At 71.3% G+C, this 51001-nt stretch carries 43 protein-coding genes, 1 pseudogene and 1 riboswitch; of the genes and pseudogenes, 28 read left to right on the plus strand and 16 right to left on the minus strand.

Features of this window, described 5'->3' with window-relative positions:
* Nucleotides 1-304: 304 nt before the first annotated feature.
* A complete protein-coding gene (locus tag AC07AB_RS38460) occupies nt 305-2287 on the minus strand; it encodes a helix-turn-helix domain-containing protein (protein ID WP_478576930.1) in 1983 nt (660 codons plus the stop codon).
* A 176-nt stretch (nt 2288-2463) separates the two neighbouring features.
* Between AC07AB_RS38460 and AC07AB_RS38465 the strand changes: the two genes are divergently transcribed.
* Nucleotides 2464-4611 (plus strand): cell division protein PerM, encoded by a 2148-nt coding sequence (locus AC07AB_RS38465; protein WP_478576932.1) that lies wholly within the window; start codon nt 2464-2466, stop codon nt 4609-4611.
* 159 nt (nt 4612-4770) lie between these two features.
* Here AC07AB_RS38465 and AC07AB_RS38470 read toward each other — a convergent pair whose 3' ends face one another.
* Nucleotides 4771-5574 carry a hypothetical protein gene (locus AC07AB_RS38470; RefSeq protein ID WP_478576934.1) on the minus strand — a complete coding sequence of 268 codons (804 nt, stop codon included), beginning with the start codon at nt 5572-5574 and terminating at the stop codon, nt 4771-4773.
* Between the two features lie 364 nt (nt 5575-5938).
* Here AC07AB_RS38470 and purN point away from each other — a divergent pair, with 364 nt between their 5' ends.
* On the plus strand, nt 5939-6562 hold the full coding sequence (gene purN, locus AC07AB_RS38475) for a phosphoribosylglycinamide formyltransferase (protein WP_478576936.1): 624 nt from the start codon (nt 5939-5941) through the stop codon (nt 6560-6562).
* Nucleotides 6559-8118, plus strand: a complete 1560-nt coding sequence (purH, locus tag AC07AB_RS38480; RefSeq protein ID WP_478576939.1) for a bifunctional phosphoribosylaminoimidazolecarboxamide formyltransferase/IMP cyclohydrolase — start codon at nt 6559-6561, stop codon at nt 8116-8118. The genes purN and purH overlap by 4 nt, the downstream gene beginning before the upstream one ends.
* 426 nt (nt 8119-8544) lie before the next feature.
* Here the strand turns inward: purH and AC07AB_RS38485 are convergent, their stop codons facing one another.
* Nucleotides 8545-9396, minus strand: coding sequence for a helix-turn-helix domain-containing protein (locus AC07AB_RS38485; RefSeq protein WP_478576940.1), 852 nt, complete (start codon nt 9394-9396; stop codon nt 8545-8547).
* 186 nt (nt 9397-9582) lie between these two features.
* Between AC07AB_RS38485 and AC07AB_RS38490 the strand changes: the two genes are divergently transcribed.
* A complete protein-coding gene (locus AC07AB_RS38490) occupies nt 9583-10380 on the plus strand; it encodes an SDR family NAD(P)-dependent oxidoreductase (protein WP_478576942.1) in 798 nt (265 codons plus the stop codon).
* A gap of 55 nt (nt 10381-10435) precedes the next feature.
* Nucleotides 10436-11197: an SDR family NAD(P)-dependent oxidoreductase gene (locus tag AC07AB_RS38495; protein ID WP_478576943.1), complete on the plus strand. Its 762-nt coding sequence runs from the start codon at nt 10436-10438 to the stop codon at nt 11195-11197.
* 268 nt (nt 11198-11465) lie between these two features.
* On the opposite strand, the gene AC07AB_RS38500 is transcribed toward AC07AB_RS38495, so the two are convergent.
* Together AC07AB_RS38500 and AC07AB_RS38505 are read right to left on the minus strand one after the other, a co-directional pair.
* Nucleotides 11466-13046, minus strand: a complete 1581-nt coding sequence (locus tag AC07AB_RS38500) for a protein kinase domain-containing protein (RefSeq protein ID WP_478576944.1) — start codon at nt 13044-13046, stop codon at nt 11466-11468.
* Nucleotides 13046-13765: an FHA domain-containing protein gene (locus tag AC07AB_RS38505; RefSeq protein WP_478576947.1), complete on the minus strand. Its 720-nt coding sequence runs from the start codon at nt 13763-13765 to the stop codon at nt 13046-13048. Before AC07AB_RS38505 ends, AC07AB_RS38500 begins: the two co-directional genes overlap by 1 nt.
* Nucleotides 13766-13909: 144 nt before the next feature.
* On the opposite strand from AC07AB_RS38505, the gene AC07AB_RS38510 reads away from it, so the two are divergent.
* From AC07AB_RS38510 to AC07AB_RS38520, 3 genes are all read left to right on the plus strand, one after another.
* The gene (locus tag AC07AB_RS38510) at nt 13910-14779 is read left to right on the plus strand and encodes a bifunctional methylenetetrahydrofolate dehydrogenase/methenyltetrahydrofolate cyclohydrolase (RefSeq protein ID WP_478576949.1); all 870 of its coding nucleotides are present in this window, start codon (nt 13910-13912) and stop codon (nt 14777-14779) included.
* A gap of 509 nt (nt 14780-15288) precedes the next feature.
* A complete protein-coding gene (locus AC07AB_RS38515; protein WP_478576952.1) occupies nt 15289-15729 on the plus strand; it encodes a DUF3017 domain-containing protein in 441 nt (146 codons plus the stop codon).
* Between the two features lie 191 nt (nt 15730-15920).
* The gene (locus AC07AB_RS38520; RefSeq protein WP_478576955.1) at nt 15921-17138 is read left to right on the plus strand and encodes an NADP-dependent isocitrate dehydrogenase; all 1218 of its coding nucleotides are present in this window, start codon (nt 15921-15923) and stop codon (nt 17136-17138) included.
* A gap of 100 nt (nt 17139-17238) precedes the next feature.
* On the opposite strand, the gene AC07AB_RS38525 is transcribed toward AC07AB_RS38520, so the two are convergent.
* A complete protein-coding gene (locus AC07AB_RS38525) occupies nt 17239-17598 on the minus strand; it encodes a hypothetical protein (protein WP_478576957.1) in 360 nt (119 codons plus the stop codon).
* 335 nt (nt 17599-17933) lie between these two features.
* On the opposite strand from AC07AB_RS38525, the gene AC07AB_RS38530 reads away from it, so the two are divergent.
* The 4 genes from AC07AB_RS38530 (at nt 17934) to AC07AB_RS38545 (ending at nt 22951) form a co-directional block, all read left to right on the plus strand.
* A complete protein-coding gene (locus AC07AB_RS38530; RefSeq protein ID WP_478576960.1) occupies nt 17934-18758 on the plus strand; it encodes a peptidoglycan-binding protein in 825 nt (274 codons plus the stop codon).
* Between the two features lie 110 nt (nt 18759-18868).
* Nucleotides 18869-19987 carry a helix-turn-helix domain-containing protein gene (locus AC07AB_RS38535; RefSeq protein WP_478576963.1) on the plus strand — a complete coding sequence of 373 codons (1119 nt, stop codon included), beginning with the start codon at nt 18869-18871 and terminating at the stop codon, nt 19985-19987.
* A 288-nt stretch (nt 19988-20275) separates the two neighbouring features.
* Nucleotides 20276-21595, plus strand: coding sequence for a DUF2690 domain-containing protein (locus tag AC07AB_RS38540; RefSeq protein ID WP_478576965.1), 1320 nt, complete (start codon nt 20276-20278; stop codon nt 21593-21595).
* Nucleotides 21596-21961: 366 nt separating this feature from the next.
* The gene (locus tag AC07AB_RS38545) at nt 21962-22951 is read left to right on the plus strand and encodes a malate dehydrogenase (RefSeq protein ID WP_478576966.1); all 990 of its coding nucleotides are present in this window, start codon (nt 21962-21964) and stop codon (nt 22949-22951) included.
* A gap of 74 nt (nt 22952-23025) precedes the next feature.
* Here the strand turns inward: AC07AB_RS38545 and AC07AB_RS38550 are convergent, their stop codons facing one another.
* Nucleotides 23026-23880, minus strand: a complete 855-nt coding sequence (locus AC07AB_RS38550) for a helix-turn-helix domain-containing protein (RefSeq protein ID WP_478576968.1) — start codon at nt 23878-23880, stop codon at nt 23026-23028.
* Nucleotides 23881-24350: 470 nt separating this feature from the next.
* Here AC07AB_RS38550 and AC07AB_RS38555 point away from each other — a divergent pair, with 470 nt between their 5' ends.
* A complete protein-coding gene (locus AC07AB_RS38555) occupies nt 24351-24668 on the plus strand; it encodes a hypothetical protein (protein ID WP_478576970.1) in 318 nt (105 codons plus the stop codon).
* Nucleotides 24665-25417 carry an SDR family NAD(P)-dependent oxidoreductase gene (locus tag AC07AB_RS38560; RefSeq protein ID WP_478576972.1) on the plus strand — a complete coding sequence of 251 codons (753 nt, stop codon included), beginning with the start codon at nt 24665-24667 and terminating at the stop codon, nt 25415-25417. The genes AC07AB_RS38555 and AC07AB_RS38560 overlap by 4 nt, the downstream gene beginning before the upstream one ends.
* A 21-nt stretch (nt 25418-25438) precedes the next feature.
* Here AC07AB_RS38560 and AC07AB_RS38565 read toward each other — a convergent pair whose 3' ends face one another.
* Entirely contained in the window at nt 25439-25912 is a 474-nt protein-coding gene (locus tag AC07AB_RS38565; protein WP_478576975.1) for a MarR family winged helix-turn-helix transcriptional regulator, read from the minus strand.
* A gap of 69 nt (nt 25913-25981) precedes the next feature.
* Here AC07AB_RS38565 and AC07AB_RS38570 point away from each other — a divergent pair, with 69 nt between their 5' ends.
* Nucleotides 25982-26812 (plus strand): alpha/beta fold hydrolase, encoded by an 831-nt coding sequence (locus AC07AB_RS38570; RefSeq protein WP_478576977.1) that lies wholly within the window; start codon nt 25982-25984, stop codon nt 26810-26812.
* Nucleotides 26813-26827: 15 nt separating this feature from the next.
* Here AC07AB_RS38570 and AC07AB_RS38575 read toward each other — a convergent pair whose 3' ends face one another.
* From AC07AB_RS38575 to AC07AB_RS38585, 3 genes are all read right to left on the minus strand, one after another.
* On the minus strand, nt 26828-27178 hold the full coding sequence (locus tag AC07AB_RS38575; RefSeq protein ID WP_478576980.1) for a hypothetical protein: 351 nt from the start codon (nt 27176-27178) through the stop codon (nt 26828-26830).
* Nucleotides 27179-27234: 56 nt separating this feature from the next.
* Nucleotides 27235-29187, minus strand: a complete 1953-nt coding sequence (locus AC07AB_RS38580) for a hypothetical protein (protein ID WP_478576983.1) — start codon at nt 29185-29187, stop codon at nt 27235-27237.
* Nucleotides 29188-29550: 363 nt separating this feature from the next.
* Nucleotides 29551-30318, minus strand: coding sequence for a hypothetical protein (locus AC07AB_RS38585; protein WP_478576986.1), 768 nt, complete (start codon nt 30316-30318; stop codon nt 29551-29553).
* Nucleotides 30319-30525: 207 nt separating this feature from the next.
* Here AC07AB_RS38585 and AC07AB_RS38590 point away from each other — a divergent pair, with 207 nt between their 5' ends.
* From AC07AB_RS38590 to AC07AB_RS38620, 7 genes are all read left to right on the plus strand, one after another.
* A complete protein-coding gene (locus AC07AB_RS38590; RefSeq protein WP_478577020.1) occupies nt 30526-31995 on the plus strand; it encodes an aldehyde dehydrogenase family protein in 1470 nt (489 codons plus the stop codon).
* A 114-nt stretch (nt 31996-32109) separates the two neighbouring features.
* Nucleotides 32110-33645 (plus strand): GMC family oxidoreductase, encoded by a 1536-nt coding sequence (locus AC07AB_RS38595; RefSeq protein WP_478576988.1) that lies wholly within the window; start codon nt 32110-32112, stop codon nt 33643-33645.
* Nucleotides 33642-34736, plus strand: a complete 1095-nt coding sequence (locus AC07AB_RS38600) for a quaternary amine ABC transporter ATP-binding protein (protein WP_478576991.1) — start codon at nt 33642-33644, stop codon at nt 34734-34736. The genes AC07AB_RS38595 and AC07AB_RS38600 overlap by 4 nt, the downstream gene beginning before the upstream one ends.
* Nucleotides 34733-35170, plus strand: coding sequence for a hypothetical protein (locus AC07AB_RS38605; protein ID WP_478576994.1), 438 nt, complete (start codon nt 34733-34735; stop codon nt 35168-35170). Before AC07AB_RS38600 ends, AC07AB_RS38605 begins: the two co-directional genes overlap by 4 nt.
* Nucleotides 35167-37140 carry an ABC transporter permease gene (locus AC07AB_RS38610; RefSeq protein WP_478576997.1) on the plus strand — a complete coding sequence of 658 codons (1974 nt, stop codon included), beginning with the start codon at nt 35167-35169 and terminating at the stop codon, nt 37138-37140. Before AC07AB_RS38605 ends, AC07AB_RS38610 begins: the two co-directional genes overlap by 4 nt.
* Before the next feature lies 1 nt (nt 37141).
* Entirely contained in the window at nt 37142-38125 is a 984-nt protein-coding gene (locus tag AC07AB_RS38615) for an ABC transporter substrate-binding protein (RefSeq protein ID WP_478576999.1), read from the plus strand.
* Between the two features lie 362 nt (nt 38126-38487).
* Nucleotides 38488-39540, plus strand: a complete 1053-nt coding sequence (locus AC07AB_RS38620; protein ID WP_478577023.1) for a chitinase — start codon at nt 38488-38490, stop codon at nt 39538-39540.
* Between the two features lie 61 nt (nt 39541-39601).
* Here the strand turns inward: AC07AB_RS38620 and AC07AB_RS38625 are convergent, their stop codons facing one another.
* On the minus strand, nt 39602-40075 hold the full coding sequence (locus AC07AB_RS38625) for a carboxymuconolactone decarboxylase family protein (protein ID WP_478577001.1): 474 nt from the start codon (nt 40073-40075) through the stop codon (nt 39602-39604).
* Nucleotides 40076-40122: 47 nt separating this feature from the next.
* Between AC07AB_RS38625 and pdxR the strand changes: the two genes are divergently transcribed.
* The gene (gene pdxR, locus AC07AB_RS38630; protein WP_478577003.1) at nt 40123-41553 is read left to right on the plus strand and encodes a MocR-like pyridoxine biosynthesis transcription factor PdxR; all 1431 of its coding nucleotides are present in this window, start codon (nt 40123-40125) and stop codon (nt 41551-41553) included.
* A gap of 16 nt (nt 41554-41569) precedes the next feature.
* Here the strand turns inward: pdxR and AC07AB_RS38635 are convergent, their stop codons facing one another.
* Nucleotides 41570-42409, minus strand: coding sequence for a hypothetical protein (locus AC07AB_RS38635; RefSeq protein ID WP_478577026.1), 840 nt, complete (start codon nt 42407-42409; stop codon nt 41570-41572).
* A gap of 262 nt (nt 42410-42671) precedes the next feature.
* Nucleotides 42672-43901: an ornithine--oxo-acid transaminase gene (gene rocD / locus AC07AB_RS38640; RefSeq protein WP_478577006.1), complete on the minus strand. Its 1230-nt coding sequence runs from the start codon at nt 43899-43901 to the stop codon at nt 42672-42674.
* A gap of 409 nt (nt 43902-44310) precedes the next feature.
* Here rocD and AC07AB_RS38645 point away from each other — a divergent pair, with 409 nt between their 5' ends.
* The 3 genes from AC07AB_RS38645 (at nt 44311) to AC07AB_RS38655 (ending at nt 47286) form a co-directional block, all read left to right on the plus strand.
* Nucleotides 44311-45027 carry a DUF6585 family protein gene (locus tag AC07AB_RS38645; protein WP_478577008.1) on the plus strand — a complete coding sequence of 239 codons (717 nt, stop codon included), beginning with the start codon at nt 44311-44313 and terminating at the stop codon, nt 45025-45027.
* A gap of 251 nt (nt 45028-45278) precedes the next feature.
* A riboswitch (ZMP/ZTP riboswitch) is annotated at nt 45279-45369 on the plus strand.
* A 37-nt stretch (nt 45370-45406) separates the two neighbouring features.
* Complete coding sequence (locus AC07AB_RS38650; RefSeq protein ID WP_478577009.1) at nt 45407-46714, plus strand: serine hydroxymethyltransferase; 1308 nt, start codon at nt 45407-45409, stop codon at nt 46712-46714.
* Between the two features lie 179 nt (nt 46715-46893).
* Nucleotides 46894-47286 carry a phage holin family protein gene (locus AC07AB_RS38655; RefSeq protein WP_478577011.1) on the plus strand — a complete coding sequence of 131 codons (393 nt, stop codon included), beginning with the start codon at nt 46894-46896 and terminating at the stop codon, nt 47284-47286.
* Between the two features lie 129 nt (nt 47287-47415).
* Here AC07AB_RS38655 and AC07AB_RS38660 read toward each other — a convergent pair whose 3' ends face one another.
* Complete coding sequence (locus AC07AB_RS38660) at nt 47416-47991, minus strand: HD domain-containing protein (RefSeq protein ID WP_478577014.1); 576 nt, start codon at nt 47989-47991, stop codon at nt 47416-47418.
* Nucleotides 47992-48346: 355 nt separating this feature from the next.
* Nucleotides 48347-49699 (minus strand): transcriptional regulator, encoded by a 1353-nt coding sequence (locus AC07AB_RS38665; protein ID WP_478577015.1) that lies wholly within the window; start codon nt 49697-49699, stop codon nt 48347-48349.
* Between the two features lie 356 nt (nt 49700-50055).
* Between AC07AB_RS38665 and AC07AB_RS38670 the strand changes: the two genes are divergently transcribed.
* Nucleotides 50056-50226 carry a hypothetical protein gene (locus tag AC07AB_RS38670; RefSeq protein WP_478577017.1) on the plus strand — a complete coding sequence of 57 codons (171 nt, stop codon included), beginning with the start codon at nt 50056-50058 and terminating at the stop codon, nt 50224-50226.
* A gap of 521 nt (nt 50227-50747) precedes the next feature.
* A pseudogene (locus AC07AB_RS38675) lies at nt 50748-51001 on the plus strand (maturase); the annotation flags it as partial.

Here is a 51001-nt window from a genome sequence, read left to right on the forward strand (position 1 = left end):
CCCCCCCCCCCCCCCCCCCCCCCCCCCCCCCCCCCCCCCCCCCCCCCCCCCCCCCCCCCCCCCCCCCCCCCCCCCCCCCCCCCCCCCCCCCGCGCCCGTTTTCCGGCCCCGGCTGTGCGTGCGCCGTGGCTGGGGGAACGCTTGAGCCTGTGCGCGCGAGCGCCCCGGCCGTACGCGCGAGCGCCTCTGCCCGCGTACGAGCGCCTGCACGCGCGCGCCGCGTACGCACGGCCTGTACGCGAGCTCCGGCCCGTACGCACGCCTCGCCCGTACGAGCCCCCTGCCCGCGCCGTCTCGCCGACTCTCAGTGCGAGTCCGGTATGAGCTGGCCCGACGGGGGGAGGCCGTGCAGTTCGGCGTCGGTCTGCCGCTTCGCGGCCTTTTTGGCCTTGCCGGTGGCGGGTGTCTGCGTCACCGGGGCGGTCGCCGCGGGCTGGACCTGTCTCGGCCGGTGCGGGGGCGGTACGGGCCCCTCCGAAGTGAGCAGCGTGAACGCCGTCGCCACCGCGATCAACGCCGTTATCCCGAACGCCGCCCGCGTCGACCGGCGCGCGAGGCGTTCTCCGTCCGCCCGTGCGAGCGGGGCGGCCGTCATGGTGACGGGCAGGGCGGCGGCCAGTGCGCTGAAGCGTTCCCGCAGCGCCGCGCCCTGAGCGGTGGGCGTCAGCCCCCACAGCTCCGGCAGCAGCTCGGCGACGGCGGCGCGGGCGTGGATGAGCCGGTTCGCGGCAGCGGGGGTGGTCGCCTCCGTCTCGGCGGCGGTCTCGGGGAGGTCGAGCCCGACACCGTCGTGGAGCAGCAGCGTGCGGCGGTACGAACCGGGGAGGCCCAGCATCGCGTGCAGCAGCGCGGCGTCCCGCTCCGGCTCCACCAGCGGCTCGCCGCCGGGGCGGAACCGGTGCCACGGTGACAGCGCGTGTTCGTACGCCGCCGCGCGTACCCAGCCGGCCGGGTCCCGGTCCACGGCGACGGCCGGCCACTGCTCCCACGCGAGCTGAAAGGCCCGCTCGACGGACTGCCGGCCGAGCCGGGGCCGCCCGGTGAGCAGATAGGTCTGCCGGGCGAGCGACGCGGCATGGCGTGCGTAGAGGGCGTCGAAGGCGTCGGCGGGGGCGTTGGAAGGGCGGCGCGCGGAGTCGGGGCCGGGGGCGGTGCGGTTACGGGCGGGGGCTGTCGCCGCCGGTCCGGACGCCGGTTCCGGGGCGCGGGGCGGGGCCTGTCGCACTGCGGGCTTGTCGTTCGCGCCGCTTCCGACGAGGTCGTCGTCCCGGTCCCGTGCCCAGCTCGGCACCGCCCGTACGCGCTTCCGCTCGCGGTCCGGTCCGGTCTGCGTGCCGGCGGGGGCCGGGGCGGGGTCCGCCGCCGGGCCCGGCACGTGATCGGCCGGTTGTCTCCGTGTCCAGCTCGGGGTCCGGCGAGGGCTCTTGTTCCGGGGTGGCCCGGACCGCGTGCCGTGCGGGGTCGGGGCGGGGTCCACGGCCGCGCCCGGTCCCCGGGGCGGCTCGTCCTGCGTGTCGCTGAGCGTCGAGGCCGGGGCCGTCGTCTTGCCGTCCGCCCCGAACGGCCCGGCATGCGTGCCGTTGCGGCCGGGGGCGGGGCCGGCCGTCCCGGCGGCCGTCGGGCCCGGCGCGCGGTCGGCCGCCGCGGGCTGCTCCCCGTTCGTCGGGAGGGCTGAGGCGGCGGCGATGCCGAGCGGCGTGGTGAAGGCGTCGATCAGGAGGCGTTGGACCGCGTTCGTCGCGGCGGAGGCGTCGACGCCGGTGGGGGCGTCGGCGGGGAGGGCCGGGGGCGGGGGCGTTCCCTGCGTGGTCAGCGGCTCCTGACCGGCCTCGGGGGCGGCGGCAATGGCCGTGGGGGTGGCGGCACCGGCCTCGGGGGCGGCGGCAGCACAGGTCTCGGGAGTGGCGGCGGCAACGGCCTCGGCGCGGAGGCCCGTACGGTCCTGCCCTGACGTTCCGTCGAGCGTCAGCCCTTCCGGCGGCAGCCCTTCTTGCCCCAGCCCTTCCGGCGGCAGCCCTTCCTTCCTCAGTCCTTCCTTCCTCGGCGCTTCTTCGAGCGGCAGTCCTTCCGCCAAGCGGTCGAGTATGTGCGCGTACGCCTTGCGTTTGCGCCCGCGCGGGCTGGTGCGGCCGGTCTCCCAGGACCGTACGGTCGCGCTCGTGACACCGACCGCCGCCGCGAGCTGATCCCGTGACACGGAACGTGCCACGCGCAGCGCCCGGCCTTCGTGCGGAGACGGCAAGGTGGCAGTGGACTCCTCGAACCCCTCGGGGCCGGACCGCGTCATGCCTCTCGCCGCCTCTCCACTCGTTTCCGCTCGTCTCTACTCGTTCATGCCGACCGTGCAGCTAGCCGACCGTGCAGCTAACGGGCCATCAAAAATGACATAAACATACATTGAGCGACACGGCGACCAAATGCCCGCTACGGGTAGGAAAGACATGTTCTTGGCAGCATGACTACGTGACGCAATTGACCGAGCGCAGCGAGTCGTACCCGGCCGCCGGACGGGCTGCCGTCACCACCCGGCGTCCGCCGGCGGTCGGCGAACTCGTCCTCGGCGGCGCGGTCGCGGCCGGCCTCGGCCTCGGGGTGCTCGCCGTGGTCGTACTCCTGTTGTGGATCTCCTCGCCCTACCCCGACAACGGGCCTGGTACCGCCCTCCACACCGCCGCCGATCTGTGGCTGCTGGCGCACGGCGCGGACCTCGTACGGACCAGAACACTGTCCGGCGTCCCCGCCCCCGTCGGGCTCACGCCGCTGCTCCTGACGGCCCTGCCGTGCTGGCTGCTCTACCGGGCGGCGTCCCACCTGCTGGGGCACCATGAGGACGACGTACCCCGAGAGGGGGAGGCGCACGCGCCCGGCGACGAGGAACCGGTCACCGCGGGCGCGGGGCCCGAGCAGCCGCACGCAGCCGCCGGAGCGCTGCTCGGCGGCTATCTGCTGGTCGGCGTCTGCGCGATCCTGTACTCCTCGTACGGCGCCCTGCACGTCGCACCGCTCTCGGCGCTGTTCCACCTGCCGCTGGTCGCGGGGGCCGCCGTGGCGGCCGGGGCGTGGCGGGCGTCCGACCGGCCGGGCAATCCGTTCCCGCTCGCGTTCCCGTTCTCGTTCCCGCTGCCTGAAGTCGCCGTGCGCGCCGTGGCCGCCGTGCCGCCGCGCGTACGGGCCGGGCTCGCCCGGCTCCGCTACGGCCCCGCGCTACGGGCCGGGGCCGCCGCGACCGCCGTACTGCTCGGCGGCGGCGCCCTGCTCGTCGGGGTGTCCCTGGTCGGGCACATGGGTGCGGCGCAGGCATCGTTCGGGCAGCTCTCGGACGCGTCGTCGGGGCAGTTCGCGGTGCTGCTGGTCAGCATGGCGCTGCTGCCGAACGCCGCCGTCTGGGGCGCGGCGTACGGCCTCGGCCCCGGTTTCACGATCGGCGCGGCCAGTGCGGTGAGCACCCAGGGCGCCTCCGGCTACCCCGTACTGCCGCGCTTCCCGCTCCTGGCCGCCCTGCCGGGCGAGGGCGGGGCCGGGGTGGTGACGTGGCTCGTGGCGAGCGCCATTCCGGTGGGCGCGGGGGTGGTGGCGGCGTGGTTCGTGGCGGGGGCAGCGCTCCCGCGCCGACGCCCCGGCGAAGGGCCGCCGAAATCCGGCACGGCATCCGATACGGCATCCGGTACGGCGTCCAGCACGGCATCCGATGCGGAATTCGGCACGGCATCCGGCACAGCGAAGGCATGGTCCTGGTGGGACACCGCCCTGACGGCGCTCCTGGCCGCCGTCGTCTGCGGCATCGCGGTGGCCTTCCTCACCGCAGCCGCGTCCGGCCCCCTGGGGAACGACGCACTGGCCCGCTTCGGCCCCGGCTGGTCGCTCACCGGCCGGGCCGCGTCGGCTTGGACAGCGGTGATCGCGCCCCCGCTGGCGCTGGTGTTCCGCTGGTGGCGGTTGCGGGAGGCGGCCAGGGCCGCTGCCAAGGTCGCCGCCAGGGCCGCCGCCCGGGCGAAGAGCGACGGTGCGAGCGCGCCCGCCGGCCGTCGCAGGTCCCGGCGGCGCGCCTCGGACGACGGGGCGGTGGCTGCCCGACGAGCTCCCGAAACACCAGGTGAGGAGGGCAGGAGCGCGGCTGCCGGCCGGCGGCGCATCCGGAGGGCGGCCGTCGGGGTGCGGAAGGGCGCCGTGTCACCCGGCATCGCGGCCGCGGGGCGGCGGCAGCTCCGCCGGGCCCGGGCAGGGGGCAGGGCCGCGGTGCGGCGCACACGAGAATGGCGCGAACCCGGCGGGACGGGCGCCCCAGCCGGGACCGCCCGTACGGAGCGGGGCGCGGTCCCGCGGGCTGCCCGGCACGGCCGACCGGCCGCGCGTGCCGTTCAGGGTGAGGCGGACCGCTGGTGGCGGCGGCTCCGCCCGCGCTCCGAAGGAGAGCACGGCCGTACCGACCGCTGGAAGCCGGAGGTATATACGGCCTGGAGCCCGCCTCCCGCGGCGCGACCCGAGGAGTCCTGGCACGAAACCGGTGCCCGACAGGCCCGCTGGGCGGTCCTCAAGGACTCCGGCGGCGGCTTGATGCCGGACTTCGAACCACGCGACCTCACCGTGCCCGACGACCACGAGCAGCCGTAACCCGCTCCGGCCGAGCCGCGCGCCTCAGCCGCCCCGGCCACGCCAGCCGCCCCGGCCGGTACGTACGAGCCGCGCGCCCCAGCCGGTACGTACGAGCCGGGGCGTACGAGCCGGGGCGTGCACCGATCGCCGAGCCCGGCCCGTACGTACCCCAGTCCCTCAGTTCTGCGTGCTGAGCAGCGGACGGAGCTGCTTGGGCAGGAGGTCTTCGCAGGAGTGGCGGGAGGTCTGGGTCAGGGAGTCGTCCACGCACGTGTAGTAGTCGCTGTACACGGCCTGGAAGGCGAAGGTCGCGGCGACGATGGCCAGGGCGATGGCGCCCGCGACCAGGCCGCTGACCGCGGCCGTCGTCTGCGGCTTGCGGGCGGGGTCCTGCTGGGCGGTGGCGGGCTGGGCGGCACCGGAGTCGGGGGAGGTGGGGGGCTTGGGCTTCGCCCGCAGCGAGCTGACCGCCCAGTAGACGCACAGTGCGCCGAGCAGCAGGGCGACCTGCGGAATGCTGAAGAGGGCGAAGAAGAAGGCCCACATGCCGGCGAGCAGGGCGTACCGCGCGCGCCGCTGCGCCGGGTCGGTGGGGTCCCAGCGGAGGCCGCCCGGGCCGCCGCCCGTACCGCCCTGGCCGGCGGGCCCGCCCGGGCCTTCGGGGTCACCGGGCTTGTGCTGCGGGCTGCTGCCGAAGTCGCCGTCCTGGCGGCCCGGCTGCCGGCTGCTCCACTGGTTGCCCCACGCCGGGGGCTGCTCCCGCTGCCCCTCCTCGGAAGATCCCTCGGACGAGCCCGAGGCGGAGCCGCCCGAGGAGGAGTCATCTGAGGAGGAGCCGTCCGAAGCGGAGTCGTCCGAAGAGGACGGAGAAGAAGAGTTATGGCGGGGCTGCCACGGCTGGTCCGTGTGCCCCTCCGGCGGCGGTGCGAAGGGATTGTCGTCCTGCGGAGAGGAGGACGACGGCGACTTCCGTTCTGACATGCGGGCGTACCTCATCGCTGCCCTCCGGTGGATGCGGCGGGCAACAGGAGGCGGTGAGCCGCGTGGCGGCGTCGGTCCGGCATGTGGAGTGTGTCTTCCCCTTGTGTCGTCTTCCGGCAGGTCTCACATCAAGTGTCGTCCACTTCATATGTCGTGCCCGGAACCCGGCCATGGATGCGCTGTGTCCAGACGCTACCTTCCGCGTGTGCCCCCGTCCCGTGGGGGCCGTCCGGTGTGCCGGTATCGTTGCTGACGGTCGGCGGCTTCGTAGAGTTCCCCGGTTCCGAGGGTGCCGTTCATTCGTACGACCATACAAACTCGCACCACCCGCGAGCTCGGGTCTGTTGCCAGAAAGGGTCCCGCCGTGGCCTCCCCACCCCCCGCCCGCATCGTCGCGCTCGTCTCCGGCTCGGGTACGAACCTGCAGGCCCTGCTCGACGCCATCGCCGCCGACCCGGACGGCTACGGGGCCCGCATCGTGGCCGTGGGCGCCGACCGGACCGGCATCGCGGGGCTGGAGCGCGCCGAACGCGCCGGGCTGCCGACCTTCGTGTGCCGGGTCAAGGACCACGCCCGGCGCGAGGAGTGGGACCGGGCGCTGGCCGAGGCGACGGCCGCGTACGAGCCGGATCTGGTGGTCTCCGCCGGGTTCATGAAGATCGTGGGCAAGGGGTTCCTGGCCCGCTTCGGGGGGCGGCTGATCAATACGCACCCCGCCTTGCTGCCCAGTTTTCCGGGCACCCACGGCGTGCGCGACGCGCTCGCGTACGGCGCCAAAGTGACCGGTTGCACAGTCCACTTCGTCGACGACGGGGTCGACACCGGCCCGATCATCGCCCAGGGCGTGGTCGAGGTGCGGGATGAGGACGACGAATCCGCCCTGCACGAGCGGATCAAGGAAGTCGAGCGCACGCTGCTCGTCGATGTCGTGGGGCGCCTCGCGCGCGACGGCTATCGCATTGAGGGAAGAAAGGTACTGATCCCGTGACCGCCGAAGGTACGAAGCGGCCCATCCGCCGCGCGCTCATCAGCGTCTATGACAAGACGGGCCTTGAGGAGCTGGCCCAGGGCCTGCACGCGGCGGGCGTCCAGCTCGTCTCCACCGGCTCAACGGCCGGGCGGATCGCCGCCGCGGGTGTGCCCGTGACCAAGGTGGAGGAGCTGACCGGCTTCCCCGAGTGCCTCGACGGGCGCGTGAAGACCCTGCACCCCCGCGTGCACGCCGGCATCCTCGCCGACCAGCGACTCGACGACCACCGCGCCCAACTCGCCGAACTGGGCGTGGACCCCTTCGAGCTGGTGATCGTCAACCTCTACCCCTTCAGCGAGACCGTCGACTCCGGCGCGTCCCCCGACGAGTGCGTGGAGCAGATCGACATCGGCGGCCCGTCGATGGTCCGCGCCGCCGCCAAGAACCACCCCTCCGTCGCGGTCGTCGTCAGCCCCGCCCGCTACGACGACGTCCTCAAGGCCGCCACGGACGGCGGGTTCGACCTCGCCGACCGCAAGCGGCTGGCCGCCGAGGCGTTCCGGCACACCGCCGCGTACGACGTCGCGGTCGCCTCCTGGTTCGCCGCCGACTACGCCGGGGACGGGGAAGCGTTCCCCGACTTCATCGGTGTCACGTACGAGCGCAAGAACGTCCTGCGCTACGGCGAGAACCCGCACCAGGGCGCCGCCCTCTACACCGGCGGCCACGGGGGCCTGGCGGAGGCCGAGCAGCTGCACGGCAAGGAGATGTCGTACAACAACTACACGGACACCGACGCCGCGCGCCGGGCCGCGTACGACCACGACGAGCCCTGCGTCGCGATCATCAAGCACGCCAACCCCTGCGGCATCGCGATCGGTTCGGACGTCGCCGAGGCGCACCGCAAGGCGCACGCGTGCGACTCGCTCTCCGCCTTCGGCGGCGTGATCGCCGTCAACCGGCCGGTCTCGGTGGAGCTGGCCGAACAGGTCGCGGAGATCTTCACCGAGGTCATCGTCGCGCCCGCCTACGAGGACGGCGCGGTCGAGGTGCTGGCCCGCAAGAAGAACATCCGGGTGCTGCGCTGTGCCGACGCGCCGCAGGCGCCGGCCGAGTTCAAGCCGATCGACGGCGGCGGCCTGGCCCAGGTCAAGGACGTCCTCCAGGCCGAGGGCGACGACCCGGCCAACTGGACGCTGGCCACCGGTGAGGCGCTGTCCGCCGACGAACTCGCCGAGCTGGCCTTCGCGTGGCGCGCCTCGCGCGCCGTGAAGTCCAACGCCATTCTGCTTGCGCAGGGCGGGGCCACGGTGGGTGTCGGGATGGGGCAGGTCAACCGCGTGGACTCCGCGAAGCTGGCGGTGCAGCGGGCGGGGGAGGAGCGGGCGCGCGGCTCGTACGCCGCTTCGGATGCCTTTTTCCCGTTCCCGGATGGGTTGGAGGTGCTGCTTGAGGCGGGTGTGAAGGCAGTGGTGCAGCCTGGGGGGTCGGTGCGGGATGACGCGGTGATTTCCGCGGCCAAGGCTGCCGGCGTGACGATGTATCTGACGGGTACGCGGCACTTCTTCCACTGACGCTGGTTCGGCTCCGGCCCGCCTGGCCCTCAAGCGCCGGGCGGGCTTTTTGTCCTCAAGCGCCGGACGGGCTGGGTTGGGTGGCCCGCGCTGGCTGCGGGCTTTTCGTCCTCAATCGCCGGACGGGCTGGATTAGCCGGCCGTCCGGGTGTCCTCAAGCGCCGGACGGGCTTGATGGGTCGGGGCTCGTCTGGGTGTCCTCAAGTGCCGGGAGGGCGGATGGGTCGGGGCTCGTCTGGGTGTCCTCAATCGTCGGGCGGGCTGGATGGGCCGGGGTTTGTCCGGGTGTCCTCATGTGCCGGACGGGCTTGATGGGCCGGGGCTCGTCTGGGTGTTCTCAAGTGTCGGGCGGGCTGGATGGGTCGGGGTTTGTCCGGGGGTCCTCATGTGCCGGGCGGGCTGGATTAGGCGGTCGGGCTGGTGTCGTCAAGCGTCGGATGGGCCTGAGCGAGTGGGGTGTCGGCGGGTGGCGTTGACGGTGCCGAGTAGGGCGAGGGCCTGGGCGCTGGGGCTGCCTGGTTCGGCGTGGTAGATGACGAGTTGCTGGCCGGGGGCGTCGCGGACGTCGAAGGCCTGGTAGGTGAGGGTGAGCGGACCGACGTCGGGGTGGTCGAGCTGCTTGGCCTCCCGGGTTTTGCCGCGCACGGTGTGGGCCGGCCACAGGGCGGCGAATGCGGGGCTCTGCTCGGTCAGCGCCTCGACGAGTTCGTGCAGCCGGGGATTGTCGGGGTCCAGGCCGGCCGCCTGGCGCAGATTGGCCACGACGGCTTGCGCACTCCATTCCCAGCGGACGAAGAAGTGGCGGCCGGCCGGGTCGAGGAAGGTCATCCGGGCGAGGTTGTCCGCGGGGTGGAAAGGCGAGTACAGCGCGTCGGCCAGGGCGTTGCGCGCCAGGATGTCCAGGGTGCCGTTGAGGACGAACGCAGGGGTGTTCGGGTAGCCGTCCATGAGCTGCCGCAGTGACGGGCTGACCACGTCCCGCCGCGGGGCCGGCCCGTCGGCCGGTGCGGTGCCGGCCAGGCGGTAGGCGTGCGCGAGGGCGTCGGCGTCGAGGTGCAGGGCGCGGCCGAGGGCGTCGAGGACCTGGGCGGAGGGGTGGCGCTCACGGCCCTGTTCGAGGCGGGTGTAGTAGTCGGCGTTGACTCCGGCCAGTACCGCGACCTCCTCGCGCCGCAGCCCGGCGACCCTGCGTACGCCGTAGCTCGCCATGCCGACGTCCTCCGGCCGCAGGCCGGAGCGCCGGGCGCGCAGGAAGTCTCCCAGAGCGTTCTCAGACATATCCCCAGGCTAGATCTCGTTGGCACACGGCTGCCTGGGTGCGCGGCACCCAGGCAACGTACGTCCTGGTCGGCGGCGTGCGGGGTGCCCAGACTCGGTCGGGGGGACGGCACGCACCGCCGCCGAGGCACTGCTCCGCCGTCCGCCCGCCGACCTCAGCGGACCCCCTGGACAGGGAGAACAGCGATGACGACAGACACCGGACGGCACACCACACCGGATGACCGGGATCACCCGGATGACGACGCCTTGCGGGACACGGTGGCGGTGGTGACCGGCGCCGCACGCGGCGTCGGCCGGGCCGTCGTGGCGTGGCTGCACGCCCGCGGGGTGCGGGTGCTGGCCGAGGACATCCGGCCCGAGGTGGAGGGCCTGACCGCGGAGTTCGACGGCGTGGCCGCCCTGGTCGGTGACGTCTCCCGGGAGGAGACGGCGCTACGGGCGGTGGAACTGGCCCGGCAGCGCTTCGGCGGGCTGGACATCCTGGTCAACAACGCGGGGCGGACGCTGAACAGGCCGTTCGTCGAGACCACTGCTGAGGACTGGGACGAGCTGATGGCCATCAACGCCCGCGGCGCGTTCCTCCACGCGCGAGAGGCGTTCCGCGCCATGCGCGAGTACGGACGCGGCGGGTCGATCGTCAACGTCGGCTCCTACACCTGCACGGTCGGGCTGCCCGAGGGCTCGGCCTACACCGCGTCGAAGGGGGCCCTGGCCCAGCTGACGAAGGTCATCGCCTTGGAAGGCGGCCCGCACGGCATCCGGGCCAACGTCGTGGCGCCGGGCGTGATCGAGACCGACATGCTCGACAACATCCGCGACGACAGCCGCGCCTATCTGCGCTCCTTCGCCTCCGCACACGCACTGGGCCGCATCGCGCAGCCGGCGGAGATCGCCGAGATCATCGGGTTTCTCGCCTCGGCGCGCTCCAGCTTCATGACCGGCGCGGTCGTCGCCGCCGACGGCGGCTTCACCGCGGCCTGAACCGAACCCATCACCGGCCGCACCGCAACGAAGACGAGGAAGAGAGAGCCCCATCATGACCACTGGACGACGACTCGACGGCAAGGTCGCGCTGATCACCGGCGCGACAGGCGGAATCGGCGCGGCGACCACTGAGCTGTTCGCACGCGAGGGCGCGCGCCTGGTCATCGCCGATGTGGCCGAGGAACCCCTCGGCGCGCTGGCCCGGCGGATCGAGGAGACCGGCGGGGAGGCGATGACCGCGGTGCTGGACGTCTCCTCCGCCCGCGAGTGGGAGCAGGTGATCAGCGCCGTACGCGAACGGTTCGGCGCTCTGGACGTTCTCGTCAACCTCGCGGGCATCGTGGACTGGCCGGGCATCGAGGACACCCGGGAAGAGGCGTGGGACCGGGTCATCGACGTCAACCAGAAAGGGACCTGGCTCGGGATGCGGGCCGCCATGCCGCTGCTCCGCGCCGGCGGCAACGCCTCGGTGATCAACACGTCGTCCGTCCTGGGGATCGTGGGCAGCGGGGCGGCCGCCGCCTATCAGGCGTCCAAGGGCGCCGTGCGCCTGCTGAGCAAGACCGCCGCGGTCGAGTACGCGCGTCAGGGCGTGCGGGTCAACTCCATCCACCCCGGTGTCATCGCCACGCCCATGATCCAGGAGCTTTTGGACGAGCAGGGCGACCGGCAGCCGGACATTGTGCGCACTCCCATGCGCCGCGCGGGCCGCGCCGAGGAGGTCGCCTCGGCCGTGCTGTTCCTCGCCGGTGACGAGTCGTCGTTCGTCACCGGTTCCGAGCTCGTGATCGACGGCGGGCTCACCGCCCACTGAACGCTGCCCACAGGGTGCTCATGCGGAAGGCCGGTGCCCCCATCCACGTGGGCACCGGCCTTGTCTGTGTCCGCTCTATCGCTCTATCGCTCTGTTGCTCTGCCGGCCGGACGGCCCCAGGCTCCCCCGTTATGGCCTGGGGGCGTCCGCCTTGCTCACCCGCTTCCCCCGTTCAGCAGGTGATGGCTCTACTTTGGCCCCTCGTCCCGTCTCCGCATACCTCGCAACTCTCAGGGTGGCGAAGGCGGGAACCTCACACTTCTCAGGGTCACGAACGGGCCGTGGGGGTGTACTCCTTCAAGTAATGCGCGAGACGGTCCGTGACGGGTCGCTGCTTGGGCGGGACGCCGCCCGCGTTGTTCACCTTCGAGAACGACGTGAGATAGGCGGCGGCGACGAGCACACGGCGGTCGCCGGGAAGGGTGGACCACAGCTGCGGTGCGATGTAGCAGAGGTAGCGGCCGACCGCGGGGATCGAGACGTCCGGCGGGAACGGCGGTCGCGGGTTGCCCGTCTTGGGGCGGTCGGCGTCCGGCAGGTAGTAGCGCAGTACGCGCGGGGTCCAGCGGGCGATCCCGTACTCGTCCTTCGCGGGATCGGAGAGGTTCGCGTCGAAGTCGCTCTCGACCTTGAGGAGCGCGGCGATCAGCGCCGGGGTGACGGCGGATTCGGAGCAGTCATGTGCGGAGTCCACGATCAGCTTGCGGTACTCGACGGGAACGCCGGCGTCCGTAGCGAGTTCGCTCGCCCCGTACGAGGCGGGCGTGACGGGCTTGCGGTCGTTTCCGTCGGCCGGCGATCCGGTGTCGATCAGGGTGATGCCGTAGCTGACCGAGGCGACGACGAGCGCCGCGGCGACGGCGCTCAGAATCCTGCCGGGCTTGCGGCGCGGCCGCAGCCGCGGCAGCTTCGGCGTCGGCTCCGAACCGGCCGCCGCCTCCACGCGCCGCAGGAGGACCGTACCGCTGTGCGCGGCGCGCTCCTCGTGCGTACGGGCCAGGCAGTCGGCGATGATCTCCCGCCAGGCGGACGGGAGTTCGGGCGAGAGGCGCAGTTCCTCGTCGCCGCGCGCGTATCGCAGCAGCGTTTCGCGGCGGGCGGCTCGGCTGCTGCCGGGGAGCGGGAGGGCGCCGGTGAGCAGCAGGTGGGCGACGGTGCCGAAGGCCCAGATGTCGGCGGTGGGGCGGATGAGCTGGCCGCGCTCGCCGACCTCGGACCACAGGAGTTCGGGCGGCGTGTAGTCGGGCGTGGAGAAGGCGGGGGAGTAGGCGTGGGTGCCCTCCATCTCGGCGGCGAGGTTGAAGTCGCCGAGCCGGACGCTGCCGTCGGGCATCAGCAGGACGTTGGCGGGCTTGAGGTCGCCGTGCACCCAGCCCGCGTGGTGGAGCTGGGCCAGCCCCTCGCAGATCTGGGCGAGGAGGGCCGGAGCGCCGGGGACGGGGCCGGGCGCGGACCGTTCGACGAGCTGGTCCAGGGAGCCCTCGGCGCGTTCGAGTACGAGCACGGTGGCGCCGTCGAGCGCCGGGTTGCCCGGGTCGTCGACCGTCACGGCCTCGTACATGCGGATCAGGCGCGGGCGGCTCAGCTTGCGGTGCAGGTTCAGCTCGCGGTGGGCGAGGTCCTTGAGGTGGCGGAGCTGGCGGGGCGTGCGGGTGCCCGTGGGGAGGAATTTGAGCGCGGCACGCTCGGGCAGGTCCTCGGGGTCGCCCTTTTCGGGCGGGTCGACGCGCCGGGCCTCGTACACGCTGCCGAACGCGCCCGTGGCGAGCGGTTCGCGCACCTCCCAGCGGCCGACCCGGTAGCCGCGGCTCACTTGAACGGTGAAGGGCCGTGGCCCCTCGTCACTCACTACTGCGGCCCCTTGTCGATCACGTCGAGTTCGTCTTCCCGTACGAGATCGAAGCGTAGCGCGAGAGACACGAGAGATTCCTTCTTGCCGTTCAACCTCGCGCCGGACAGGGCGACTTCAGGGGGTGGTTTGAGCCGCAGCTTCACCGCGAGGTAGTCGATGTTCCACTGCACGGAGGTGCGGCTGATGGCCGGCCAGACCGGGCGAAGGCGGTCTATGACCTGTTCGACGGTGGGCAGCGGCGCGTGCGGTTCGCCGCGCAGGCGTGGTTCGCAGAGCACCGCCAGGACCAGGAAGTACCGCTTGGAGCGGTCGAGCGGGAAGGAGAGCGCGGTCGGCTCTCCCGCGTCGGCCTCGTTGTCGTCGAGATAGTCGTGGCGCGGCGCCCAGACGTCGAAGCCCAGGAGCTCGTCGCCCGCCGGTATGACCAGGCGCGAGAACTCGAACGGTACGGGCGCGTCGACCCTGCCGGGCGCGACCTTGATGTGCTCGCCGGCGCCTTCGGGGTTCTCCACGACGTAGGTCTGGCGGCGGCTGAGGTTGGTCAGCGTCCAGAATGTCGCGCTGGCGGTGATCTGTCCTGCGGAGCGTGACACTCCGGGATGCGGGATGACGAGGCCCGGACCCGTACGGCCGAAGCGCAGGCTCTGGCCCGGTTCCAGGCGGAACTGCCCGTCCGGCCCACGGCAGTCGGCAGGTACCACGATGACGCTGAACACTTGCGTTCCCTCCCCCAGGATCGGCCGGAATCGACCGCGTTCAGGCTACGTACGGAATGTAGCGCTCCGCAACGGAGAGGCAACTACTGGCGCGGCCGGGGACCTGATTGGAACGAGGGCCGCCCCATCCGCGAGGATGGGCCCATGACCGCCCAGATTCTCGATGGCAAGGCCACCGCAGCCGCGATCAAGTCCGAACTCGCCGTCCGCGTGGAGGCGCTGAAGGCCAAGGGCATCACGCCCGGCCTGGGCACTCTCCTCGTCGGCGACGACCCGGGCAGCAAGTGGTACGTCGCCGGCAAGCACCGCGACTGTGCCCAGGTCGGCATCGGCTCCATTCAGCGCGAGCTGCCCGACACCGCCACGCAGGAGGAGATCGAGGCGGTCGTACGGGAGCTCAACGACAACCCTGAGTGCACGGGGTACATCGTCCAACTCCCGCTCCCCAAGGGCATCGACACCAACCGCGTCCTGGAGCTGATGGACCCGGCCAAGGACGCCGACGGGCTGCACCCGGTCAGCCTCGGCCGGCTCGTACTCAACGAGCGCGGCCCGCTGCCGTGCACCCCGTACGGCATCATCCAGCTGCTCCGCCACCACGGCGTGGAGATCAAGGGCGCGCATGTGGTCGTCGTCGGCCGCGGCATCACCGTCGGCCGCTCCATCCCGCTGCTGCTGACGCGGAAGTCCGAGAACGCCACCGTCACGCAGTGTCACACCGGCACCCGCGACCTGGCCGCGCAGCTGCGCCAGGCCGACATCATCGTGGCCGCCGCGGGCGTGCCGCACATCATCAAGCCGGAGGACGTGAAGCCGGGCGCGGCCGTGCTCGACGTGGGCGTCAGCCGGGACGAGAACGGCAAGATCGTCGGGGATGTGCACCCGGGCGTGGCCGAGGTCGCGGGCTGGCTCTCGCCGAACCCGGGCGGCGTCGGCCCGATGACGCGGGCGCAGCTGCTGGTCAACGTGGTCGAGGCCGCCGAACTCGCCGCTGCCGCCGCCGCTGCGGGCTGAGCGGGAAGGGCTGTCATCCGTGTCTGTTAGGGCTCGTGCCAGTGCCAGTGCCAGTGCCAGGGCTGGGGCTGGGGTTCTCGCTCTCGTACGACCTGGGGCTGTGTTCATCACGTTCATCGAAACCCGGAAGGCGGCGCCGGTCGGCGGTACCGCTTGCGAGAGGACGGCTGGTCATGGGCGCTGAGACCCACTCGGGGGAGGCTTCCGGGAAGTCTCCGGGCGCGGTCTCGGACGAGACCGCGGGGGAGGGCTCGGGGGAGGTTTCGGGCGAGGGCCCGGCGAAGGCCGCGGGCGAGGGCGAGGGTTCGGAGACGGCTTCGAAGACAGTTTCGGAGACAACTTCGAAGACGGCTCCGGAGGTGGCTTCAAAGACGGCTCCGGAGGTGGCTTCGAGGACGGCTCCTGAGGTGGCTTCGGATGCGGCTTCGGAGTCGCCTGCGGCCGAGCGATCGGCGGCGGCCTCGGACGAGGGTTCCTCGGGCGCGACCGTGGGCGAGCCTGAGCGGCCTGTGAAGCCCGAGCCCGAGCCCGAACAGGGGGCATCGCGCGTCTCACCTCTCTCACGCGTCTCACGGCGCTTCCCCTCCCTGACGCGCGACACGGCCCGCCCGGAGGGCGGCGGTCGAGCCGCTGCCGGAGACGCTCCGGCCCCGGCACGGCAGTGGCCGCTGCTGTCCGTGCTCGGCGGTACGGGCCTGGGGCTCCTGATCGTGTCGCTCGACGCCTTCCGGGCGGGGACGATCATCATCGGGCTGGCCCTGATCGCGGGCGCGGTACTGCGCTGGGCGCTGCCGTCCGTCGGCATGCTGGCCGTACGGTCGCGCTTCACCGACATGGTGATCTACGGGGCGCTCGGCGTCGCCATCGTGCTGCTGTCGATGATGGCGCAGCCGCATCCGTGGCTGAAGATCCCGTTCCTGGAGGATTTGCTCCACTTCACGGTGAAGTAGCCCGCTGGGGCCGCCGGCGGACCCGGCGGGCTCTCGCGGCTCCCGTTGGATCTCGGCGCCGAAGTATCTTGATGACGAGATAAATTCAGCTATCTTGATGTCGAGATACATCGGCGAGGCATGTCGCCGTCCTCCCCTGCCCGTACGCGGCGGGGAGGCTCCGATTCCGCGTGAGAGGGACGTTCCACCTCATGGCCAAGATCAAGGCAGCCAACCCCGTCGTCGAGCTCGACGGCGACGAGATGACCCGCATCATCTGGTCCTTCATCAAGGACAAGCTGATCCTCCCGTACCTCGATGTCGAGCTGAAGTACTTCGACCTGGGCATCGAGCACCGCGACGCCACGAACGACCAGGTCACCGTGGACGCGGCCAACGCGATCAAGCAGTACGGCGTGGGCGTCAAGTGCGCCACGATCACGCCGGACGAGGGGCGCGTGGAGGAGTTCGGCCTCAAGTCGATGTACCGCTCGCCGAACGGCACCATCCGCAACATCCTCGGCGGCGTCATCTTCCGCGAGCCGATCATCATGGCCAATGTGCCGCCACTCATCCCCGGCTGGACCGAGCCGATCGTCGTGGGTCGCCACGCCTTCGGCGACCAGTACCGCGCCACCGAACTGAAGGTGCCGGGACCGGGCAGGCTCACCCTGACCTTCACCCCGGAGGACGGCGCGGAACCCATCGAGCTGGAGGTCCACGAGTTCCCGGGGCCCGGGGTCGCGCTGTCCATGTACAACCACGACGAGTCGATCCGCGACTTCGCGCGCGCCTCGTTCCAGTACGGCCTGGCCCGCGCGTACCCGGTGTACATGTCCACCAAGAACACGGTCCTGAAGAAGTACGACGGACGTTTCAAGGAGCTCTTCCAGGAGGTCTTCGACGCCGAGTTCAAGACGGACTTCGACGCCAAGGGCCTGACGTACGAACACCGCCTCATCGACGACATGGTCGCCTCGGCGCTCAAGTGGTCCGGCGGCTATGTCTGGGCCTGCAAGAACTACGACGGCGACGTCCAGTCCGACATAGTCGCCCAGGGCTTCGGCTCGCCCGGCCTGATGACTTCGGTCCTCATGTCGCCCGACGGCCGGACCGTGGAGTCCGAGGCCGCGCACGGCACGGTCACCCGCCACTACCGGCAGCACCAGCAGGGCAAGGCGACCTCGACCAACCCGATCGCCTCGATCTTCACCTGGACTCGGGGGCTCGCCCACCGGGGCCGGCTGGACGGCACTCCGGAGGTCACCCGGTTCGCGGAGACCCTGGAGCGGGTCTGCGTCGAGACCGTGGAGAGCGGCCGGATGACGAAGGACCTGGCACAGCTCGCCTCCGTGGACGCGCCGTGGCTGACGACGGAGGAGTTTCTGGCGGCGGTGGCTGGCAACCTCCGTACGGCGATGGAGATCTGACGGCCCGTCGGATATCGGCGCGCGTGACGGCGGCCCCTCCTCTCCCCTGTGGGAGGAGGGGCCGCCGCCGTGCTTCACGCCCCCGCTGCTCAGCGGATGGTCAGCACTTGATGGAGTTCATGGAGAGAGAGGTGAAGTGCTGCCCGCGAGGGGCGGAGAGCCGAACCGGCGAGGAGTCGCCCTTGGGGCCGGCCCAGTCGCTGTCGCGGTGGCCGCCGCCGGACAGGGTGCCGCGGACGAACGGGCAGCGGCCGTCGGACTTGCTGTCGTGGACCGTCCCCTTCACCTTGGCGTTGTGGTTGCACCACTTGCCGTTGGCGTACCCGCGGCCATTGCTGATGGACCAGTTATTGGTGCAGGAGTCGGCTGCCGGAGCGGCGTGCGCCGCGGGGGCGAGGGCCAGTCCGCTGCCGAGGGCTGCGGTCGCGGCGGCCAGAGCGAGGGTCTTGCGTATGTTCATGGTGCGGGTTCCTCTCCTGTGGATGGCGGGTGGCACGGGGTGGACCGTGCCACCCGGTGGTGCTGCATCACAGATTGCTGGGGTGGCTGCCTGGTCCGCCAGAAAGATCGGGCAGCCGGGGAGAGTCTGGGATGAGCCCCGCTCTGACCTGCTGGGACGCCGGAGGCTGTGGGAGATGCTGGGAGGGCGGTCGGTCCAGGGCGGCGTGATCGGGGCGCGATACGGGCCGATGAAGATGGTGAACGACCGGGAACCGCCACCGGGAAACGGCCCATCATGGCTCAGAGGGAGGCCGCAACGCCTCGGGGGACAACAGAACGCGGACGGGGTGGAGCATGTCGCGTTGGAAGAAGCTGCCTGAACCGTTGGACCAGCGGGTCCGGCAACTCGTCGTACAGATGCGGAGATTGAAGGATCGCAGCGGGCTGAGCCTGGAGGCGCTCGCCGCGCGTACCGCGTACAGCAGCTCGTCCTGGGAGCGCTATCTCAACGGGAAAAAGCTTCCGCCACGGCAGGCGGTGGTGGAGCTGGCACAGATAGCGGAAACCGACCCGACGCGATTACTGGTCCTGCACGAACTGGCGGAGGAAGCCTGGGGGCGGGCGGACGCACCTACGACGCCTGATGCGGCCCCCGATACGGCGCCCGCGGCTCCCGGGGCAGCCTCCGTTCCGGATTCCGGCGGCTCGGGTTCCGAACCGGTCTCTCCGGCAGGCGGACCGCGTCGGCCCCGCCGGGCCGGAGCGCTGATCGCTGCCGGGGTCGCCCTGGCGGCCGTACTCGCCGTGGTGCTCGTCGTCACCGAACCCTGGTCGGACGAGGGCGGTTCACAAGCGAGCGGCAGCGCCGCCTCCACCGCTCCGGCCACCCCGGCCGCCACGGACGATGCCCCGCATTACGAGTGCCACGTGAAGCGCGACGACGGCCGGCTGTACGCGGGCAACAGCCGGACCGCCGTCGCCATCATCCAACTGGGCATGGTCGGGCCCGAGGTCGCCGAAGCGCAGTGCCTGCTGAAGCACGCCGGGTACGAACTCGGCGCGGTAGACGGCCGGTTCGGCAACCTGACCGAACGTGCCGTCAGGCGAGCCCAGAAGAAGGGCGGCGTCGTGACCGACGGCAAGGTCGGCCCGGACACCTGGCCGGTGCTGCGCCGATGACCGGGCCGGGGCGGGGGCCGGGGACGGGATCGGGATCAGGATCGGGATCGGGGCCGGAATCGGGGCCTGGCTTACCGGATTCGGGCAAGCGAGCGCGTACGGATGCGAGCGTGGACGCGGGTACGGGCAGCAAGGCCAGGGCCAGGGGCCCGGACCTCAGCGGCCTGGCAGGTCCAGGAGCGAATGCGGCGGCGGGCGCACGTGCAGGTCCAGGATCAGGTGCGGCGGCGGGTGCGCGTACAGGTGGCGGCGCGGGTGCACGTACGGACGCGGGGGGACGTACGGACGCTGGCGGAGCTGCGCGCGGCGGCCCTGCCGCATGCTCCGCCCCCGAATGCGCGAGGCTCGCAGAATCCCTGCGGGAGCTGAAGGCGCGTACGGGCCTGAGCCTGGCCGGGCTCGCGGCGAAGACGGCGTACAGCCGTTCCTCGTGGGAGCGCTACCTCAACGGCAAGAAGCTCCCGCCCCGGCAGGCCGTCGAGGCGCTGTGCCGGCTGGCGGGCGAGCCCTTGGGGCGGACGGTCGCCCTGTGGGAGCTGGCGGAACTGGAGTGGAGCGGCCGGGCCGCGCGTGCGGAGCCGGTGAACCGGGCTCCGCACGCGGCCCCCGGGCCGCCGCGGTCTTCGGCCCCCCAGCCACCGGCCGCACGGCAACGCCCGTTGGTGCGGCTGCTCTTGGGGGTGGCGGCGTGCGGAGTGCTGGGCTTCACGGCCGTAGCCGCGTGGCCGACGTCGCAGGAGGGGGGTACGAGCGGGGCGCGGGCCCAGGGGGCGACCGGCAGCGCCTCGTCCAAGAGCACGCCCCCCTACTCGAACGCCCTGCCGGACCCGAAGGCGGAGGCGAGGTGCGCCGGTTCCGAGTGCACCGGCAAGAGCCCGGAGGCGATGGCTTGCGGGGTGGCCCCCAGTACGGTCGCCTCCTGGCGGGCCAAGAACGGCCAGCACGTGTCGATCCGCTACAGCGACGCGTGCGGCGCGGGGTGGGGCAGGATCTGGGACTCGCGGGTCGGGGACCGGATCTCGATCTCCGTGGTGAGCCGGTCCGAGGGCAGGGCGGGGAGCCAGGGGGAGAGCCGCGCGGAGAACAAGCCTCAGAGCGCCGTGGTACGCGATGAATTCGATACGTCGGATCATCTCTTCACTCCCATGGTCGCCTCCGATGCGCCGTCCGCGCTGCGGCTGTGCCTGGAGCCCGCAGGGGGCGGGGCGAAGGAGTGTTTCGGCCGGTGAGGGCGGTTTCGTAGCGCCAGGGAGTGAGGGAGCGCGTGAGGGGGCGTACGCGTACTCCAGTTGCGCCCATGCGCCCTCAACTCGGGAACTGACATGCTGACTTGAGGCATCTCCATGGGTAGCCGGTACTGGCCGTAAAGGGGTGGCGGCGTGCTGTGCTCGACATCCAGTGCTTGATAACCATGAGGGACGACCACAGTCCGCTCGGGGGGACAGGGGGAGGCAATGCCTCGTTGGAAGGCGCTTCCGGAGGAACTTGATCCGCAGTTAAGGGAGTTCGCGAACCAGTTGCGCAGGCTGGTCGAGCGGAGTGGGCTGAGCCTGTCCGCCATCGCGGACCGCACCGGCTACAGCAAGACGTCATGGGAGCGCTATCTGAACGGACGGCTGCTGCCGCCCCGTGGAGCCGCCGAGGCCCTGGCCGAAGTGACCGGGACCAGCGTGGTCCACCTGGGCACGATGTGGGAGCTGGCGGAACGGGCCTGGTCCCGCTCGGAGATGCGGCACGACGTGACGATGGAGGCGATGCGGGTCGCCCAGGCCCGTGCCGCTCTGGGCGAGTTCGGTCCGGCACCCTCCAAATCGGCCAAGAACGGGGGGAAGCGGCAGGAGCCGCCGCCACGGCAGGGGGAGTTACCCGGCGGGGGCGCGGGTGAGGGCTCGGCGGCGAGCGGGGCAGCGCCGCCGCCAGCACATCCGCGACCGCCCGCACCGACACCGACTCCGACACCGACCACCGGCCGGTCCGGTCGGTCCAGTCCCGCCGGTCAGCCGAGTCAGCCCGGTCAGTCCGGCTACTCCGGTGGCTCTGATCGCTCGGGCCCCATGGACCACTCAGGCCACACTGGCAACCTGGGCCACTCGGGCCGCCCGGGCCACTCGGCATACACGCCCCGCTCAGGCACCCCCCGCCCCGGCTACTCGGACGATTCGAGCAGCCCTCCTGGCTCCCCGCCCGGCCCCGGCCCCGGTCCCGGCCCCGGTCCCGGCCGCCCCACCGGCCCGCCGGACGGCCCCCGAGGCGGCGGCCCGTCCGCCTCGCCGGGCTCCGACGCTCAGCGGCAGCGCCGCCGCGTCTCGATGTTCCTCGCCGGTCTGGTCGGCACGCTTCTCATCATCGCCGCCGCCGTGCTCCTGTTCGACGTGGGCGGCGACAGCGGGGGCGGCGGTGCGAATTCCGCCGCATCCGCCTCGCCGAGCGCGAGCGGCAAGCCGAAGCTGCCCGCCGGAGTGAAGTGCGTCGGCCAGGACTGCGCGGGGAAGGACCCGGAGGCCATGGGGTGCGGCGGGGCGTCCGCCACCACGGCCTCCTCCGCGACGATCGGCTCCGCCTATGTCGAGGTCCGGTACAGCAAGGTGTGCGGCGCGTACTGGGCGCGCGTCACGCAGGCGGCGCCGGGCGACACCGTGCAGGTCGCGGCGGCGGCCGGGACCTCGGGGAAGGCCCGTACCGAGAACGGCAAGGTCGACCGGGACGACGACGCCTATACGCCCATGGTCGCCGCGAGCGCCCCGCTTCGGGTCAAGGCGTGCGCGACGCTCGCCACGGGTGAGAAAGGGTGCACGCCGGCGACCGCCGCACCGCCTTCACCTGCGGGTTCCCCCTGAAAGTAAAGACTGGGAAAAGTCGGGGCATGCCCGTCGCGAGGGCGGGCAAGTGAACTTCAACCCCCCACGGGTGTGGCGCACACCGGGCGGGTACCCGCGCTCCCCCTCCTAGAGCGGGTACCCGCCCGGTGCTGCGTCCGGAGCAGGTCACCGGCGGTGCCCACGGGCGGTGCCCACGGGGACGGGTGCACGCAGGGGCGGTGAGCAGTCACACACTGGGGCGGCGTACCGCGCTCGGTAGGGTCCGATAGCCTGACGCAGGGTCTCTTGACAACGAGAGATCTCGCATAAAAAGGGCAGGGACGCCCACCGCCGCCTTGGAGGTCTGGGGGCCCGCCCCCGGCAATCACTGCGCAGGAGACCGCCATGACCCGCACTCCCGTCAACGTCACCGTCACCGGCGCGGCCGGCCAGATCGGCTACGCCCTGCTCTTCCGCATCGCCTCGGGCCACCTGCTCGGCGCGGACGTGCCGGTCAGGCTGCGCCTGCTGGAGATCCCGCAGGGGCTCAAGGCCGCTGAGGGCACCGCCATGGAGCTCGACGACTGCGCCTTCCCGCTGCTTCAGGGCATCGACATCTCCGACGACCCGAACGTCGCGTTCGACGGTGCCAATGTCGCCCTGCTCGTAGGCGCCCGCCCCCGTACCAAGGGCATGGAGCGCGGCGACCTGCTGGAGGCCAACGGCGGCATCTTCAAGCCGCAGGGCAAGGCCATCAACGACCACGCCGCCGATGACATCAAGGTCCTCGTCGTCGGCAACCCGGCCAACACCAACGCCCGTATCGCCCAGGCCGCCGCGCCGGACGTACCGATCGAGCGCTTCACCGCGATGACGCGCCTCGACCACAACCGCGCCGTCAGCCAGCTCGCGAAGAAGACCGGCGTCACGGTCGCCGACGTCAAGAAGCTGACGATCTGGGGCAACCACTCCGCCACGCAGTACCCGGACATCTTCCACGCCGAGGTCGCGGGCAAGAACGCCGCCGAGGCCGTCAACGACGAGGTCTGGCTGGCCGACACGTTCATCCCGACCGTGGCCAAGCGCGGCGCGGCGATCATCGAGGCGCGCGGCGCGTCCTCGGCGGCCTCCGCCGCCAACGCCGCCATCGACCACGTCCACACCTGGGTCAACGGCACCGCCGCCGGGAACTGGACCTCGATGGGCATCCCGTCGGACGGCTCGTACGGCGTGCCGGAGGGCATCATCTCCTCCTTCCCCGTCACCACGAAGGACGGCAAGTACGAGATCGTCCAGGGCCTGGAGATCAACGACTTCTCGCGTCAGCGCATCGACGCCTCCGTCGCCGAACTGGTCGAGGAGCGCGAGGCCGTGAAGGGCCTCGGCCTCATCTGATCCGCGCCTGACTCCGTTGATGGGCTCCGTTCCGGCAGGTGTTTCCTGCGGGGCGGGGCCCATTCGCGTACGGGCTAACCGGCTCCCGGAGAGGCGTTGCGGCAGTCGCGGCAGCGGCCGGGGGCGGGGGAGCGGAAGGCGCGGTCGCAGCCGTCGCAGTTCTGGAGGGGCGCGGGGCGGCGGCCTGCCGTGGTGGGCGGCAGAGTGCCGACGGGCGACGCGGGCAGTACCGGAGGAAGCCATTCCGTCAGCCGGTGGCTCAGCATCTTCGACGGCCAGGTGATCTCGCCGGGCGGCAGGGCGCCGGTGAGCGTACGGAACACCTGCTCCGGCGGTACGCCCCGTTCGAGCCATCGCGCGACGCCGGGGACGAGGTACGTGATGTCGCGTTCGGACAGCACCAGGCGGGCGTCCTTGGCCCGTAGGCCGGTGAGGAGGGCGGTGGCGGTGCGGCGCTGGAGCGGGGGGATGGGCTGCGCGGCGGCGGGGGGTGGTGCGGGGCGCGCGGCAGCGGGTGGCGGCGCGGCGCGCGCGGGCTCCTTCGTCAGCACCACGGGCGGGTTGGGGAGCGAGTCATCCCGTGGGGCCTCCGGGGCGTGTGCATCCCGTGGGGCCCGTGGGGGGTGCGCCTTGGCGGCGGCAGGGTGCTCGAAGTAGGTCGTACGGGTCACGATCCGCTGACCGGCCGCCCGTTCCTTCTTGCGGGACAGATACCCCGCTTCCTCCAACTCCTGCAACGCCCGCGCGATTCGCCCCTCGCCCTCCGGAAAGAGCTCCGCCAGCGCTTTGACGCCGACCTTCGCCCCGTCCGGCAGCGACTGGATCCGTACGGCCACCCCGATCGCGACGGCGGACAGCGTGGGGTGCTGGGCGAGATGGTTGCCGACCACGGTGAAGTGCGACTCGTGGCGGTGCCGGATGTGGACCACACCGGTGAGCGGGCGACGGGTGCGCGGATAACGGCGCGCGCTAAACTGCCTTGAGGTCATTGGGAAGGTACTGCTTCCTGGTGATTAGGCCCTCGGATTGGGACTGCCATCCCGCCGAGGGCCGACGTATGTCTGAGGCTGTTCGGCGCGACCGTACCCCGCTCGATCGCCCGCCTGCCACCCGGTCACCCGATGGGGTGACGAGGGGAGTTGCGAGATTGGTCGGGTACTTTCCCCAATCCTGAAAAGGGCATCGCGCCCCACCGGGACGCGGCCCACCGGGTCGCGACAACCCCGATCCGGCGAACATCCCGGCAGGCTTCCGGGCCGCGCCGACCCCTGCCCCGTCCCCCGCCCCGACCCTCACCCGATCCCCACTCCGCCCCCTGCCCCGATCAATGCCCGCAGGTTATCGCTGGTGATCCAATGGGTCTTGGACTCCAGTGCCATGGGGGAGGTTCGATAGGCCCATGACCTTCCACACGATGATTGTCTCGTTCGATTCCTCCATCCCCGATGCCGAGCTGGATCAGTACCTCAAAGACATCGAAAGTCTGATGCGCGGCTCCGAGCATGTGCAGTCGTTCGCCGCGCGGCGGCACATTCGGGTGGCTGCGGATGACCACAGCCCCGTGTTCGTCGCCAGTGCCGTCGTGCAGATCGGTGTCGACGGTCTCGACGGGCTCAACGCGGTCTTCGCGGTGGCCGGGGCCGAGGAGCTCATCAAGCGTTGGCAGGCGCAGTATCCGTACAAGGTGGTCTGGGTCAACCACGAGGAGCTCTCGTGACGGACTTCGCGGGCAGGGCCGGGCTGGTCACCGGGGCCGGCAGGGGGATCGGGCGGGCCGGTGCGCTGGAGTTCGCCCGGCGGGGGGCCGTGGTCGGGGTGCTCGATGTCGATGAGGGGGCCGCGGCGGAGACCGTGGCGCTCATCGTCGACGAGGGCGGCACGGCGGAGGCGGTCGCCGTCGACATCGGCGACGAAGCCTCCGTCCAGCAGGCCGTCGAGCGTGTCACCGCGCGCTTCGGCGGGCTCGACTTCGCGTTCAACAACGCGGGGGTGCCGTCCCACGGCCGCCAACTCACCGAGATGACGGTCGAGGAGTGGGAGCGCGTCGTACGCGTCAATCTCACCGGCACGTTCCTGTGCATGAAGTACGAGCTTCCCGCCCTGCTGCGGCGCGGCGGCGGGGCGATCGTCAACACCGCGTCGAACGGCGGGCTGTACGCGATCCCGAGCGCACCCGCCTACGTGGCGAGCAAGCGCGGCATCGTCGGGCTGTCCAAGGCCGCCGCCGTCGACTACGCCCCTGACGGCATCCGCGTCAACGCCGTCTGCCCCGCCCTGACCAGGACCGCCATGTACGATGCGGTCGCCGCGGGTACCGACCTGACCGCCCGGCAGGAGGCGCTCACGCCGCTCGGGCGGCTCGCCGCGCCGGAGGAGGCGGCCGCCGCCGCGGTGTGGCTCTGCTCCCCGGGGTCCTCGTACGTCACCGGCACCGCCCTGTCCGTCGACGGCGGGCGGCGGGCGTGACCAAGTGGGGCTCGGGACCGCTCAGTTCACGTCCACATCGTCGAAGACGTCCAGCATCCGCGTCAGCACCTTCACGCACGTCGCGACGTCCGCGTCCGTGAGGTCCCCGCCGACCTGGCGCAGTATCGCGTGCTCGCGCGTCGTCACGGCCGCGATGACCGCCGTCCCCTCTTCCGTGAGCCTGATGAGCGAGGAACGGCGGTGCGCCGGGTTGGGGGTGGATTCGACCAGGTGCTGGGCGGCGGCGTCGTTGACCATGCGCTGGACGAACTGGCGGCTCAGCGCCTGGGCGCGGCCCATCTGGGGGACGGTCATGGGGCCGTGCTCGCGCAGCAGGTCCAGGACGGCGCGTACGCCGACGGAGAGGCCCTCGATCGGCGCGGTCTGTTCCACTTTCCGTTGTACGCGGCGGTACAGGGGGCCGACCAGGGTGAATACCTCCATGAGGCGGGGGCCCAGGTCGTCGGGCGCGAGCGGGGTGTCGGTGTCGTTCACCCCACCAGGATGACATTCAGGATGACACCTCGGTTGCCAACCTGGCCCGAAGGTGACACCTTGGTTGTCATGACTCAGGCTTCTGACGTGTGCTTCTTCGAATCCGGGGACGGCCGCCTCGCCTACCGCGACATCGGCTCCGGCCGGCCGCTGGTGCTGCTGCACGGGGGGTTCCTGGACCACGGCATGTGGGACGAGCAAGTCGCGCTCCTCGCGCCCGTGTACCGGGTGATCGTGCCCGACGCCCGAGGTCACGGTCGGTCCGCCAACGCGAGCCGCCCCTACCGGCAGACCGACGACCTCGCCGCCCTGCTGCGCCACCTCGGCACCGAACCCGCCGTCCTCATCGGCCTGTCGATGGGCGGCGGCATCGCCGTCGACACCGCGCTGGAACACCCCGAGCTGGTGCGCGCCCTGGTGGTGAGCGGGGTCGGGACCAGCGAGCCCGAGTTCCGCGACCCCTGGATCCTGGGCATCCAGGCCGAGTTGGCTCGTACGATGGCCGAGGGCGACGCCGACGGCTGGGTCGAGGCGTTCGTCGGTTACGCGTCCGGGCCGCACCGCTCCCTCGACGACGTCGACAGTGAAGTCCTGCGGCGGCTGCGGGAGATGGCTCGCCGTACGGTCGCCAAACACGTCGGCGGTGCGCCCGTACTGCCCACGCCCGTCACCGACACCTGGGCCCGCGCCGCGAAGATCACCGCCCCGGTGCTGGCCGTCAACGGCGGCCTCGATTCGGCCGACCTCATCGGAATGGCCGAACGCCTCGCCGCCGTCGTCGCCGACGGCCGTACGGCCACCGTCGAAGGCACCGGCCACTACCCCAACATGGAACGGCCCGACCTCTTCAACGCGTTCCTCTGGGACTTCCTGTGCGCCGTCTTCACGGAACGGGGCTGACAGCACCCCGCTCCGCTACAGCCAGCGCTCCGCCGCCTCCACGCTCGTACCGCCACTGGTGTTGAAGGCGATAGCCGCCTGCGGAGCGTGCTCGCGGATCAGGTTCACGATCCGCTCGAAGAACGTCAGAAGCTGCTCCGGCTTGCGGATTCCGCCCCCGATGACCACGACGTCCCACGCGCGCTCGGCCAGCGCCCCGGCCGCCGTGGACTCGGCCGAATCATCGAGCTCCAGCAGCGTCATGGACGCGTCGATGCCGCGCTCGCCGAAACGGACCATCTCGTTGTCCAGGACCGTGCGGAAGGCGGCCGCGTCGACGCCGGGCACCATATGGGGAGCGAAACCGAGCACAAGAACAGTTGGCATTCGGCGAGTCTAACGGGCGCGTTCTCCTGGGAGTTGGCGAGACCGGTCACCGGCTCTCACGCCGCCGCCACCGATACCGTCCTCGGCTCGCCCGAGCGCACCGTCAACGTCGTGCCGGTGCGGCCGTCCGCCGTCTCGAACAGGTCGGCGGGGAGGTCGGTTCCGTCGACCAGGACCCTGCCGTACGTACCGGGGAACCGCGCCTCCCACCGGTAATGCGTCCGGGGGGCCGCGTGCAGGGTGAGGGTGCTGCTGGTGTTGCCGTCGTGGCGCAGCGTGAAGTGGTCATTGCCGATGGGGACGTCCGCCGCCTCCAGCCACTGGACGCCCTCCTCGGCCCCGCCGCCGACGGGCAGCCGCGGCAGGGTGGTCAGCGCGTGCCGCCCGGCGTCCGGCTCGACGCCCATCAGGCCCTCGACAACCTGGGAGATGAGGGTGAAGGACAGTTCGGGGTAGTCGCCGCCCACGAAGCGCTTGGTGATGTGCCGCTTGTCGCGCTCCCGGTAGATGTGCCGCATCCACTGCCACGCCGTCTCGTTGCGGCCGTGCCGGAAGAAGGTGTCGGGGAGGTAGGTGAGGGCTTCGGCGTTTCCGGGCCGGCTCTCGGCGGACACCGCCTGGCGCTGGATGAAGTCGAGATAGGCGTCGTTGCGCGCGCCGCTCTCCAGGAGGCCCTTCAGCGGCATGAACCAGCTGTTCTCCTTCCCCCAGCCGGTGACGGCCGTGCCGTCGGCGCGGTACGCGCGGACCATCGCGGAACCCGAACCCGGCCCGGTCCAGCCGTGGTTGACGTATGCGCGCAGCTCGGCGGCGCGGGCCCGGTACGCGCGTACCAGCTGGGTGTCGTCCCTGGCGTCGGCGAGGGCGGCCACCGCGAGATAGGCCCGGTACTGCGTCGCGACGGCGTCCCCGGCCTCGGCCAGCCGCTCCCCGCTCTCGTTGTAGGTGGCCACCTCGTCGAAGATGCTCGTGCCCGCGGCCCCCGCGACCGGCACCGGCCGGCCGTCCACCCTTCCCGACTGCTGGGCGGTGAAGCCCTCGGTCACCTGGCGGCAGAAGTCCCACAGCACGCCGTCGAGATAGCGGCGGTCGCCGCTCCAGCGGAAGGCCGCGGCGCACTTCTCGACCAGCTCGAAGGGGGCCGGCAGCTCCCGTACGAACTCCTGGGCGCTGCGGTAGTCGATGCTCAGCGGCGTCCGCGCGTCGAAGTTGACGGCCCAGACCGGCCAGTGCCGGTGCTCCGGGGTCGCCGACGCCGCGAAGGAGCGCAGCATCGTGAGGTTCTCGGCGTCCAGGCCCAGCAGGTGGGCGCCGCTGACCTGGTGGGCGGTGTCGCGCGCGTAATAACCCGTACGGTCCGGGTAGCCCGCCCAGTACGAGGGGGCGTACTCGGCCTCGGCGGTGGGCGGGCGGTGGCTGGTCTCGTCCATGTCCAGCGGGCCCGGCGCGCCGCACTGCTGCACCCAGCCCGCGGCCTTCCCCTTCGCCCAGTCGAAGATCTCGACCACCTCGCGGCTGGACGAGGTGACTCTCGGGTGGGCCGGCAGCCCCGGGGAGACCATGACGCCGTCGATGGTGACCCACCCCGAGTCCGTGTCGCCGCCGGACGCCTCGAAGGCGATCTCCAGCCGGTCCTCGGCGTGCAGCTCCACGTCCGTGAGGGTCCAGCGGCGGTAGTCGCCGTCGAAGACGGGGGACACGGCGGCCACGGTCCTGCCGTTGCGGCGCAGGACGAAGCGGGCGTTGGCGTCCTCCCCGGCCAGCCAGGCCGACAGGGAGTAGACGCCGTTCACGGCGGCGGTCACCGTCTGGGTGGCGGAGGTGATGCCGCGCTGGCCGATACGGGCGTCGAGGAAGGCGTGCCGGGCGCCGCTGAACGGTTTGCTCCGGCCCACGCCGCTGCGCGCCTCGCCGCCGCCGTCGACCGGGGCCCCTTTGAACGTCCAGCCCTCGGCGCCGTCCTCGAAGCCGGGATTGACGACGATGAGCGGAGCGGTCCGCTGACCCATGAGATCCCCCTTGCCCGCGCCCCCACGTCCGGCAACGGACGCCGAACCCCTAGGAGCAAGCTAGGAGGCATATCCACGGAGCGAAAGCGAAACACCGGAAACGGCTAATTCGCCTGCTCGTACGCACAGGGGCGAGCACACCGCGGGGAAGCCGCGGGGGAGCCGAAGGGGAGTCGCAGGGAAGCCGCGGGGGAGCCGAAGGGAAGGCAGCGGCCGTCCCGGGCGCGCCGGGCGGCCTCCGCCGGCGGACCGTCCCCGGCTCGCGGCCGGGGCGCGGCCCACAGGGCGGTGGCGTCAGCCCTTCCGGGGCCGTGACGTCGGCCCTTCCGGGGCCGTGGCGTCGGCCCTTCCGGGGCCGTGGCGTCAGCCCTTCTGCACGGCCTTCTTGAACTCGGCGACATCCACCGACTCCTTCTCCGACGGCGGGTCCACCGAGACCGGCTTGCCGTAGTCGGAGAATTCCATGGTGCTCGTCTTGCCGTTCTGCTTCGAGGCGATCTTCAGGAGGCGCGGCTTGCCCTCGGCGGCCACGTAGATCGTGCTCTCCGCGCCGTCCTTCCCCTTCGCGGTGAGCGGCATGACCCGCTTGCCGTCGAGGGTGGTCTCCTTGCCCTTCTTGAGCTTCTCGTCGCCCGCGTCATCGCCCGCGATCTTCTTCTGGAAGTTCTTCAGGTCGCAGGAGGCGGCCATCCCCGACAGGAGCGACTCGCTGGTCTTGCCGTGGATGTAGCGGCCCTTGGCGGCCTTGGTGGCGAGCGCGCCCTTCTTCGGGTCGCCGGTCGCGGCGGTCCACACGGCGGAGTCCGGCTTCAGCCACACCTCGTCGCCGCGCTTGACGACCTCGGCCGAGCCCTGGCCGGTCGGGCTCGTGGTGCCCGTGCAGTTGTTCTTGTCGTCGGCGGAGATGTCCATCTTCGCGGACGACGCGCCCGAGGCGGCGTCCATCTTCATGCGCAGCGCGGAGGCGGAGCTCAGCTCCCCGCGCGCCTTCTTCGAGATCTCCTGGGCGGAGAGTCCGTCCAGTTCCCCCTTGCCCTTCGCGTTGTCGGAGTTTCCGGATCCGCAGCCGGCGAGGCCGACTGTCGCGGCCGTACAGATCGCTGCGGCCCACATGCCGTATCGCTTGGTCATTCAGCTCACGCTAACAAAACCGACGCCAACAAATGGGGCGGATCGGGAATAGACAGTGACTCGGGCCACTCTTGTCGACGAATGAGGCATACGTTCGGAGGTTCCGGTTAGGGGTCCCTGTTGCTGGTGTGACCAGCGCAGAACTTTTCAGTGATCGGAAGGCAGTACGACGTGTCGGCAGCAGTCGAGACCATTCATGTGGACGGGGTGTGGCTCGCCGCCGCATCCGGCGCGCAGCGGGAGGTCCTCGACCCCGCAGACGCCCAGCCCCTCGCGACCGTGGCCGAGGGCGGGGCGGACGACACCGACGCCGCCGTCGCCGCGGCCCGGCGGGCCTTCGACTCCGGTGTCTGGCCCGGCACGCCCGTCGCCGAGCGGGCGGCGCTGCTGCGCCGCGTCGCCGACCTCCTCCAGCGGGACCGCGAGGAGATCGCGCTGACCGAGAGCCGGGACACCGGCAAGACCCTGGAGGAGGGCCGGGTCGACGTCGACGACGTGACCAACGCCTTCCGCTACTTCGCCGACCTCGTCATGAACGAGAGCGGCGGGCGGGTCGTGGACGCGGGCAGCACGGACGTGCACAGCGTCGTCGTGCACGAGCCGGTCGGCGTCTGCGCGCTGATCACGCCCTGGAACTATCCGCTGCTCCAGGCCAGCTGGAAGGTGGCCCCGGCGCTCGCCGCGGGCAACACCTTCGTCATCAAGCCGAGCGAGGTCACCCCGCTCTCCACGGTGCACCTGATCAAGCTGCTGGTGGAGGCCGGCCTCCCGGCGGGCGTCGCGAACATCGTCACCGGCGCGGGCGTGCCGGTCGGGCAGCGGCTGGCCGAGCACCCGGACGTGGACCTGTTCTCCTTCACCGGCGGCCTGGCCAGCGGCACCAAGGCGGGCGCCGCCGCCGTCGCCGGGGCCAAGAAGATCGCCCTGGAGCTGGGCGGCAAGAACCCCAACGTCGTCTTCGCCGACGCCTGCGCCACCGAAGAGGGCTTCGACACCGCCGTCGACCAGGCGCTGAACGCCGCGTTCATCCACAGCGGCCAGGTCTGCTCCGCCGGTGCGCGGCTGATCATCGAGGAGTCGGTCAGCGACCGGTTCGTCGCCGAGCTGGCCCGCCGCGCCGAGAAGATCAAGCTGGGCCGGGGCACCGAGAAGGGCGTCGAGTGCGGCCCCCTCGTCTCCGAGCAGCAGCTCGCCAAGGTCGAGGCGTTCGTCAACTCCGCGCTGGCCGAGGGCGCCGCGCTGCGCTGCGGCGGCTCCCGCCCCAAGCCGTCGAAGGTCCGCCCGGAGAGCGGCTACTTCTTCTCGCCGACCGTCCTCGACCAGTGCCACCGGGGGATGCGCGTGGTGCGGGAGGAGACCTTCGGGCCGATCGTCACCGTCGAGACGTTCCGCACCGAGGACGAGGCCGTCGAGCTCGCCAACGACACCGAGTACGGGCTCGCCGGCGGCGTGTGGTCCTCCGACGCGGGGCGCGCGCGGCGCGTCGCCGGGCGGCTGCGCCACGGCACCGTATGGATCAACGACTACCACCCCTACCTGCCGCAGGCGGAGTGGGGCGGCTTCGGCAAGTCCGGCATCGGCCGGGAGCTCGGCCCCGCCGGGCTGGCCGAGTACCGCGAGTCCAAGCACATCTACCAGAACCTCGACCCGAAGGCGGTGCGCTGGTTCGCCGGCTGAGCGCGCCCGTACCCACTCCGTACAGCGCGTTCGACGGCCAGTCCGACCCGTCGGTTCAACAGCCCACTCATCACGCGCAGAACCTTCAGAAGTAGCAGCAGAGGAGCACCCCCCATGCCCGTGTACGACTACGTCGTGATCGGCGGCGGCACCGCCGGATCGGTCATCGCGTCCCGCCTCACCGAGAACCCCGACATCACTGTCGCCGTCATCGAGGGCGGGCCGACCGACATCGACCGGCAGGACGTCCTCACACTGCGCAGATGGCTGGGCCTGCTCGGCGGTGACCTGGACTACGACTACCCGACGGTCGAGCAGCCGCGCGGCAACTCCCACATCCGGCACAGCCGGGCGCGCGTGCTGGGCGGGTGCTCCTCGCACAACACCCTGATCTCCTTCAAGCCGCTGCCCGGCGACTGGGACGAGTGGGCGACGGCCGGGGCCGAGGGCTGGGACGCCGAGTCCATGGACCCGTACTTCTACCGGCTGCGCAACAACATCGTGGCGGTGGACGAGAAGGACCGCAACGCCATCGCGAGCGACTTCGTGCAGGCCGCGCGGACGGCCACCGACGTGCCGCGCGTGGAGGGCTTCAACAAGAAGCCGTTCCACGAGGGCGTCGGCTTCTTCGACCTCTCGTACCACCCCGAGAACAACAAGCGCTCCTCCGCGTCCGTCGCCTACCTGCACCCCTTCCTCGACCGGCCGAACCTGCACATCATGCTGGAGAGCTGGGCGTACAAGCTGGAGCTGGACGGCACCCGGGCGACCGGCGTGCACGTGCGCACCAAGGACGGCGAGGAGGTCCTCGTCGAGGCGTCCAACGAGGTCCTGGTGTGCGCGGGCGCGGTCGACACCCCGCGGCTGCTGATGCACTCCGGCATCGGCCCGAAGAAGGACCTCGAAGCGCTCGGCATCCCCGTCGTCCACGATCTGCCGGGCGTCGGCGAGAACCTCCTGGACCACCCCGAGTCGGTCATCGTCTGGGAGACCGACGGGCCCATTCCGGAGAACTCGGCGATGGACTCCGACGCGGGGCTGTTCATCCAGCGGGACCCCGAGGCGAACGGCCCGGACCTGATGTTCCACTTCTACCAAATCCCGTTCACCGACAACCCGGAGCGGCTCGGCTACGAGAAGCCCGAGCACGGCGTGTCGATGACGCCCAACATCCCCAAGCCGCACAGCCGCGGCCGGCTCTACCTGACCAGCGCCGACCCCGAGGTCAAGCCCGCCCTCGACTTCCGGTACTTCACCGACGAGGACGACTACGACGCCCGCACCCTCGTCGACGGCATCCGCATCGCGCGCGAGATCGCGAAGACGCAGCCGCTGGCCGGCTGGCTCAAGCGCGAGGTCTGCCCGGGCCCGGAGATCACCTCCGACGAGGAGATCAGCGAGTACGCGCGCAAGGTCGCGCACACCGTGTACCACCCGGCCGGCACCTGCCGAATGGGCGCTTCCGATGATGAACTCGCGGTCGTGGACCCGAACTTGAACATCCGTGGCATGCAGAACATCCGTATTGCCGACGCATCGGTCTTCCCGACGATGCCCGCCGTGAACCCGATGATCGGAGTCCTGATGGTGGGGGAGAAGTGCGCGGAACTGCTTGCCGCGGCCTCGACACGTGGGGGTGATGACGCGTGACCAGCACCGTACCGGCGCCCCGCGAAGCGGTGGACGGCCCGGAAACCGAGGGCGCGCCCGTCTTCTCCGTACGCAACCTGTGGAAGGTCTTCGGCCCCAAGCCCGAGCGCGTGCCGGGCACCCCGCTGGCCGAGCTCCCGGCCGACGAACTGCGCCGTGAGACCGGCTGCACCGTCGCCGTTCGCGATGTCTCCTTCGACGTCCGCCAGGGCGAGGTCTTCGTCGTCATGGGCCTCTCCGGCTCCGGCAAGTCCACGCTGGTCCGCTGCCTGACCCGGCTCATCGAGCCGACCAGCGGCGAGATAGCCATCGACGGCGAGGACGTGTGCGGCATGGACCGCGGCCGGCTGCGCGACCTGCGCCGGCACCGCGCCGCCATGGTCTTCCAGCACTTCGGTCTGCTCCCGCACCGCACGGTGCTCGACAACGTCGCGTACGGGCTCGAAATCCAGGGCATGGGCAAGGCCGAGCGGCGCGCCAAGGCCCTGGAGATCGTCGCCAAGGTCGGCCTCGCCGGGCTCGAAGCCCGCAGGCCCGGCCAGCTCTCCGGCGGCCAGCAGCAGCGCGTCGGGCTCGCCCGCGCACTCGCCGCCGACCCCGAAGTCCTGCTGTTCGACGAGCCGTTCAGCGCGCTGGACCCGCTGATCCGCCGCGACATGCAGGAAGAGGTCGTCCGGCTGCACCACGACGAGGGCCGCACCATGGTCTTCATCACCCACGACCTCAGCGAGGCGCTGCGCGTCGGCGACCGCATCGCGCTGATGCGCGACGGGCGCATCGTGCAGTGCGGCACCCCCGAGGAGATCGTCGGCTCGCCCGCCGACGACTACGTGCGCGACTTCGTCCGCGACGTGCCGCGCGAGCAGGTCCTGACCGTGCGCCGCGCCATGCGGCCGGTCGCCAAGGGCGACGCCGAGGACTGCGCGGAGCTGGCGTCCGACACCACCGTCTCCGACGCGATCGAGGCCGTGGCGCGCAGCGGCGGCCCGGTGCGGGTGGTCGACGACGGCCGCTGCGTCGGCGTCATCGACTACGAGTGCTTGCTGGGTGTAGTGGCGGGACTGGACCGTGGAGAGGTTGCGGCAGCATGAGCGCGATGTACGACAGCACGGTATCGGCGGCCGGTGCCGCCGCCGCGGCTGAGGAGGCCCGAGCAGGGTCCCGTGACGCAGGGGTCACGGCCCGGGTCGGGGCCGCCGCGGCAGGCGCCGCCGACGCCGCTCCGCGCTCCGGGGCGGCGGCCGTAGGCGCCCTCGCGAGCGCCGCGCTGCGCGCGGGAACCGCGCCCCGCCGGGGCGCGGACAGCGCGCAGCCGTCCGCCGGACGCCGCCTCGCGGCCTGGGCCGCACGCGCCGGGTCCGCCGTCGCCGACGCGCTCCGCCCCGAGGTGGCCACCATCGGCAGCGCCGCCCGTACCGCGCCGCTGCCCGTCGTGCGCCCGGTCGGCGGCTGGTCCGCCGCGACCGGCCGGACGGCCGCGACCGCCGGTCCGCCCGGCCGCGCCGCACGCGGGAGGCGCGTGTGAGCGTCGCCACCCCCACCTCCCCCGAGGTGACGCCGGCACCGGCCCTCAGATCGGTCCTGCGACACCCCGCCGTCCGCAAGCTCCTGCTGCTCGCCGTCCTCGCGGCAGTACTCGTGCCCATCGTCAACGCCAAGTGGGCGAGCGGCAGTTGGCCCCACGCGCTGACCGTCGACGCGTCCGGCCCGCTCGGCAAGGCCAGCGACTGGATCATCGACAACCGGGACAGCCACTGGCTGTTCCTGTACTTCTTCGGCCACGTCAGCAACGCCATCGTCATCTCGGTGCGCGCCGTCTACCTCGTACTCCTCGCCCTCGGCTGGGCCGGAGTCACCGCCGCCGCCACCCTCGTCGCGTGGCGCGTCGCGGGCGTGCGGATCGCCGTCACGGCGCTCGTGTCCTTCGCGGTGACCGGCCTCCTCGACATGTGGGTGCCGGGCATGCAGACGCTCGCCCTGATGGTCGTGGCCGTCCTCGCGTCCGTCGTGCTCGGCGGGGTGCTGGGGCTCGCCGGCGGGCTGTCGGACCGTACGTTCCGCATGCTGCGGCCCGTACTCGACACCATGCAGGTGCTGCCCGCCTTCGCGTACCTGCTCCCCGTCGTGATGGTCTTCGGCATCGGTGTGCCGTCCGCCGTCATCGCGACCGTGATCTACGCCGCGCCCCCCATGGCCCGGCTCACGGCGCTCGGCCTGCGCGGCGCCGACAAGGGCGTACTGGAGGCCGTCGACTCGCTCGGTGCCACCGGCCGGCAGCGGCTGCTGACCGCCCGGCTGCCGCTGGCCCGCAAGGAACTGCTGCTCGGCCTCAACCAGACCATCATGATGGCGCTCTCGATGGCCGTGATCGCCTCGATGATCGGCGCGGCCGGCCTCGGCGACCGCGTCTACCAGGCGCTGTCCGCCGTCGACGTCGGCGCGGCCCTCGCCGCGGGCATCCCGATCGTCCTCCTCGCCATCGTCATGGACCGTACGACCGGCGCCGCCGGAGAGCGGATGGGCGTCGAGCCGAGCGGACCCAAGTGGCTGCGCGGCAAGGCCGCCTGGGCGGGCGTCGCCGTGGTGACCGCCGCGGTCGCCGTCGCCGGCAAGCTCGCCCACTCGCAGATCTGGCCCGCGGGCTGGACCGTGGCCATCGCCGCGCCCGTCAACGACGCCAAGAACTGGATGGTCGACCACCTCTACTCCGGCGTCCCCGTCGTCGGCGGCACCAACGACTGGGCCGGACACTTCACCACCTGGGTGCTCGACCCGATCCGCGACGGCCTCCAGGACGCGCCGTGGTGGGGCGTCCTGCTCGTCGTCGCCGCGCTCGCCTGGCTGATCGGCACCTGGGCCACCGCCCTGACCTCGGTGCTCGCCATGGCGGCGATCGGCGTGCTGGGCCTGTGGCAGCCGTCCATGGACACCCTGTCCCAGGTGCTGGCCGCGCTCGTCGTGACGCTGGTCGTCGGCTTCGCCGTCGGCGTCGCCGCCGCCCGCAGCCGCCGGCTGGAGTCGGTGCTGCGGCCGGTCCTGGACGTGTTCCAGACCATGCCGCAGTTCGTCTACCTCATCCCCGTGGTGGCGCTGTTCAGCGTCGGCCGCGCGCCGGGCGTCGCCGCCGCCGTGATCTACGCGCTGCCGGCCGTCATCCGCATCACCACCCAGGGCATCAAGCAGGTCGACCCGTCCGCCATGGAGTCCTCCCGGTCGCTCGGCGCGACCAGCGGACAGCAGCTGTGGCAGGTCCAACTGCCGCTGGCACGGCCCGCGTTGCTGCTCGCCGCCAACCAGGGCGTGGTGCTCGTGCTCGCCGTCGTCACCATCGCCGCCCTCGTCGGCTCGGGCGCCCTCGGCTACGACGTCGTCACCGGCCTCGCCAAGGGCGACCTCGCCACCGGCCTGCCCGCGGGCGTCGCGATCGTCTGCCTCGGCCTGATGCTCGACCGGGTCACCCAGCCCACGGCGCGCCGCGCGCGGAAGGGGGCCTGACATGGCTCGTACGAACATGCGCCGGCGGTCCCTTCTCGCCGCCGTCTCCGGGCTCGGGCTGCTCGCCGCGACCGGCTGCGGCGCGGCCGACATGACCAAGCAGTCCTCGCCGTACGTGAACGCCCAGGGCGCGAAGACGGTGACGCTCTCCGTACAGACCTGGGTCGGCGCCCAGGCGGACGTCGCGGTCGCGAAGTACCTGCTGGAGAACAAGCTCGACTACCGCGTCGACACCGTGCAGGTGGACGAGGTCCCGGCGTGGGACGCGCTCAGCCAGGGCCGCGTCGACGCCATCATGGAGGACTGGGGCCACCCGGAGCAGGAGCAGCGGTACGTCAAGGACAAGAAGACGATCACCCCGGCCGGCGGGGTCGGCGTCATCGGGCACATCGGCTGGTTCGTACCGAAGTACTGGGCGGACAAGCACCCCGAGGTCACCGAGTGGAAGAACCTCAACAAGTACGCGCAGCAGCTGCGCACCCCGGAGAGCGGCAGCAAGGGGCAGCTGCTGGACGGGTCGCCGTCGTACGTCACCAACGACAAGGCCCTCGTGAAGAACCTCGACCTGGACTACCAGGTGGTCTTCGCGGGGTCGGAGGCGGCGCAGATCACCCAGATCCAGCAGTTCGCGAAGCAGAAGAAGCCGTTCCTCACGTACTGGTACGAGCCGCAGTGGCTCTTCAACGAGGTGCCGATGGTGGAGGTGAAGCTGCCCAAGTACTCGGACGAGTGCGGGGACAAGGGGGCGGCCGATCCGACGACGGTGGACTGCGAGTACCCGACGACGCCGCTTCAGAAGTACCTGAACACGGACTTCGTGAAGCATGGCGGGGACGCGGCGACGTTCTTGAAGAAGTTCAAGTGGTCGAAGGACGAGCAGAACCAGGTGTCGGAGATGATCGCCTCGGAGAAGCTGTCGCCGGAGGCCGCGGCCAAGAAGTGGGTGGAGAAGAACCCTTCTGTCTGGAAGGCGTGGATGCCGTAGCCCTGGCGGGCGGCTTGGGGGTTTGAAGGGGGCTCGGCTCCGGCGGTCGGTTGCGGCCGGCGCGGGGCCGGGCCCTTTTTCGGGGCTCTGCCCCGGGCCCCGGTCCTCAAGCGCCGGACGGGCTGGGTGGGGTGGCCCTGGGCCCTCGTCCTCAAGCGCCGGACGGGCTGGGTGGGGCTGGGGTTCGAGATAGGGGCTCCGCCCCGGGCCCCGGTCCTCAAACGCCGGACGGGCTGATTCGGCTGGGCGGTGGTGCGTGGGTTGGGATTGTCGTTGGTCCAGACCTATTGACTGGTTGTCATGCTCACTCTAGGTTCAGGCCGTCAGTCGTGGCCGGAAAGGAGCACGTCATGATCGGTCGAATGGCTCGGATGGTGCGTCTGCTGGGGGCCGGTCTCGCCCTGGCGCTGGTGTCGCAGGTACCGGTCGCCGCCGCGGCGAGCGGAGGGCCGCGCGAGGACACCTGCGCGGTGAAGTCGAAGCCCGCGGGCAAGGTGCTCCAGGGGTACTGGGAGAACTGGGACGGCGCGGCCAACGGCGTGCACCCGCCGTTCGGTTGGACGCCGATCAACGATCCCCGCATCCAGCAGCACGGCTACAACGTCATCAACGCGGCCTTCCCGGTCATCCGGTCCGACGGCACCGTCCTGTGGGAGGACGGGATGGACGCGACGGTGAAGGTCTCGACTCCGGCCGAGATGTGTTCGGCCAAGGCGGCGGGACAGACGATCCTGATGTCCATCGGCGGGGCGGCGGCCGGCATCGACCTCAACTCGACCTCCGTGGCGGACCGGTTCGTCGAGACGATCGTGCCGATCCTCAAGAAGTACAACTTCGACGGCATCGACATCGACCTGGAGACCGGGCTCACCGGCGGCGGCAACATCAAGCAGCTCTCCGCCTCGCAGTCGAACCTCATCCGCATCATCGACGGCGTGCTCGCCAAGATGCCGTCCAACTTCGGCCTGACCATGGCCCCCGAGACGGCGTACGTCACCGGGGGGAGCGTGACCTACGGTTCGATCTGGGGCGCGTACCTGCCCATCGTGAAGAAGTACGCGGACAACGGCCGGCTCTGGTGGCTGAACATGCAGTACTACAACGGCAACATGTACGGCTGTTCCGGTGACTCGTACTCCGCCGGAACCGTCCAGGGCTTCACCGCGCAGACCGACTGCCTGAACAAGGGCCTCGTCGTCCAGGGCACCACGATCAAGGTCCCCTACGACAAGCAGGCCCCGGGCCTGCCCGCGCAGCCGGGCGCCGGGGGCGGCTATATGTCGACGGGCCTGGTGTCGCAGGCGTGGAACAAGTACAGCGGCGGGCTCAAGGGGCTCATGACCTGGTCGCTCAACTGGGACGGGTCGCGCAGCTGGAGCTTCGGCAACAACGTCAAGGCGCTGCAAGGGCGTTGACGGATCGTGGTTGCCGCGCCCCTGAGCCCGCCGCCGAACGGCTCAGGGGCGTCCGCGCGCGTCAGACCGCGCCCGGCGCCTTGCGGGTGGTGACGCTGAGGCGGTTCCAGACGTTGATGGTGGCGATCAGGGCGATGAGCTGGGCCAGCTCCTCCTCCTCGAACTGGGCCGCCGCGCGCGCGTACACCGCGTCCGGCACGAAGCCGTCGGTCAGGACGGTCACCGCCTCGGCGAGCGCGAGCGCCGCCTGCTCCTTCTCGGTGTAGTAACCGGCGGCCTCCTCCCAGGCGTTCAGGAGATAGACCCGCTCCTCCGTCTCGCCCGCCTTGCGGGCCTCCTTGATGTGCATGTCCAGGCAGAACGCGCAGTGGTTGAGCTGCGAGGCGCGGATCTTGACCAGTTCCGCGATGACCGGGTCGACTCCCTTGCGGGCGGCGGCGTCGAGGGCGATGACCGCCTTGTAGGTCGCGGCCGGCATGGCCTCGGCCAGGTCGAGGCGGGGTGCGTGGCTGTGGCTGTTCTCGTTCGTCGTCATGGGTACGACGCTACGGCCTCACTGGTCCAACGGTATGGTCCATTTCCATGGTGGAATCGTGGGCCACTTTCGGCCGGGACCTGCACCTCGACCTGACCGGGCCGGGCGGTGTGCGCGCGGCCCTCACCCGCGCCCTGCGCGACGCCGTACGGACCGGCAGGCTGGCACCCGGCACCCGGCTGCCGTCCTCCCGCTCCCTCGCCGCCGACCTCGCCCTGGCCCGCAACACCGTCGCCGACGCCTACGGCGACCTCGTCGCCGAGGGCTGGCTCACCGCCCGCCAGGGCTCCGGCACCCGCGTCGCGCACCGCACCGTGCCACGCCCGGGCGCCGTCCGCGCCGCACCGCCGGACCGGGACCGCCGCCCCGCCCACGACCTGCGCGTCGGCACCGCCGATGTGTCCGCCTTCCCCCGTTCGGCCTGGCTCGCCGCCGGCCGCCGCGCGATCTCCGCCGCGCCCAGTGACGCCTTCGGCTACGGCGACCCGTGCGGCCACCCCGCCCTGCGCGCCGCGCTCGCCGACTACCTGGCACGGGCCCGGGGCGTACGGACGGACCCCGCGCGCATCGTGGTGTGCACCGGGTTCATGCAAGGGCTTGCGGTGCTGGGCAGGGTGCTGCGGGCGCGCGGGGTGCGGGAGGCGGGCGTCGAGTCGTACGGGCTCTGGCTCCACCGCGAGGCGCTGACGCGAGCCGGGCTGCGGACCGTACCGCTGACGGTGGACGAACGCGGCGCGCGCACGGAGGAACTGGCCGGGCACGGAGGCGTACGGGCCGTCCTGCTCACCCCCGCGCACCAGTACCCGACCGGGGCGTCGCTGCACCCGGACCGGCGGGCGGCCGTCGTGGACTGGGCATCGCGTACGGGCGCGCTGATCCTGGAGGACGACTACGACGGCGAGTTCCGCTACGACCGGCAGCCGGTGGGCGCCCTCCAGGGGCTCGACCCGGAGCACGTCGTCTACTTCGGCACCGCCAGCAAGAGCCTGGCGCCCGCCCTGCGGCTCGCGTGGATGGTGCTGCCGGCCGGCCTGGTGGACGAGGTCGCCGAGGTCAAGAGGGCGGGGGAGTGGTGGACGGGCACCCTCGAACAGCTCACCCTCGCGGAGTTCATCGCCTGCGGCGCGTACGACCGCCACGTACGCGCGATGCGGCTGCGCTACCGGCGCCGCCGGGACCGGCTCGTCGCCGCGCTGGCCGACCGCGCGCCGCACATCAGGGCCACCGGCATCGCCGCCGGTCTGCACGCGGTGCTCGAACTCCCGCCCGGCACCGAGAAGTCCGCCCTCCAGTCCGCGGCCTGGCAGGGCCTGGCCCTGGAGGGGCTGAGCCGCTTCCGCTACCGCCCGCCGAACGCCCCGCACCAGGTGCCCCACGACGGCCCGGACGCGCTGGTGGTGGCTTACGGGACCCCGTCCGAGCACGCGTTTCCGGGGGTGCTGGAGGCGCTGCTGCGGTCGTTGCCGGGGCCGGTGTAGTCGTCGGACGGAGGGCTCAGGCCGCCGCCTCGGCGGTGTCGGCCGGGGCCTCGCCGAAGCGGGCCAGGGCCAGCGCGCCGATGATCGCGAGGGCGAAGCCGACGACGGTGAGCGGGGTCAGTCCCGCGCGCGTACGGTCGCCGAGCCACAGGACGCCGACCAGCGCCGGGCCGACGGTCTCGCCGATCACCATGCCGGCGGTCGCCGCCGTCACCGAGCCGCGCTGGAGGGCGGAGGTGAGCAGCAGGAAGGCCGCGCCGCCGCCGACGAGGAGGGCGTACAAGGCCGGGTTGGTCAGCAGGTCCGCGGGGGCGAGGCCGTCGATGAGGCGGACCGCGACCTCCACCACGCCGAAGCCGATGCCCGAGCCGAGGCCCAGCGCCGCCGCGCGGGCCCGCCCCGGCAGCCGCCCGGCCAGGGCGCCGACGCCCAGCACCGCGACCGCGACGCACAGCACGCCGACGCGCAGCGCCGTGGAGCCCGTACGGTCGCCCTCCGCGCCCGAGGCGAGCCCCAGCATGGCGAGCCCGCCGCAGACCACGGCGACCGCCGCCCACTCGACGCCGCTGAGGCGGACGCGCAGCACCCGCGCGGCCACCACCGCCGTCACGGCGAGGCTGGCGGCGAGGGCCGCGCCGACGGCGTAGATGGGCAGGGAGCGCAGGGCGACGAGTTCGAGGAGGAAGCCGAGCCCGTCGAGGCCGAGCCCCGCCACGTAACGCCACTGGCGCAGCGCGTGCAGCAGCAGCCGCGCGTCGACGCCCGAGCCGGAGCCGGGCGCGGTCGCGCGGGCGGCGACGGCCTGGAGGACGGACGCGGTACCGAAGCAGACCGCCGAGCCGAGCGCACAGATCATTCCTAGGAGCACGCCCCGACTCTAGGACCCGCGCTCGGGGACCTGGCCGAGGGCCCTCGGGGCGGCTCCGTCGCGGTGCGGGGCCGGGCCTGAGGGGCGCCGGGGGAGGCATCGCGAGCGTACGGGCGTGGTCGGGGGCGGGCCGTATCGTGCCGCGCCGGGGCGGGGCGGTGGCTGGGCGCGGCCGGGTGAGCCGGGTGGGCCGGGTGGGCCGGGTGAGCCGGCGCCTCGCGATGAGGTGCCGGCTCATACGCGCGCAGGCTCAGGCCAGCACCTCCCGCAGCTGCTCCAGCCCCCAGTCCAGGTCCTCCTTGCTGATCACCAGCGGCGGGGCGATCCGGATGGTCGAGCCGTGGGTGTCCTTGACCAGGACGCCGCGCGCCATCAGCTTCTCCGAGATCTCGCGGCCGGTGCCCAGCGCCGGGTTGATGTCCACGCCCGCCCACAGGCCACGCCCGCGGACCGCGTCGACCGCGCCGCCGCCGGTCAGCAGCCCGAGTTCGCGGTGGAGGTGGTCGCCGAGTTCGGTGGCGCGCTGCTGGTACTCGCCGGTCCGCAGCATCGCGATGACTTCGAGGGCGACCGCGCACGCCAGCGGGTTGCCGCCGAACGTCGAGCCGTGCTCGCCGGGGCGGTGGACGCCCAGCACCTCCTGCGAGGCGACCACCGCCGAGACCGGGACGACGCCGCCGCCCAGCGCCTTGCCCAGCACGTACATGTCGGGGACGACGTCCTCGTGCTCGCACGCGAAGGTCTTGCCCGTACGGCCGAGGCCCGACTGGATCTCGTCGGCGATGAACAGCGTGTTCCGCGACCGGGTCAGCTCGCGGACGCCCGCCAGATACCCCGGCGGCGGTACGAGCACGCCCGCCTCGCCCTGGATCGGCTCCAGCAGCACGGCCACCGTGTCCTCGTCGACGGCCGCCTCCAGCGCGGCGAGGTCGCCGTACGGCACGATCTCGAAGCCCGGTGTGTACGGGCCGAAGTCCGCGCGGGCCTCCTCGTCGGTGGAGAAACTGACGATGGTGGTGGTGCGGCCGTGGAAGTTGTTGTCGGCGACGATGATCTTCGCCCGGCCGTCCGGTACGCCCTTCACCCGGTAGCCCCACTTGCGTGCGGTCTTCACGGCCGTCTCGACGGCCTCCGCGCCCGTGTTCATCGGCAGCACCATCTCCTTGCCGCAGAGCGCGGCGAGTTCGGTGCAGAAATCGGCGAACCGGTCGTGGTGGAACGCCCGCGAGGTGAGGGTCACCCGCTCCAGCTGGGCCTTGGCGGCGTCGATCAACCGCCGGTTGCCGTGGCCGAAGTTGAGCGCCGAGTACCCGGCGAGCATGTCGAGATAGCGGCGGCCCTCGACATCGGTCATCCATGCGCCGTCGGCGGTCGCGACGACGACCGGCAGCGGATGGTAGTTGTGCGCGCTGTGCTGCTCGGCGGCGGCGATGCTGCGTTCCGTGGAGGTCAACGTGTACTCCGTTCGTATCGGGGCCATCCCGTGCTCAATTTGTATCGCCGCGCACCCGGAAAGGGGAGATCCTTCGCGAATGCGGGCGTCGCACGGGAGGAGTTGATCCGGCCTCTATGCTCCGTTACTTTCCCGGATGCGATCGAAATTGTCTGCGAAGCTCAGGGGGACGCCGACCGCGCGCGAGGACTCCGGCCGTCGCACCGTCACGGCGCTGCTGACCGGACTCACGCTCGTCGGGGGGCTCGCCGCGGCCCAGCCGGCCACGGCCGAGCCGGGCGGCGAGGTGCGTACGCTCACCAAGGGCCCTCAAGCGACTTCACAGCACTGCAACTGCTCACCCCCGGGTTACCGTCCTCGTAACGCGGCACAGGGGCGCACGCACCACACGGCCCTCTGGCGGAACGAAGAAGAAGCGACGAGATGGGGGACTCTCATGGATCTCGGCCTGCTGCCGGCGGACAGCCCATGGGCGGAACTGACCGATGAGGCCAGGAGGCTCGCGCGGGAGCACGACTTGGGGGAGTACGGGCATCCCTTCCCCACGCGTGCGGGGATCTCGGCGAAGAAGGTCCACCGCGTGTACAAGTTCTACGCGGGCCTGGTGCGCCAGGACTACGGCAAGGAACCGGAGGTCTTCCGCTGGGACGGCATCACGGACTGGTACGAGTCGGTGGTCAGCCGCTACCGGAACGGTACGTACCTGCACACCGGCTTCACGTACAAGCTGACCCGCCAGGACGGCGTCTCCACGACGCTTGAGGGCAACTACCGGGACGGCCAACTGCACCGCGATCCGGGCATGGCGAGCAGTCTCCCCCAAGGGGCCGCCTACGCTCAGGTAGGCCGGTCCGTGGTCAACCTGTGCGCCGAATTGAGACTGCCCGCGACACTGGAAACGCTGGAGCGGGGCGGAACGGTGGACTTCGGCGACCTGTCGGCGACCCGGGAGGGCCTCCGGCGCAAACGCCGCGTACTCCCGTGGGCGCTCGTGGAACGGGCAGAGGTCGACAAGGGCTGGTTCACGCTCATGGAAGGTGGCCGCCGCCCGTACTACAAGTCCCAGGTGGCCCGCATCCCGCGCTGCACGCTGCTGCGTTCCGTGATCGACACGATGCCGCGCGACGAGCGCGACACTCCCCGGTTCGGCTGACTCGCCCGGCTGGGCGAGCTGCGCCCAACCTCCCATCTCGGGCTTCATCTTCCGGCGTCGGGCGGGGGTCCCGAACTTGAGCCCATGTCATACCCCTGGCCGGGCGTGCGACGCCCGGCGCACACGCTCGCGGCGTTGCCGAAACGCACTGGTAGCTCCGGGGGGCAAGAGCCCTCCGGCACCTTGCGATCGCACGCACGAGCCGCAGCCCGCTGATCTGACCAGAGGTGTGGCACAGGCCCTAGAATGGCCGGGCACATCGCGACTGGCGCGCGTGGAAGCGACCACGAGGGAGCGGTGTGCGGCAACCGCCACGAGGTGCCGCCCGCCTGGGCACCCCGGGAGACCGACCGGAACACCGATCGCCCCGGAGGACGCCATGACCACGCCCGCGCACCCGTCCAGCCCGCATACGTCCGTACCGCACCCCGCCCTGGCCGCCGCCGACCCCGAACTCGCGGCGCTCGTCGGCGCGGAGGAGCGGCTGCAGGCCACCACCCTGCGCATGATCGCCAGCGAGAACTACGCGTCGGCGGCCGTGCTGGAAGCCACCGGCACCGTCCTGCAGAACAAGTACAGCGAGGGCTACAGCGGCAAGCGGTACTACGAGGGCCAGCAGAACATCGACCTCGTCGAGACCCTCGCGGCCGACCGCGCCAAGGCGCTCTTCGGCGTCGAACACGCCAACGTCCAGCCGTACTCGGGCTCGCCCGCGAACCTCGCCGTCTACCTCGCCTTCGCCGAGCCCGGTGACACGGTGCTCGGCATGTCGCTGCCGATGGGTGGCCACCTCACGCACGGCTGGGGCGTCTCGGCCACCGGCAAGTGGTTCAAGGGTGTGAGCTACGGCGTCCGCCGCGACACCGGGCTCACCGACCTCGACGAGGTCCGCGACCTCGCCCGCAAGGAGCGCCCGAAGATCATCTTCTGCGGCGGCACGGCCGTGCCCCGCACCATCGACTTCGCCGCCTTCGCGGAGATCGCCCGCGAGGTGGACGCCGTCCTCGTCGCCGACATCGCCCATATCGCCGGGCTGGTCGCGGGCGGCGCGCACCCCTCCCCGGCGCCGTACGCCGACGTCATCTCCACCACCACCCACAAGACCCTGCGCGGCCCGCGCGGCGCCATGCTGATGTCCCGCGCCACGCGAGCGAAGGCCCTGGACAAGGCCGTCTTCCCCGGCCTCCAGGGCGGCCCGCACAACCACACCACGGCCGCCATCGCCGTCGCCCTCCACGAAGCGGCCCAACCCGCCTTCCGCGACTACGCGCACGCCGTCGTAGCCAACGCCAAGGCCCTCGCCGAGGCCCTCCTCGCCCGCGGCTTCGACCTGGTCTCCGGCGGCACCGACAACCACCTCATCCTGCTCGACCTCACCTCCCGCGACGTGCCGGGCAAGGTCGCCGCCAAGGCCCTCGACCGGGCCGGGATCGTCGTCAACTACAACACCGTGCCGTACGACCCGCGCAAGCCCTTCGACCCGTCCGGCATGCGCATCGGCACCCCCTCCCTCACCTCCCGCGGCCTGACCACGGACCACATGCCGGCGGTCGCGGCGTGGATCGACCGCGGCGTGCGCGCGGCGCACGCCGGGGACGAGGCGGCTCTCTCCGCGATCCGTTCCGAGGTCGCGGAACTGATGGCCGCGTATCCGGCTCCGGGCCTGCCGCTGGGCGACGAGGGCTGACGCCTTGGCGGTCCCCCGGGGATTCCGGGGGACCGCTCGGGACCGAGAGCCCCACACTCACCTTGATTGTTTCCCGCATGCGCCGCCTCGTCCTGTGTGAGCGGGGGAGCGCCGGAGCTGACCCGGCCAAGCAGTACCGCGCGGGCTTGCCCTGCGCTCCCGGTGCAATGATTACGATCATGGATGAAGGCAGACAGAAGCGAATATTCCTTGGCATCCTCCTGGGGATAGCCCTCGCCGCATACTTACCGACTGGCGTCGCCCTGGGGGGTCGGCCGGCCATGTCGCTGTTCGTCGGCGGCGCAGTCTTCTCGATCGTCAACAAACTGATCCACAGCTATCCGAGCGAGATCAGGAGCGCACATCCCCTCGCGCTGCTCCTCCTCGGTCTCATAGGAATTGTCCAGGACAGCCTGATCTGGCTGCTCGTCTCTTGGCTGGTGGGCACCCAGTTGGGGACCGGTCTTCACGTCGACGGTCTCGGAGGAGCTTTGTGGGGCGGTGTTCTGGTCCGGGCCGCGGCCTTGGCCTGCCTCGCGATCCCGACGCGGAAGGCGAGGCAGGGCGCATGATTCGTAGTCGGGTGTAGCTCTTCTTCAGGGAAGTGCTGAGCCGGCAGAACGCTCGTTGGGGGCGTAGGCCGGACGGGGCGACGGGGTTCGGGCGGGACCGGACCAGTACGACGGCGCGCTCTCGGAAGGTCAGCGCAAGTACACGCGCTGCCAATCGGTGGACGTCATGTCCTGTGCCGCGTCGGCGAGTTCGATCGCCGACGCGGTCTTGAGTTTCGCCCGGGTGGTGTCGATCCACTCCTGCGCGTTGCTGTAGCCCTGTTCGAGGTACTCGATCCCCTGGACCACGCATTCCAGCTTGTCCGCGTCATGAGCGACCATGACCTCCAGCGAGCCGCCGGTCTCGTACTCCTCGACGACGGCTCGGATACCGGCGGCGACCGACGGGTGCGCGTCCGCGACTTGGTCGGCCGTGACGTCTTCGTTCTTCGCCGCCTTCAGATAGCGCCGCCCGACCCAGGGAATGTCGCCGATACGAGTTTCCTGTGTGTCGTGGAACGTGCACAACAGCGCCACCTTCGCGGGGTCCGCGCCTTCCATCATGGCCAGAACCGCCTCGATGACCGCGGTACGGAAACTGTGCTCCGCGATCGTTTCCGGGTCCTTGACACCGACGATCCACCAGCCCGACCGCTTCGCGCGCTTCAGCGCTCCCATTTCCATGAGGTAGCTCATGGAGCCCTTGGCGTGCTGATCGTCACTCATGCGGCCGTCCTTCCAGAAGGATCACGGATAGCTCAGGCCCGGACCGTAATGCACTGCGCCGAGCTCGCTGCGGGACGTACGCGGCGATGCTCAGCCGACCGGACCCGCCTCCTTGGAAGATGTCCATCTTCTGAAACTCGCCGAACATGTTCCGTACGGCGGTGACGTCTTCGAGCCGGACCCGTGGGGCTGGTTCGGGTTCTTGGTCCGGGACGTTCAGCAGCCAGTGGTGGGAGGGCGCGACCGCCGCTGCTGCCAGGAATGCGTGTCGATCCACGTCGGCTCTCCCCAAGTCGGCGACGGCCCCTCCCCGGTTCCGCCGGGGAGGGCAGCGTCCTGCCGTATTCGGTGGCGTTCAGGCGGCTGCCACGAACTGCCGTGCTCGCTCGTCGAAGTCGGCCACGAGCCGGTGCGTGCCGAAGGGCTTCATCCGGCGCTGAAGATCCTGTACGGCCTCGACGCACCGCGAGGACTTCACCTGCCGGGAGAGGGACAGGGTGCGCACCCCGGCCGCGTGCGCGGACTCCAGGTCGTTGCGCTGCAAGTGGGATACGGCCAGCGCCGCGTGCGACATGGCCCCCCGACGTGCTCGCTTCTGCATCTTCGCGTGCTCAATGGACCGGCGGGCATGCCGGTCTGCCAGATCGGCGTCGCCCAGGTCCCGGAAGGTGTTCGCGTGCTCGCCGTGCAGGTAGGCCGGATCGATGAACAGTGCCCACTCCTGTTCCCCCTCCGGCCGCACTTGCTCGAATGAGGCTTCGGACCTGGCCACGGCACGAGCTGCCGCGCGCTTGTCCCCGAGCTTGGCGAGGGCTCGGGCCTCCAGGCACCAGAGGTCGGCCATGCAGGCGTTCGAGGCCCCCTTGGCCAGCCCCGCCCGCCCCGCTTGCGCCAGCCGCCGCCCCTCGGCCGGGTTGCCGAGCAGCGTCGCCTGGTCTGCCATCCCCGCGAGCACGTGCGCGCCAAGCGCTGTGTTGTGGGACTCTTCGGCAAGCCTCAGTGACTGAATGAGGTACTTCTGCGCGGTGCTGTTCTCTCCGTTGTCGTAGGCCATCCACCCGAGCAGATACGTCTGCTCGGCCGCCGCTTCGCACAGAGCGCGGCGCACGGTGTCGGTGTGCGTCCTGCGCAGCAGTGGGTAGACATGGGCGTTCAGGTATGCGGCGAGACTCAGCCGACCGGACCCGCCCCCTTGGAAGATGTCCATCTTCTGAAACTCACCGAACATGTTCCGTACGGCGGTGACGTCTTCCAGCCGGACCCGTGGGCCTGGTTCGGGTTCTTGGTCCAGGACGTTCAGCAACCAGTCGCGGGAGGGCCCTACACCCGCGACCGCCGCGAACGGCGCTGCTGCCAGGAATGCACGTCGGTCCACGTCAGCTCTCCCCAAGTCGGCAACGGTCTCAACGGTAGCCGCGAACGATGCGTTGTACATGAGCAGTTCGTTGGTCCTACTGCTGTCGCCGTACCCGAGGTCGTACGTCGTGATGCGGTAGCCGAAGTGCGCCGAGAACACGTCGGCGAGGATGTCCGGGATGGGCAGTCGCGGCGTATCGCCTTCAAGCCAACGGCGGATGCCGGTCTTGTCCGGCATGACGTGCGGCTGGTTCCACTCCAGGGTCTTGGAACGTACGCACCGTGCCAGCTCTCCGTTGGTCATCCTGGAGCGTTGCAGGTACTCGGCGAGCTGGTCGTTCGGCTTCTTCATCCCTCTGCCTTCCGCCACGGGAGGGGTGGTGAAAGCGACACCCTTCGACACCCCCTCAGACGGTAGCGCCGGAGATGGCACGGCTGTTGGCTGGATGAATGAACTGAACCGGCATGGGCGGGGAGTACATGACGATGGCGAACAGCGCCGCAAGCAACAGGGTGATCCGCAGCACCCTTGACTCCGAATTCACCGGGCCGAATGGTCAGGCCGCCGCCGCTCTCCCTCCCCGCGCCCCGGGAATACCTGATGCTCGGGTATTCCTCGACGGAACGTCCACGCCTCCGGACCCGGGGACGCGAGATGCAACCGCGATCGTGCGTGAGCGATCGGATGAAGAGCTGTGCTGTCGGCCGATGGGGCCGCCTCCCCAGCTCATGCTCGCCGGCACCCCCGAATCCGTGTACGCCGCCAGGCGATACGCCCGCGAGTTCGTCGGCTTCCACGTGCCCGAGGTGGAGCAGGACCGCCTTGACGACGTGCTGCTCGTCCTCTCCGAGCTGGTCACGAACGCCGGTGCGCCATGAAGCGCTCTGTTGTATCCCCGGTTCAACCGGGAGGAACTGAAGGGAGGTTTCTGGGTCCGATGGCTCACCTGGGCCTGAAAGGCGAAGGGGACAATAGCATGCCAGGAAATCAACGATTGCGTTCAGGTATGGAAGCGATGCGTTGAGGGACCCGTGCGATATGGCGAAAGCTGTACTGCCTGAACCCCAATCTCCAAGGGATGAAACTGCTGACATCCATCGGAAATGTGCCTGACACCGATGCCGTGCCTTGCGGTGGAGTGACTGCGTATCCGCCGCACCCTTCGGGGCGCGGACTGATTCCCAGCGAGGGAATTCAAGGAGATGAGTGGGGCGCCTAAGTCGCGCTAGATACGTACAACAGAGACGAACATGGGATCACCTAAAGGGCGCGAGCCCCAAGGTGACGGAGGCTCCGTAGTAGTCGCAGGAGTAACGACCTGCCAAGGAGGACGGGAAATCCGTCCGCAGGGCGAAGGGGGCCAGGTGATCGGATATCACGATGCTGGGAGGTATGCGTAATGCAGAACGCCGAATCGGTACTTGATGTCCTGCGTGAACGCGGCAGGCGGAGTCTGCCGTGCGATGAACTGTATCGGCAACTGTTCAACCCGAACCTGTATCTACTGGCCTACGGGCACGTCTACGCCAACCACGGCGCGATGACACCCGGAGCCTGTGGGGAAACCGCCGACGGCATGTCCGAAGCCAAGATCGGGCGCATCATTGAAGTCATGCGCCACGAGCGTTACCGCTTCCGTCCGGTACGACGCGT

This window comes from Streptomyces sp. NPDC044033 (assembly GCF_056434425.1).

What these genes read in the sequence shown, in the direction of transcription:
- AC07AB_RS38460 (WP_478576930.1), bottom strand. Translation starts at nt 2,287, where the DNA reads ATGACGCGGTCCGGCCCCGAGGGGTTCGAGGAGTCCACTGCCACCTTG.
- AC07AB_RS38470 (WP_478576934.1), bottom strand. Translation starts at nt 5,574, where the DNA reads ATGTCAGAACGGAAGTCGCCGTCGTCCTCCTCTCCGCAGGACGACAAT.
- AC07AB_RS38485 (WP_478576940.1), bottom strand. Translation starts at nt 9,396, where the DNA reads ATGTCTGAGAACGCTCTGGGAGACTTCCTGCGCGCCCGGCGCTCCGGC.
- AC07AB_RS38490 (WP_478576942.1), top strand. Translation starts at nt 9,583, where the DNA reads ATGACGACAGACACCGGACGGCACACCACACCGGATGACCGGGATCAC.
- AC07AB_RS38495 (WP_478576943.1), top strand. Translation starts at nt 10,436, where the DNA reads ATGACCACTGGACGACGACTCGACGGCAAGGTCGCGCTGATCACCGGC.
- AC07AB_RS38510 (WP_478576949.1), top strand. Translation starts at nt 13,910, where the DNA reads ATGACCGCCCAGATTCTCGATGGCAAGGCCACCGCAGCCGCGATCAAG.
- AC07AB_RS38520 (WP_478576955.1), top strand. Translation starts at nt 15,921, where the DNA reads ATGGCCAAGATCAAGGCAGCCAACCCCGTCGTCGAGCTCGACGGCGAC.
- AC07AB_RS38525 (WP_478576957.1), bottom strand. Translation starts at nt 17,598, where the DNA reads ATGAACATACGCAAGACCCTCGCTCTGGCCGCCGCGACCGCAGCCCTC.
- AC07AB_RS38530 (WP_478576960.1), top strand. Translation starts at nt 17,934, where the DNA reads ATGTCGCGTTGGAAGAAGCTGCCTGAACCGTTGGACCAGCGGGTCCGG.
- AC07AB_RS38545 (WP_478576966.1), top strand. Translation starts at nt 21,962, where the DNA reads ATGACCCGCACTCCCGTCAACGTCACCGTCACCGGCGCGGCCGGCCAG.
- AC07AB_RS38555 (WP_478576970.1), top strand. Translation starts at nt 24,351, where the DNA reads ATGACCTTCCACACGATGATTGTCTCGTTCGATTCCTCCATCCCCGAT.
- AC07AB_RS38570 (WP_478576977.1), top strand. Translation starts at nt 25,982, where the DNA reads ATGACTCAGGCTTCTGACGTGTGCTTCTTCGAATCCGGGGACGGCCGC.
- AC07AB_RS38575 (WP_478576980.1), bottom strand. Translation starts at nt 27,178, where the DNA reads ATGCCAACTGTTCTTGTGCTCGGTTTCGCTCCCCATATGGTGCCCGGC.
- AC07AB_RS38580 (WP_478576983.1), bottom strand. Translation starts at nt 29,187, where the DNA reads ATGGGTCAGCGGACCGCTCCGCTCATCGTCGTCAATCCCGGCTTCGAG.
- AC07AB_RS38585 (WP_478576986.1), bottom strand. Translation starts at nt 30,318, where the DNA reads ATGACCAAGCGATACGGCATGTGGGCCGCAGCGATCTGTACGGCCGCG.
- AC07AB_RS38595 (WP_478576988.1), top strand. Translation starts at nt 32,110, where the DNA reads ATGCCCGTGTACGACTACGTCGTGATCGGCGGCGGCACCGCCGGATCG.
- AC07AB_RS38605 (WP_478576994.1), top strand. Translation starts at nt 34,733, where the DNA reads ATGAGCGCGATGTACGACAGCACGGTATCGGCGGCCGGTGCCGCCGCC.
- AC07AB_RS38615 (WP_478576999.1), top strand. Translation starts at nt 37,142, where the DNA reads ATGGCTCGTACGAACATGCGCCGGCGGTCCCTTCTCGCCGCCGTCTCC.
- AC07AB_RS38620 (WP_478577023.1), top strand. Translation starts at nt 38,488, where the DNA reads ATGGCTCGGATGGTGCGTCTGCTGGGGGCCGGTCTCGCCCTGGCGCTG.
- AC07AB_RS38625 (WP_478577001.1), bottom strand. Translation starts at nt 40,075, where the DNA reads ATGACGACGAACGAGAACAGCCACAGCCACGCACCCCGCCTCGACCTG.
- pdxR (WP_478577003.1), top strand. Translation starts at nt 40,123, where the DNA reads ATGGTGGAATCGTGGGCCACTTTCGGCCGGGACCTGCACCTCGACCTG.
- AC07AB_RS38635 (WP_478577026.1), bottom strand. Translation starts at nt 42,409, where the DNA reads ATGATCTGTGCGCTCGGCTCGGCGGTCTGCTTCGGTACCGCGTCCGTC.
- rocD (WP_478577006.1), bottom strand. Translation starts at nt 43,901, where the DNA reads ATGGCCCCGATACGAACGGAGTACACGTTGACCTCCACGGAACGCAGC.
- AC07AB_RS38645 (WP_478577008.1), top strand. Translation starts at nt 44,311, where the DNA reads ATGGATCTCGGCCTGCTGCCGGCGGACAGCCCATGGGCGGAACTGACC.
- AC07AB_RS38650 (WP_478577009.1), top strand. Translation starts at nt 45,407, where the DNA reads ATGACCACGCCCGCGCACCCGTCCAGCCCGCATACGTCCGTACCGCAC.
- AC07AB_RS38655 (WP_478577011.1), top strand. Translation starts at nt 46,894, where the DNA reads ATGGATGAAGGCAGACAGAAGCGAATATTCCTTGGCATCCTCCTGGGG.
- AC07AB_RS38660 (WP_478577014.1), bottom strand. Translation starts at nt 47,991, where the DNA reads ATGAGTGACGATCAGCACGCCAAGGGCTCCATGAGCTACCTCATGGAA.
- AC07AB_RS38665 (WP_478577015.1), bottom strand. Translation starts at nt 49,699, where the DNA reads ATGAAGAAGCCGAACGACCAGCTCGCCGAGTACCTGCAACGCTCCAGG.
- AC07AB_RS38670 (WP_478577017.1), top strand. Translation starts at nt 50,056, where the DNA reads ATGGGGCCGCCTCCCCAGCTCATGCTCGCCGGCACCCCCGAATCCGTG.